A 57,671-nucleotide genomic window follows, 5' to 3' on the forward strand; every position below is an offset into this window, starting at 1 on the left:
AATACGGTAATGAGCGCCTTGAAAATGCATGTTTACGCGCGATTTTATTTGATAATTATACTCATCAATCATTGAAAAAAATCCTCACGGAAGGCCTGGATAAAAAAGACACGAGAACATTCTCCACTAAGCGCTCGGCCAATCATGAGAACTTTGCCTATATTCGCGCAGCAAGTGATTACAGCTCAACGATGGAGGCTCATTATGAGTGATATCAATATGTTAGAGCTTGCAAAAAAACTACGTTTGACAGGGATCCCAGACACACTGCTAGCAAGAGTAGAACAGGCTCGCGCAGCGTCCCTCTCTTATGAAGAGTTGCTCTCAATGTTGTTTCAGGATGAGGATGAGGCTCGTCAACAAAAATTGCTTGCTGGGCGTGTAAGGCAAGCTCGATTTGAGGAGCCTCAGTGTTTTGAAAATTTTGAACTGGCTCGATATTCAACACAAGTCACACAAGCCATCCGCACCCTGATGACAGGGAAGTTTATCAAAGAAAAAAACCATGTCATCATCATGGGACCTGTTGGCACCGGAAAGACTCACCTGGCTCAAGCCCTGGGTCTAATGGCATGTCAACGACATAAAAAAGTCTGCTTTATAAGAGCGAATGAACTGTTAAATCAGTTCCACCAAGCAAGAGCGGATGAAACATGGACTGCGCTTTTTAAACGTTACTCACGATACGATGTGCTTATTTTAGATGACTTCGGGCTGAAAGCATTATCGCCAGAACAGTCCACTGATCTGTATGATTTAATAGCAGCTATCCATGTAAACTCTATGCTAATTATAACTACTAACCGTAAAATAGAAGGATGGATGGAGCTATTTTATGATCCGGTTATGGCAAACGCAGCATTAGATCGTATCGTAAATAAAGCTTATCGAATTGTTCTTGATGGGGAGTCATACAGGAAAAAATTTATACCGAAATTTAATTTAGTAGATGACAAGTGAGTTAAAAAAATTTACCCTAAGTGGGCTACTTTGAGTGGCCAGAGGGTGGGCTAGTAATCGTGACCCATGACAATAGTTGCTTCCCATTGACGAATGGCTTTAGAAAACACATTATCAGCAGCACTTTTGCGTTCCCCTGAGCTTGCAATAACCAGAAAATAAAGTGACACAGGGCTAACCAGATAGTTGTCACGGGCTACATTGGCAAGGGTTTGGCAGGCCAGAGACAGATTAGCTAAGGCGCCACTTACCACTAGGGGCAAAGGTTGTTGACCATAATTTTGATAGGCATTGACCACTTGTTGCAGAATATTGGGTAACGCATCGAATGGGTAGGGGGTTTCATTGTTTAACACATGAGTTAGTGGAACAGGATGATTCCAAGTGCTCGATTGATTTTTTTTCTGGGACGATAATCTCGACTGTTCTGTGTTTGCACTGGACATTAAATGCTTATTATTAAAGAGAAGTAATCAGCTATTTTACGCGCAGACCCTAACCGTTGTAAAATCAGCTTTAGTTATCAATTTGTGATGTAGGCTTCATGGTAGTAGTTTGACAAAATTTATGACACTCATCAAATCACCTTTAGGTTGAACATGGAACTTTTAAATAAAATTAGTGCTCTGGAGGAAGAAGCCTCCCAATTTGGGTTCAAGTGGCAAAGTGCAGACCAAATCATGAATCAAATTTACAGTGAGTGTGATGAAATCAAAGAGCACCTGGAACATGGCTCTTCTAAGGCGAATCAAATCGCTTTACAAGAAGAAATTGGCGATTTACTCCACGCCGTGTTTTCGCTGTGTATTTTTTGTAAATTAAGTCCTAAAGTAACCCTTGGACAGTCATTAACTAAATTCGAAAGACGATTACGAGCGGTTAAACTGATTGCTGAGGAACGTGAACTGATAAACCTTGAGGGTTTACCCTTTGATGAGTTGATGCATATCTGGGATAAGGCTAAAGGGTTAGTTGGGTAGCCCAGTATCAGCTTATTATAAAAATTAAGATGATAGATGAGGTGAATTATTGTGCCTGTGTGCAGCTGTAAACGCCATTGATTTGAGTTCATCCTTGAACTCGCTAGTGTCTGAACATCCTGTCAACATTCCAGCTGCACCAAACAAATTCAGTATAGTCTTTCTTCTCTATTAAGACATTAGCCAGTATGCTGTTTATTTTGTAAGATATTTCTTGGTGCTATTTCTTTGTCACTTTTAAAGAGTACCCATATCCTGATCCAAGCATAGTTTTTTTATATAATTGATATTGCCTGGATAGCTGCAATGATCAATTGATCATCGTCTTTAATTTGTTGATACAAAGCATATCCGATTAAGCTTTGAACAAGCATTAATGCAGAGAAAAACAAAGTAATTTTTAATTTTAAATAGCCCATAACAGTCAAAGTCCTCAGATAGAGCATTAATATTTGTTTAGTTTATTGGATAAATTGTGCAATTCTATCAATAAGAGGCTTATTTTTCTCTAGCTTTTGCGCTTTACTAATAAGTGCTTCTTTTGAGAACTCTTCTTTCAGCAAAGGCCTTGCCCAAAGCATAAAAAGATCGTCACTAGACAGCATGGAATCAAGAGGCTCGCTTCGTTCATCCATTAAAATATCGATAGCACAAGACACCAACCACTTTGAAGGGGTAGTTTCACCCTCAGCCATCCCTTTAATTGCAAGGGGAGAATAACTTTTGTCTTTATTATATAAATCCTTAGCTTTAAGGTGTAGTTTTTCAGAACGGTTGTGAATGGCTTGCAGCTCTGCAAATATTGCTTTGATTTGAGAACTAAAATCAATTTTTTTATATTCAGCAAGATTGGCGCGATCTAACAAGGAAAGTGCGTGTTCTTTGGCATGCCCAGAGAGTTTACTGGTAGCTATTTTAATTTGCTGGATCATGCTGGTAATCATCGAATCAAACACATTGAGTTCCACTTTTTCTTTATGACAGAGGATTTCAATTTGTTCTAAAGTATCAAGGAATTCATAAGGAAGGCGAAAACGAAAGTCTGTCAGTGTGTTTGCAGGTGAAGGGTTTAAATGCTGATAAATGGCAGTAAGGTTTTGCATGAATTGTTTCAGCTCAATGGTTTGCTCAGAAGACAGTAATCCCCATCCTTCAAAACCATCAGGGGCATCAACATGAAAAGAGCCATAAATAGTTTTTAAATCGATTGATTTTACGTAAACCCGAGGGGATCTACGTAAATTTTGTTTAATCTCAAGTCGTAATAATTTTTTCATTTTACTCTCTCAAGCAGGGTAAGTTGTGGATTGATGTAATAATTCGATGCGGTACTTTTTGCATCGCTCATACGGCTGTAGGTGGCATTAGTCGCCAGATCGACATAGTATTTTTTGCCAGCCTGTTTGTAGTTGCTCTTGACTCGAAATGCAAAAACAGGCGTATTGATAAAGCCTCCAATACAGTCTGTTTCCAGCACTTTTTTTATGGCAGTTTCATCCTTTTTTGTGGCTTCATAATAAGCACCCAAAAGATGATGTTCGCTCAGATGATAAAGGCTGTGCATGGCTCCAAATCGTTTTCCCTGATAATCAAGGTAGTAATTGATACCTGAAATATTGAGTTTCTTAGATAAAGGAGGGCGATGATTATAGGTTGCACGCCGCATTGTATAATAGGGTTTAAAATCTCGTAATATAGGAGTAGTTGTGTTTTGGCCATGTAGGTAAATAAGGTTATTAAATTGAGCATCAAGCTTTGATTTTTTGTTGCGATCATCGTTTAATTGCTCTTGTATCGTGCTAATGGTTTTGTTGATGGCGACTAGTCCTTTCTCATTAAGAGTTGGAATATCACGCAAAGATAATTCAACTTCATAGAACAGTTGTTTTAATGTTCTTAGTGCCTTGCACAGGTTTGGGTAATAAATCAATTTATCAAGACCAAGTGGTATTCCTATGTGTTCCTTAATGGTTAATACATCTCGGTAGGAGTATGTAATATCCTGAGTTCTCTTATACGATTGATGTTGTCTTATCGCGCTAAATAAATCGTTTAGTGATACATCAAGATCAAGAGGTACGTTCGTTTGGTTTATAGTAATCATGTTGTCGTTCCTGTTTTCTATTATTGTCCTTAGTGACCCTTTCTATTTTAGCAGTAGCAAGCAACAAGTCAACACTTTACAAGTAAAAAATACATCTTTTAAATAGATGTTATTTGTTGACATTTAACGATTGGTTTGTCATAATGTAATTGTTCACTTGGAACATAAAAGAAAACAAAAGGAGTAACCCATGAATCAATACGACGCCCTTAAAGTTCTAGGCCTTTCTGGCCAAATTTCACAAGACGACATTAAAAAAGCATACAAAAAAGCCTGTGCTAAATTTCATCCTGATAGAAACCCCGCTGGCCTTGAAATCATGAAGATGGTTAATGTGGCCTATGCAGTATTAAAAGCGTTTGATGGTCAGGCATGTGTTGGGGAGGATGCGGCTCAATACGGTGACGAGGTAGCCAATGCATTGAATCAAATCAGTGGATTGCATTTAATCATTGAGATATGTGGCGCATGGGTTTGGGTTAGTGGTGATACAAGGACTCACAAGGAAGTATTGAAAGCCGCTGGTTTTAAATGGGCACCTAAAAAAGAGTGCTGGTACTTCAGACCTTCTGATGTGAAGCGATCCCGTTCTTCTGGCAAATACTCAATGAACGCTATTCGTGACAAATACGGAAGCGTAGCGTTTTCTGGAGCTGCTCAGGCACAACTTGCGTGATGATAAGCCCTCTTCGAGGGGGCATAACCTGATTAATATTGAAGTGATGGTATGCGGTATATAATTGGCAAATGTCATCAATAACTAAATTAGTAAAACATCTATTTAATAGATGTTTTATATTGACATAATTTAAGAATTTTGCAATAATAACTCTGTTCACTTAGGAACATAACCGATAACAATAAGGAAATAACATGAATAACCACTCCCTTCAAATAGGCTCAATCCTTTATACAAGCTGGGGCTACGAGCAAACAAATATTGATTTTTATGAAGTTACCAGGCTTATTGGCAAAACCACTTTGGAATTGCGGGAAATAAGCCAGTCCTGTGTTCCAGGTCAATACGGTCTTAGTGGTAAAACAAAGCCAATTCCCTCTCATTTTGTAAGTGATCCGTTTAAAAAAAGAATTAGTACAGAGGGCTCGGTCAGAATTGATGGGCATGGGGCTTATATTTGGTCTGGTGAGGCGCTTAATTACTCATCGTATGCGTAAACATTCCATTCCACCAGCAGAGGCTATGCCTCTTCTGGCAGTTAATTAATTGATAAGGACATTGTGATGATTAAAAAAATTATAGTTAGAGTTTGTTTTCTTTTTCTGGACTTTACTCATGCCTTTGAGAAACAGAGGTATAAGAAAAAAATGATGCATTATCACTTAGGCATCAAATGTCCCAATTAAAATAATTACTGTTAAACGTCATAAAAATAGATGTTTTTTATTGACTTTATCGAGGTATTTTGAGATACTGTACTTGTTCACTTAGGAACATAATAGAAAAATAAGGAGCTTCAAATGAAAACTGCAAGACAACAATTCCTCATTCAATCTCAATTAGTTTCAGACGAACAACGACTGGCTTTTCTCCCCAAACATTTAAACAAAGAATACTTAAGCTTTGAATCCTCAGTATACCGTGTCATGGACACTATTTGCGGTAACTATAATGGTGGATATTGGGATTTTTTCGAGCTGGGTAACAATGGTTTTTATATGGCACCTCATTCAAGCGAGTCATTCACTATCTTTGTTCATGGTAATGGCTATGAGGGGAGCGTATCGTGCGATGCCGCAGGGATTATTGCAACAACGTATGCTCTTAATAACCTCGCATGGCTAACCGAATCAGAGGAACTAATCGATAAATATTACTCTCTATTAGATTTTGCCAGACAACACCCCGAATTTAGACAAATCTTTGCAGCAATTGATTAAATGCATCTCCCACAGCACAGTGATTTTTTGTTGTGGGATGTTTTGTAGCGATAAACAAAATTAGAGAGAGATAAAATGCAATTACATTTATTCCATGGCAGAACAACACCCGATGAATATTTGCAAGATTGGGGTTTTGATGGTCCAACGATTAACGAAATTACTAGTTTAACTGGCACATATGGTGAGCTGTATGTTCACTTTGAAAATGAGCAACATCTTTATCTTGCACAAAAGCAAACGGGGTGGGATTTATTTGGGGATTGCGCCTTGGTTATGAGCTTTCGAGAGGAGCTATTACAAACATCTGATGGGTATTTTGGAGACTGGGAGTTAACCCAAGGTTAATCAAAACGTAAGTAGATGGCAGAGCCTGTCGTGTTGAGGCTCTACCGATTAAGGTTAATTTAAAAGATATTTTATGAATTTAATAGAATACGTTGTTCAAGTGATGGGTGAGGATGAGGAAAATAGCGACAAACAATCACATTATCTGACGGAACTCTATAGAAACAGTCCGTATCAAAATGAAATAGATTCTGCTTTTGTTTGCTTGTGTGGCTACTCACTTAAAACACTAATTGAGGTGCAATAGTGATTGATCGGTTTGCATTTTTATATAAAATTTTATATAATTAACTATGAAAAGAATAATATGGCTAGGCTCTAGTTACGATGAACTGCTGGAGTTCTCTAAACAGGCAAAACAAGTAGCCGGATATAATCTGGATAGAGTGCAACGTGGTTTAGAGCCGGCAGATTGGAAGCCAATGGCTTCCATCGGCAAGGGTGTTAAAGAAATACGAATTCATGTTGAAAATGAGTATCGTGTGATTTATGCCGCCCAATTTGCAGACGGCATTTATATTTTGCATGCATTTATTAAAAAGACCCAGAAAACGAGCCAGAAAGATCTTGAACTGGCGAAAAAGCGATTTAAAGAAATAGCTCAATACAAGAGCGAGGTATAAAATGACTACTCATGAAACAAAAGGAAGTATCTTTGATGATTTAGGTTTTGATAGTACGGAAGCCGAGAATTTAAAAATTCGAGCTTCTTTGATGCGTGCTATAGAGCTTTATATTAAAGAACATCATTTAACCCAAGCCATGGCTGCAAAAATGCTGGGTGTGTCCCAGCCGAGGATTAGCGATTTAAAACGAGGTCTCATTCAAAAATTCACTATTGATATGTTAGTGAATATGTTGGCAAAAGCCCATGTGTCTGTTTCTCTGGTTATTAATGATCGAGTTGCTGCCTAGTAGAAATACAGAGTTAGTGATCCTGTCATAAATTTATGGCCATAGAAATTCATTTGTTTTTATTAATCTGATTTATTCCTAAATTCTTTACCACGTAAGTGACCACGTAAAAAACGAACGAATTTAGATCTAAAAGAGAAATAAATACAAAAGAAAAAATACACAAAAGTTATATTTAAAAGGGATGTGTCTTGTTGAGCAACTAACTTATTAAAAAAATAAATGGTTATTACAAGTAAGGCACTTTTTATACCCGCAACCATACCCTTCTCTTTTAATAAATTAATGTATGTTTTATTTGCCTCATTTGGATTATACATAATGGTTACACCGATTCATTAGTTTTTTTTGGTTCAATTGATCGTTCATAGTTCTTCCAATCTTTGTCTTTAGAAAAAATAAAAGAAGCCGCTTCTTCAAAAAAATGATCCATTTCATTAATTCCAGCCCATGCGCAATATTTCTGAATTTCCGCATAGATTTCTTTATTAATCTCAAGCTTAATTTTTTCTTTATCGTCAATTTTTTTAGCGTTGATTAAAGCCATTTAAATTCTCCAATGATTAACATAAGCAGCATATCAAATTCGGTTATATTTATCACTAAAAGGTAGTTATTTAATGATAGAAATGAATCATTTCATAAAAACTTGAAACAGATACTATATCGTTAATAACTATTATTTTCTCTAGATCTTCAATACCTACCCTCTGATACAAAATTTCAAATTTTAGATCGGGGAATCTCCGACGAGATTATTGATAAATGAATTTTTTGGTTACATCATTTAAAGGAATACTTAATTTTTTGTATTGGCATCTATCACCCTGAATAAGCATAATAGATGACTTTGGAATTCCAATATGATGAGACAAAAATTTAATTAATTCCTTATTTGCTTCCCCATCTTTTGCTCGCGCATTTAGTGCAATCATCATTGATGAATCTGTAAAAGAAATGACAGAAGATTTACTTGCATTAGTTTTAGCAAAAACACGAATTTCTATCACATTATTTTTAACAACGTACCACATAAAATTATCTTATAGTGTTAGCTCTATAATTAAAATAGATACCGTAAACCTAATTAAATCGTTTTAACCAAAAACGAAATTACCGGGGTACAATTTATTTTGTTAATATCGATTAGAAAATGGATCGTAACTACTACTGTAACTTGTAGATGAGGAGCTTCGATAACTATCATCATGATTTCTGCGGTAATAATCAGAAGAACTATTGGAGCCAAATGAATTGCCATTTACATCAAGACAACCAATCATTGGAAGGCCACTTGCAGGATTAATGGTTGTGTCATGTGATTTATGATAGGTATTTAAAGCACGTTGTCTTTTAGCATATTCTATTTTTTCTTCTTCGGTTGCTGGTTTGAAATGAATGATTTTAGCAATTCTTTTCAAGATTATTTTAATTATATTCATGTTCCAATGTCCTTATTAATTAGGTGTCAAATTAAGTATATAGCAAATAATATCCGCGTAGAAATAAATAGGTAAATCAATCACAGGCACGCAATTTCAATGCGCTATTTAAATAAATGAACCCTATAAAATATGAAATAGAAAGCCAATGCCGTACAACAAGAAAAGAGTAGTAATTTAAAAGAAGTAACACACCCCTCGCAATGGTCATTGCCTACAACAATTCATATATTTTTCATAGAGTTACCTATAATTTTGCATTTTATTTTTATCTAACACCTCTACAGCCAATAGGTGTGCATCCACTCTTTAATTATAATCAATAGGTTATAAAATATCAACACCCAATCCACACCTATTTTAAAGTAAATAAACATCATATTTACCTCATAACACACCTATTCGACACCTATAATAAAATGATAGAATAGTTTAAAGCCCAGTTAAAACCGATGTAGTGAACGTACATCATGAACTTAAAAAGAGGATGTTATGCCCAAGGCTTATTGTTATCTAAATCAAAAAACAATCGACCAGCTCGAATCAATAAAAAAAGAGGAGGGGCATGATTCATCATCTCAAACCATGAAAGAAATCATTGAGTTAGGTATTAAGATTTACCTTCATAATAAAGAGAATCCATCGTTAAGTGAGGATGAAAAAAGACGACTGGAAAAAGAGGAGGAATTGAATCGTCAGCACACGACTCACCTTTTAAGACTACTAGGGATAAGCGCTGATATCTTTCGTTGTGTGTATGATAAAAATAAGCTTCCAGATAGCTCAGGAAATGCGGAAGATCATATAGCTGCTCTTAAGAAAAAAGTAGACAATTTCGTTGAGGGCTACCTTAATAATTAAGTTTTCAGGATATTTATGGGAGTCATACAATATCCATATTTGTTATAAATTGGGCTTAATAAATATGCCCAATGATACTTTTTAACCTATGGGTTTTTCTTTTTTGATATACCATTTTTCAAATGTAATGCTAAAATGACAACCAGATTAAATGATAATAAAAGGATTGGCATTGCATAAAAAAGTTCAATTTCCATTAAATTAAAAATGTCAATTTTTCTTGGAAAACAGCTTAATAAGCTGAAAAAGAGCACTATGAATAATGAAAAAAATAGAGTGTATTTCTTATGGCTTTCAATGAAAAACAACCCGATTAATGAATAAATCAATGAAAAAAGGAATCCATAGAAACTGATAAAAAAGATCAAAAATGGCCATGCCCCTCTAAGATCCACATTTTTTAAATCCATCATTAAAGATAATAATCCTGCCAAAACAAAGGATGTGGTGATCAGGAATAAATCCATTTTAAATCCATCTGTTTTTTTGATTTCTGAACCAGTTAATAGCAAGAGGTCATTGTTTTTCTGCGACCAATAGATGAACGCCAATACCAAAGGTAGTGTCATAAAAAACCCTTCGAAATGCACGCTAGATTGATAGGTATAATATTCCATAGATAAAGTTCCAGAGAGATAACAGGCGATGATTAGCCATGAGTATCGATTGATTTTATTCAGCCAGTGCACCGTTTTTTTATAAAAAATTAGTGCCTACTACAGCCAAAATAAATGCCAGAATTACATGCAGGGTATCGCGCATAATAAACCTTATTTTTAGTGGTTAATTGATTTGTAACATGACATTAAGATCTCAAAATAAGTTTAATTCTTTAATTAAAAACCAGCTAATAAATCTCCATCTCTTCTCGTTGTAACGATTTAATTTTTTCAATGGATTGATTTTTATTCTCTGGAATTTCAAGTTTCATCTTCTGAGAAATGGTCTCAAGACACTTCTTTATTTGGTCTTGATTCATATCTATTTTATTAGGATTTAACAGGATTTTATCGACACTAATCGCTTTGTTCAGCGTATCAATAACACCTTGTACTCCACTGGATTTATTTACATCATTGAAGTCTTTTTCCCATTTTGGTATGGCAATCTCTATGGTTTTCCCATGCTGTTTTAATCGCTCAATGGCTTGAATAATTACTGTGTCCTCCTTAATGGGCTTCCCATCATTATCAAGACAAAGAACTACTTTATCAGTAAGTAAATCCATATGGATATTAAGAAATCCCCCCTTTCCAAGAGAGGCTATAACGCGTTCATTTTGTACGGCATCTCGAATACTTAACCCAGTGACCACCCCTTCCGCGAGATAAGTGACACTTTCTGTTCCCTGACCTTCATTTAAGATAACCCCGGCACCTGCTTTTGAACCATATGATTTCTTATCTTTTATGTTCATTAAAGGTTTATTAGCTGTCTCTTTATCCAGGTATATTGCCTCAACGGCTACGATCTTATTATCTTTGTCTCGTGCAATATTTAGCAAAGCAGGCCTGTATTTTATTTCCTCAGATTTCTGGGTGTATACATTAGGATGAAAACGAAGATTTTCACCAGAAGTATTGTGTATCCCTCTAATTTCCTTTAAATACGTCTCTGCAATCGTACCCTTTATAGGTTTGGATTCCCGTACCAATTGCATGCCATAGTCGTCTTGTTTTCCCTCTTTTATATTGTGTTTCTTATTATAATGATTAGGCTGTTTATCCATCGCTTTAATACTTTCTTTTAAGTCATCACCGGTTAATTTTGCACCATATTCAAGACTTTCTTTAAAGTTTAGATTCAATGTTTTTTGAATCAAATGAAGCATATTTCCTTTTTCCATGGTTTCAAAATTAAACCATGTTCCTCTTTTTTCCCCAGTTAAACAAAAGCTTAAACTGCCATTTGTGCCATATCGATATTCAGTTTTTGAAGACAGCGCGCGATTAGGCTCTCCAAGCAACGATTGAATAACCAGCTCCGCATGGTGTGATAAATTTTGTGACACGATATTGGCATCATATTGAGGTGTCTGGCTCTTGATTTTGAGTTTAAAACCTGATGAATTTGGAGCCATTGATGGGGATTTGTGTGTTTTAGCTTTGTTGTCAGTATTAAGACGGTTTAATGATTCTAATGCAGATGTTTTCTCTGGAGTGACACGAAGTTGTTTTTGCAATTTATTATAATTATCCGTATAAATCATGGCATGCTGTGAGCCACGAGTTGCCATGATGTAGAACGAACGTAAATGATTTACCTTGGCATTTCTGGTTTCAGCTACTCCGATAACAAAAGGAGATGAAGCCCCCTGAATAGAGTAACTCGTGGCCGTATAACTATAATCCCAATGTGAATCTTTCATTTCCTTTTTTAGTAATACATGATTGGCGCCTTGGCTGTCTTTTACTGTAAAGGACTCATCCCCTACATCAGTCACTTGCACCCGTTCATTAGCAAAACGTCCTATAGCTTTATCTGATTTTTTAAAATGTATTTTTTCACCAACAGAGATTTTTCCTGGCTTTGATTGAAATAATTCGATTTTCCAATCCTTATTTTCTTTTTCAGGTACAAATACTGTTTTATTTCCTTTGGTATCATTTAAAACCACTACTTTAGCTGATTCGTCTATTGATACCACTTTGAAATAGTGATCCCCTTTTTTTAAAAAATACTCGCCCTCTTTTTTTAAACAGTCACGATAGGTTTCACAATAATAAAGTTCTGCGGTGGTGTAATTCGTGCTTAATAGTCGGGGGAATGACTTATTTTCAGAGCCCAGAGAGGATTCTTCCATTAGAGCATCACGTATAAGAGTGTTTGCACTCTCTCTTTTTTTGTTTTCATGAATAATAACAATGGTATTATCACGACAAGCAGGGGTACGGGATAAATAGTCCCCTACTGCCATTTCAATGGGGCTATTGTGCTTTAATTGCTCCAAAGGAGTCTCATTAGCCTCTTGTTTTGAGGGTTCGTGTTGGTGCTCATCATCCTTTTTACCTGTTTCCATAACGGAGCATTTAATCTCATGATAAGGACTGTTCTCTTTATTTCGTTCAATGGAAACTAAGGGTAGCGCTGCTAATTGAGCTAAAGCCTTGTCTGTATCCCCACCAATTAAGGTTTCAATGGCTTTTTTATAACCTACGACTTGCTGCCTTACCAGCTCGTCCATAGTGGCCACGCTAATACTACCCTCCTGAATCAATATCTTGCTTGGTTTTCCGCTCTCAATACTCTGATGTTGATTGATATCTCCCAGTAAAGCGCAACGAGCACCCGAATCTTTAATTTTTTGGACTAAGCTTGCGCAATCTCGGTTGGATACCATCGATGATTCATCAAGAAGTAGTAGTGATTTATTGGTTAACGTAGGCTCTTGTTCTTCTGCAATAAGAAAACTCTTTAAGGTTTGTGCCTGGATGCCTAATGCTTTCATTTCCTTCACCGCCTGGTGCGTTGGGGCTACTGCAACGATATCAATACCACCAGGTACCATTGATTTTGCATGTTCAATGGTATCAATGGCCGTTCGATTCATGGTTGTTTTACCCGTTCCCGCGTAGCCCTGAATCATAATGAATTGATCCGCTGTAGTTGTGATTAACTCACAGGCTTCTTTTTGTCCTTTTGTAAGATTCGCCTGTTCTAATTGGCTGCGTGCCTCATCACCACTCATCAACGGTTTAAGCGTGTTAATTCCTGCCCTAACTGTATTAATAATCGATTCTTCAAAAGCCACCGCTTCTTTGGTGGTCAATAAATTCTGCATTCCAGAAATTAAATCACCGCTTTTTATTACCCTATCTAACACACTATCCAATTCGTTAAAGCCTGACTTCCCAATAGCCTTGTGAAGTGCAACCTCGAGTACTTCTGCCCTTTCGAATGCAGCTTCTCGCTCAGAAAGATGGGCAATAGCAAATTGCAGTGCTTTTTCAGCCTCACTTTTTATTGGTTTTTCACCCGACAATAGGTCTAAGGCGTTCTCAAGTGTTGTTAGTAGCTCATTGGTTGTGGCGTTATCAATAATGTGTGCGCCATGATTTGTTTTGGCAGCTTCTAAAGTCAAGGATATTGCAGAAGTTTGAGGGGTAGTTTTCAGTGCGTATCGATTGGCCTTGTCCACATCATCAGTAATAATCTGCAACTCTTCTTTACTTGATTCAGACAACAATGACAGGGTGTTTTGACGAAGAGCATAGGCAGGCAGGGTAATGATGGTTCGAACAACTGGCTTAAAATCATTGGCATACAGGGTCTTGGCATAAGCATGGTTCAACGGGAAATGTTTTTCGGTGCTCGTGAGTAGGTGAATGGTGTTTTTTCCATTTTTTATCTTAATTCCATGGCGAGTGAACGCAGATACTTCATACTGCGTCCCTATTTTTACTCCCTCAAAAGAAAGGCTGCCTGTGGCTACTAATTTATCACCTATCCCAACAGATAATGGTGTTTGTTCGTAAATCTGCATCGATTGCGTGATGTTTTTAGTGGATAGATGTGAGATTCCCCCCTTGTGATTACGCACCACGAGCTGATTATCCTTCTCATTGACACTAATCACGGTGAATTTTTTAGATTCATTGCGCGTATTCTGAATTAATACCCAATCTTTCTGATAACTTTTAGCCAATTTTTTCTCACTGTCGGTCAGAGAAAGTCGGCTCAAGGTATTAATGGTTTTTTCATCCGATGAAATCTCACCCTGCTCTTTTAGCTGTTTGCGAATCGCATCATTCACTTCTTTGGCTTCCAACTTCGATGCGGTTAATACCCGTGTATTGTCTCTCTGGTTCAAAGGTATGGAGCTATAGAGCGTGGCCGTTTTTAAAATACGCGCATCTTTTTCTCGCACCTCAATGAGATTAATGTTGGTGGTGCGCAACGGCCTGTCTTCAACTTTAAATGTTTTTACCTGAGCTTTATCAAGAAGGCCTGGGATGTCTGATTTAAAGCCGGACAAGGATTGTGACTTTTCCAGCAAGACCACTTTGGCTGCACGTCTATCCGCGATGGATAATAAGGTATTCATCTCATCAGGGGAAAGGCGCTGTGACTCATCCACAATGAGTAATTCGCGCTCTTTTTTACTTTTAAAAAAGGGCAGTCTATGGTCTGACTCATGACGATAATTAAAGCCTGCAACTGTTTCGCACAAATCCTGCTTTCCAATAGACAAAATCCATTGCCATAAGGAGGGCGCTGATTTGGTCATGTCCTGATTAATACTTAGTGCTGAAAGGGCTGAGGGGCTAAGTACTCGAATGTTTTTTGACGTTTGGGCATAATCGATTAAAGTGCTTAGGAGCTCTCGTGATGTAGCACTTTCTTGTTTGATTCGAACAACCCCCTCTTTATGAAATAAGGCCTGTGTCACACCCTTTTGAATGGATTCATTATCAGTTAATTTTTTTACCTTATTCATATCGCGTACTATGGCATTTTTTTGTGGCGTAAAGTTTGATATTTTTTTAATAAGCGCTTGTTCTTTATTAATTAATTTATACGTCGTAAAACAAGTATCTTCCGTATCAAGAGCAATGAGCTGTTGTGTGTTAAGGGCAGTATCAATTTGTTGAATCAGTGCATCAAAACCCTGTTCACCTAATGAAAAATGGAGGCTTGTCTGCAATAGTTCCTGATAAGTAAACTTAAGTTTTTTTTCTTCTAAGTGAGCAATGGCATCAAACACACCCATGCCAAGCTCTTGACTCTTAGGCTGATTATCCTTTATCGCATGAGTAGTACGAGTTTGCTCTTTCAAAGTAGCTAAATAAGTCGATGGATTAACGCCCAGAGCTTCGCTTTCTTTGTTCCAGCGCTCACGTAATACCTCGGGGTCGATTACTTCTTTGCGCTTCCTGGAGTCCAGAGTTGCCCTGTCATATGCTTTTAAGGAATCAGAGTGCATGCCCTTTATTTGTTCCTCAACCTGTGCGCGGCGTTTGGACAATTGCGTCAGGAGTTCCTTATCAAAATGTTTGATTTCAAATAAACCATGAGCGTCCCCTGTCTGCTCTATTTCCAGCCCCATATTTTTTAAACCAACAGCAATTTCAGAGCGATACACTAGCCCCAAAAAAATTTGGTTATCCATAATCCATTCCATGGTGCCGTGATTGCGACTGATATCAGAGGCAAGGGCTCGCCACTTGCCATCAAGACGCTCAGTAAAATTCATCAACAACGCATGCACATGAAGCTGGGGATCTTGTTCTCTTGAGGTATCATGCAGAATAGTTGCAAAGCACAAATTTCCAGACTTTTCATACTCCATACCTTCTTTCCCTGACTTGCGTGCCTCGGCTGCTTCCCTCTCAATGAGTTTCAATACGGTTTTCACCGCATTTAAGTGCAAATCTACAAATTCTTTATGCTCACAGACTAATGCAAGATACGACACGGATTTAGGTGCGGAGAAGGTCAAATCATAACCGCCACGATGCTTGATTTCACCGCTAAGGGATTTCAGGCCAATGACATCACCGCTTGGTAAAACACCGCCAACAACTGCTTCAAGTGCATGAACATCCACCTCACCTACAAGGTTTTGACGCGCAGCACTTAAGCCCACCCATTCAGTGGTTAGCTGATTCGTGAAATAATAGTTTTCTTTAGCAAAATAATACTTAGGATTATTAATAGGCTTTACCTGCATACTTAACATGATTTATTCCTTTATTGAAAAATGGATTCCATATCGCACTCACGCTCGACTCGCTTAGTATTAGCTGGTGCCTGAACATCAAAACGATTGTCTGTTGTGTCATTAACAACAGGCGTATTTTTAAGATTTGCATTGCATGCAGGAGTAGAAGGTAGGGTTCGAGATATAAAACCTGAGGCCTTTGCATCTCGTTTTTGGTAGTGAAGTTCCAATTTAGTAATAGGGTATTGACCAGGCAAGCGCAGATAACAGGTCAGTGGATCAAGTCCCATAACTTCAGGATAAGTCACCAAGGGACGCGTTATACGATTTTTACCTAGCGAAATACCGTCACGAATGGAGTTGGCTCCATAAGAATAATTTTCTCGGGTGTCATCAATTTCCTCATCCCCCAGCTCCTTACTTACAAGCTGTGCCATTTCATGGCTAGGGCTTGCAAAAAAGGCACGAGTATTGAGCAAATCAAAAATTTCAGCAGCCCCACTACGACCATAGACCTTCTCTAACTGGCTAAAACTTTGCATTCCCAGCAGGAAACAACCGCCAAATTTCCTGACTTCGGCAATGGTTTCACCCAGCAGGGGTAATTTGTGCAAGCTGGGCAGCTCATCACAAATAAACCAAATGCGTCTGTTTGCATCTTCTGGCAAACTTAAGAGGGTTAGGGATGCCATAGCAATCCACATGGAAATCAACGGTTTTAAAGATTTATGTTGTTCTCCATTGCTTGATATAAAAAGCCAACCTTCCAAATCTTTATTTAATAGATAATCACGAATGGAAAAGGGGCTTCGTCCTGATTCTTCAAGACCACTTAACGACTGCATTGATTTAAGATAAGTTGTAATAACCGAGCGAATAGAAATGGCTGTTTTTTCTATTTTATTACTGACTAAAGTCGCGGCAGCCGTGCCAGCAAGATAAGGTTCCAGCTCACTAAACTCGCCAGTTACAAGTAAACCTAACAACTTGGATAATGAACGCTCCTTATCCTCTCGCATTCGACTGGCAAGGCAGGCAAATACGGTACGTGCTGCGTTAACCCAAAACGGATCGTTTTCTCCATGCATTGGAATAAGGCTTTCTGCCATATTTTCCAGTAGTTCGTCTTTTGGGGCTTCCAGCCATAAATCCCAATTAGCGCAGCGTGCATCAAAAGGATTGAGTAAGACATCATGCCCTTCCTGAAAATAGGCCTGAGTAAACGTACACCCCTTATCATAAACAATCACCCGATCGCCTCGTGCCCGCAAACAATCCATCAATTTCATAATTAACTGACTTTTTCCCATGCCGACCGTGCCATGCACCAAAAAATGCTGCACCTCTGCACCGTGTAACAAAGGAAATCCATCCAGGTTTAAATCAGATGCTTTTCCTTGTTTGATTATTTGTTTTTTAAGCGTTTCTGAGGGCACTAAACTCGCTCCTCGAATAAATTGATTTTGCGTTTGCACCTTCCCTCGATAAATAAAATATCGACTTACTAAAAGTGCCACAATCAACGACAAGGGAAAGCCCCATAGAGTCGATTGTAAAAACAGGCTCACTAACCTGTCCGAAGTTGCAGAAAAATAGTGATTGTTGAGTATCTGTTCCACTGTTTGTAGTGCATACCCTCCTTTAACAGGGATAGAAAACTGATGGGGTATCCCAGCTAGATGGTAAAAATGAGCGCCATGATAGGACAATGTCTGACTTATCATTCCATGCGGTGCAACAATACAGGTTAATAGAACACTTAATCCTGCCCAAATAAATAAGTACACATGAAAGAGTGCTTTGTTAATCTGAAACCACATGCGCAGATTATGAAATGAAATCTGGCCGCCTCGGGTGTAATGTTTGTAATTGGATTCATTATTCATTGTGTCACCTCTTATCCTCTGTTTGGGCAAAGCAGCGGCTTCCACTACTTGCTTTTGTGGTTAAAATTTAGTCTTTTGGGTTGGTTTTATTTGTTTTGGGAGAATTCAGCCCTAAGCGTTTTGTCCTTATCAAAATAGTTTTTTACCAGAGTAAACAGCGTGCTAATTCCAATGCGATTGAGTTCCATCTCAACAAGAATACTGGTTACTATACCGCTGATAAAAAAAGCGCCAAAGGCGATGAATAAAGCACACCCTGGAAACAAAAAAAGAGAAAGGGTGAGGACGGTTGCGGCATAAATGCGATAAGCAATGGTTCCAGCACGTCTTATTTGTTTCACCATCAACCCCCCTGTTTTAAGCTTGTTTTTCAATTGACAGTCAATCAAAATGTAGTGATTTAACGCGCTGTAAATAAAGAGAAAGGCAAAAAGACATAAACCAAGAGCAAGTACTGACATCCAAAAAAATGCAGACAATAGCCCATATGCAGTCTCACTCATCAATGACTTCCAATAAAAAGGACAAGGAAGAAGATAGCCCAGAAGGATCACTCCATATAGTTTAAGAAACACCCGAACAAACAGTTGAACATTAGCCTTGTAGTACTCATGCGCTGGCATAATATCCACTTCCAGTGTTTTTAATGTTTCAATATCTTCGGTGATTGCTTTTTTTAATTCATGCGTATTCATTTCTTGGTTATTCATGGATGAGCTCCTTTTTTGGGGCTGATTTGTCGTGATGATCAACCCATTCACTTATTGCGTTAGGTAGGATTGGATTTACATTGGCCTGCCCCAATTTTTTCCCTGTCGTTACATCATTGTTTGTAGTTTCAACCGCCTTTTGATATTGACTCTTTAAACGCCCTCCTCCGCTACTGGTTTTATTCACAGTGGCATCCACCTGATGGTTTATTTTTTGTTGCATGCGTTCGGCACGCTCTTTATCCACGCCCACTCCCATAGCGGCTCCAGAGGCCTGTAATGAATCACTGTTCGCATGATGACTTGCGCTCATTTCTGCTTCTTTAGCGCTTAATGGCGTGGCCGCGTTTTGATAAACAGAGTCAACCGCAGCGCTTTTTCCTTCATTGCCGTACTGCGCGATTAAATGGTCACGACGCTCTGCAATAAAGTCACTCCCCAGTTTTTGGAGTTGGTTTAATGAACCCATATCCGAAGGATTAGAATACAATGCATCACGACCCGAGTCCTTAACGCGGCTTGCAACAAAGCCTGAGAATGCCTGATTCAAATCGGTGGTGATTTGGTCTGAATTGGACTCCACATAACTTCTAGCGGAGCTGATGCGTGATGATTTAGACATCGATGCATCGTAGTTATGACTTGCGGTTTGTGCGTCTCGTAAATCAGCGCCCATCTGATTAGAAAGGCTCGCCCCTTCGGAGTGGCTGTCATCCAGATGATGCGTTTGGGCGAAATGACTCACATAATTGAGTGCTTGATTAAAATCTTGTGTCTCTTTTGCAGAAACACTACTGTCCGTGCCTTCATGGAACCGATCGCTACTGGTTGATGATCTGTCGACCTTAGTATGACCATCAACTCCTCCAGTTGCTCCAAAAGCTAATCGCCCAACGGTTCCCAAGATACTTTTCTCACTAGCAACCCCTGCATGCACGTTTAATCCTGCGGAGGTCATACGTGCCAATGCATCTTCTTGAGTTATCCCTTCACGTTTAGCCACATCAGAGGCAATATGGGTCATGGTAGAAAGTGCCTGGTTGTATTGACCTGATTCACTTTCAGACACCCCATCGCCCAGGCGCATCTCATGCCCCTGCACTTTAGATAACTGCACTGCACTATGAGCAAAATTAGATAAAGACGTTTGATAGTGCTGACTTTCATTAGCCGCTGCCTGCTTTGATTCTTCAAAGGCTTGATTTAATGAGCCACTCAACGCTTTTGAATCAGAAATATGCACAGGACCTTTTGACATCCCAGGCGTAACATCATAAACAGCCCCTCCATTACCGGTGGTGGTTTTTAGCACGCCAGTTCCCGTTTGCTCGGTATGCATCCCGTGCATGTTTGTCCAGTTAGAATCGTGTTTGTTTGCCGATAAGTTATTGGCACTGGTATTGTCGTAATTCATATTCCATCCACTGTAGGAGGCCATGGATATATTGCCCTGAGCCGCAGATTGCGCTTCACTAACCGACAAGGATTGCGCCATACCACCAAAATGTTGTGATGACGTACTTAAAATACTCCCCAGACCCTTAGTAATATAATAGGCAAGAACGGGCACACTTGTAGCAAGTGCCCCTGCGGTATAAGCAAAATTGCTGTGCAAGGTAGCCAGCGAATCAATATTGGAAAACGTCACTCCTCCCGTTTTTTCACCAAAAAGAGTGATGGTGGCACTTGAAGCCATAGAGACAAACCAATGAAAGATAATGAACATCGGCGGCCATGACCAAAGATAGACCTGCGATTGCAGGTATAAGAAATACACATTGCTCATAGTAGGGAAAAATGAAATAAGGACTACTAATGGAAAAATACACAGGGTCAACATCCACATCACGCTCATGTAATAAGGCAGGCGAAATCCTGCAAGCCAAAAGCTATTGGCCTCGGCTATATGCATTTTTTGGGTGCTGTTCGTGTTGGTGTAATTCATGAGGGCAGCATCTGCACCAGAAAAAGCAAAGGCATCAGCCGCGGCATCTCGGGTTGCATTAATTAATATGTTTTGAGTGAGCGTATCAGCTGCATCCGTGGTTATATTCATGTAATAGGTGTGTGCTGCTTGCAATCTATCACTAAAGGTTGTTGTATTGATTTTTGAGTTACTGCCTGTTGTGACTAAATGATTTAAGCGTTCCAACTCAATCTTTGCTGCAATCGGAAGTCGTTTTTTCAAATTGGATGCAGCGTCACCACAACTTAAATTAGTCCCATCATGCAAAATCACCCGATAAATAGGTGAAGGGTTGTCAAAGTACGTTTTAATCAGACTCCCACTATTCACCAGTTCTTGTGGGCTGATTTGATGACTTGCCAAAAGTTTTGCAGAAAACACACATTGACGAATATAAGCCGACATGTCGGCAGCCAAATCAGGCGACATGGACAGTCTTGTTTGGGTCGCAGCAAGCCATGTTCTTGCACCAAAAATCATCCCTGTTTTGTTGTACTCCAAACTATCGGGCATATGAAACACGTCACTAAAGGCGGATGTGATTCCATAACCCATCCCGCTAATGATCGAAGCTGGCAGTGCAACACCTAAGGGAACATGATCCACGGTTAATGCCTCCCCTGCCCCTTCGGCTGTTTGCATGTCAATAATGGCCACAGGCACCCGAATGCCAAGCATGCAATAGGTGACTAAAAAGGTGGTGAACACAAAGCGGGTCAACGATTCCAACTTTTTACCCATCACATACTGCACACCCACCATGCCGACTGATAAAATCATAATGATGTCACAGGCCGTGGTAAAAGTTGATGTGCCCAATAAAGCCGCCATCCCATCGAGCAATTCTTTTAAATAAATCCCATTTTGTGGGGTGTAAATCAATAATGGGCTCATTGTGCCCCTCCAGTATAGGTTTGCCTTAAGATGGGATTGAGTGCATTTAATGCTTGTTTTACATTGTTTTGCACCAATTGATTGGTGGTCAGTGCTGAGTTAAAACGCGCTCGGGTATCGCTATTAAAGTGCTCTACAAATTGTTGTGCCACTTGCAGATTCTTAAAAAGCTTGTCTTCATTAATCCGTCCTATATCTTTACCAGCAAGCGATGCGCGAATCACTTCAAGAGAATTAGCCAGGTATTGGGCAAGTAAATCGGTCGCCACACTTTGCGCCAGCTCATAGCTGCTCTGAATACCAATATTTTGTTGGGCACTGGCCGAAATCAATTGAAAAACAGAAGGCTGTGTGAGCTCAATTAATCCCTTTTGCTCAGGCGTAAGTGCGGTTCCCGATTTAATACTTTCATAAACTCCCTGGAGTAAGGTTTGCACCTGGAACACCAGCGCGTCTTTACTATCGATCGTTTGACTGCCCTGTACGTTAATCTCCACACATTTAATGGGCTTGCCTGTATCGCTGCATGTATAACTGGGTAATTTTCCTCCATAAAGCAATGCTTTAATGAAGTCTTGATTAGTAGCTAGTGAAGGATAGGTTTGAACCCCACCTTTGGCATCAAATACCAGGGTTCCTGAAATAGACATGTACACTTCAGAAAGACTTTTATCGGATTTAATAAACTCATTGAGTTGTAAGGCATCCCAAACCACATTGGTATCTAATAAAACCCGGTCTTTGTATTCAGGACTTTTTTTAGCGGCCTCCAGTTGCTCTTTCATTCCTCCATCTGTTGAACACTTCTGACGCGCCTCAGCCCAGTCGGAAAAACCACTTTTATGACGCCCTATGTCTTCGCAAAGCCTCTGGTGCGCCGCCCGATTCTTAGGCCAGACGGAAGCTGCCAGATTTTCACCCATCTCACACGAATTAAAGTTAGTTCCGTTGATGTCGTTAGCGAGCTTTTGCATGAATTGCATGGAATGGGCGATTTCAGGTAGCTCGGTTTCTAAAGCCAGATTTAAGGCGTAGCCTGCGCCATTACTTAAAATATTTTGCATGAAATTCACTATTTGCTCCGACTTAATAAAAGAAAAGCCACCCGCAGTAATATCAATTCCGCCACATCCTGAACGTATACCTGGTACATCAACGTGGGCTATTTGAATGCTTCGCACCTGATTTCTGGCATACACCGAACCTAGAGAGGCAAAGCCTGCTGCTTGTGATTCATAGGAAGAAGCACCCGTTACATTAGCTGAATAGCCTAAATTATTAAAAAAATGATTCAGATCGCTGCTTGCTGTGGCGCATGCGTGACTGCTTAAAACAATGGATAATCCGACTGCCAAGGGTTTAATCATGAATCTTCCCCTGAATTAGACTAGTCTGGACGTGTCTTTCAATGCGTTTAGAATGTTGCTCGTGATTTAAGGAAGCATTATTTTTTAGCGCTTTATTCTTGCACTGATGAAACAATGTATCCAAATCGCTACACGGTTTATTTTTATACTTAGGTAAATCTATCTGCTTGAGTTTCATATTCATCACCTGATTTCTCGAAAACAAAGCACCTTGAGAAGAGAATTCTGTAGCTTTGGGTTGCAAGGCTTGCGCGACCATTTTCTTTACCGAATGGTTTAACTTAAGAGATGCACTATTCATATCAAGGTTTGTTAGGGCGTATACACCGGTGGTTATGAGCACAGTGCTCAATAAAACAAGGGCTTTAATCATGGAATTTCTCCTCAATGTGTTGCTTTAATTCGTGGATTCGGCGTGCCAGCTGATAAGGGGAGGCCTCACCAAACAACACCGCATAGGCCTCTAAGGTATGGCGATTCACTAAAAACAAAGCGGGAACCGTAGGCTTATAACCACCACCTACATAAAATGTTTGAAAAAGATCCGGCGTTAAAGGACTTGCCTCAAATCCATCAAGAGGCGCATTATCCAAACTATAGGCACGCACCTTGATATGAAACGTTTCAGAAAAATCGTTCAAAATAGGTGCGAAATTATGGCAATGGGGGCAAGTTGCGCGATAAATAAAAACGAAATAATAATTGTCAGATAAATCCTTTATCTCAGGATCTTGCTTTTGAGCTGTGGCCTTAGGTGTCAGAAGTGCATTAAGCTCATCCACCGCCACATTAGCATAGGCCGCTTGTGTTAAAATCAGTAAGAGTAATAGCATTGTGCGTCGCATCATTCTGAAAGCCCCTCATAGCTGAATCGTTTATAATTGGTCACCACATCCAATAATCGCTGTTTTAATTCCGTCAAGGAAACAAAGCCGTAGGACAAGGGTGACATTTTTTGCGTTTTAAGATTGACCAGAAAAAGAGCCGGCATATAACGTGATTGCAAATTCATTGTTTTTTGCACCACCTCTAATGGCACACTCCTGGGATTAGGCAGTCCTTCAATGGGCTGCCCATCGGTCGTGACTGAAATCATTGAAAAATGCGAGGCTTGCACAAAAGGCACTAAATGAATGATGAATTTTTGGGATATGGAACTGTTCCCTTTATAAAACAGAATCAATCCATAATGCTTGGAGGCCTCATTCACTACTTTTTCAATCAGAGCATTCGCCCCGTCATTTCGAATGGCAATAGCTGAGTTATCCGTTGGAAAATTTAAAGTGTGATCCAGTTCTGGATGCACCAATAAGACCTGTTGCCAATACTGCACAAATTTCTGGTTGTTTTTGGCATATCCCTGTTGGGCTTTCATATATTCCAATGTGGTATCAAATGAGGGTTCAATTAAAGCACTAGCAAGTTTATTCAGTGTGGCTTTTCGAACTTCCATCAGTTGTTCATAAGGGGTTAATTTTGGAGCGCGTGGCGATTTTTGTATTGGCTTAGTAATCGGCTCTTCTGCATCCATGCTGTACCAATGAAATCCATGAGCAGGAACACTCGTTAAATCGGCAAACGCCTGGGTGGTCATTAACATCAAAAGGCATGCGAATAATTTCATGATTTGGTCGCCTCTTTCTGGATACGTCGTTTTATTTCATCCATAGTTTTTTCTGAGTCAGTATTTTTAAGTGCCACATCCCCAACAATACCCGCATCTTTTGAAGCGGTTCCAAAAGGATACGGATAGACGGGGCTGACAAAATCAATACGCCCCATATCCAATTGCTGTAATTCGGCCACACTTAGGCCTGAACAGGTTGCGTGCTCTGCATCACCTAATGCATTGGGATTAAGCTGACCTAATCGCCCTTCTTCTTGAATAATACGCGCCATTTTGCTGTCAAAAACACAATAAGTACGTTTATGCTCAAGGCAGCTACCAAGGATTGGATCTTTGAGACTGCAATACTCCCCAACGTAATGGGCTAAATAACTAAGCTTGGCTTTTCCTAATTCCTTGTCTTCTTCACGGCACAAATCAAGATGAATTTTGTCAGCCCAGCCTTTGTTCGAACAACAGTCAATAAGTTCCCAAAACCAAATTTTGCATTGAACAGGGTGTCCTGAAAACAGAGAAGCTTGCGTTTTACTAAACTCTCGCCCCGCCTCACCAACAACCGCAAGAGGAATCACGCTGGTAGCAAAATCATCATTTTGAGTAGCCCGCTTCTCGGTGCAATCGCCATCAGCACAAAAAAGGTTCTTCACACAAGATACTGTTGCGGGACACACTGTTTCCTGACAGCTGTAGACTTGTTCGTAGAGTGAGCAGGCATTGTTCTCGGTCTGCGCACAACGTGATCTCGTTTGCATACACCCTTTATCACGCTGCACACGGCACTCATCCGCTTTAGCTGAGGCACAGCTGTAGGTTGCATCATACTGCCAACAATCACGAGTTACAGGAATTCCATCGATTACACGGGTAGCATTTGAATCCGTGCATTGTTCCTCGACCTTATGACAAAGACCCGTTGCATCGAGTGGCTCACAGGAGTTATCCCAATGCTCTTCGCTAACATAAGCTTTGGATTGAACATCAACGGTTAATGCAATTTGTAGCGGGTAATAACGGCTAAATTTATCGCCAATATAAAGGGTAATGACCGCATTATTTTGGCAACTGGGGAGGCCTGCGATACTGACCCAATTAGCTCTTTGGCCATTATTTAGAACCGAATGAACGGTAGCCGTCATCTTCTCGCAGGGATGAGTCAACTTTAAAGGATTAGTAAGATGACCGCCCTGGCCATTACTCATGGCACCTGTTATTAGATTGACTGTGATGTACCCCGTCCATTTTCTGGCAACCCATACCTCAAAGTCAGCCCTTTGATTCATGTGTTCTGAACTAACAGAAACGATGCGTTTCTTCATACATGCCTGGTCTGGTAACTGTCTTGAGGTATGGCAAGTCTCTTCATGAGTTTTTATCTCGCACGTTTTAGGCTGTTCCTCACAATTCACCTTATCATTGGACAGTCCATGAGTCAGAGCATAACTTTCATCCTCAATGAGCTTGGCATTTTTAATAGCGCTGCTGTTTTTATTCACATCAATTTGATTTTCACCAAAATGTTCCACTACTGTTTTTCCTCCTGCATCATTCTTTAATGCACTGGTTGCCTCATGCGTTAAATCCGTTTTTTCTACTTCAATTCCTTGATAATAACGTTCTTGGGCAGGCGCACTGTTATAGTCTTTGAACGTTGTATCAGGACGAAATTGGTTCATGGCATTAAGTGGTTGTGTGCTCAATGACTTCGCATACTCCTTTGATTTTTGGAAGTCTTGTGCCATCGTATTAGCAAAGGTAGTGAGTGAAAATCCAAGGCTTAATACCAGTACACAAAAACTTCTAGACATGGCCGTTCTCCAAAATAGTTTGTGCTAGAGCTGCACCCACATCGCCCCTTTCAGCAATCAGCTCTAAAGCATTTTTTATACTCGCATTGCCATACACCACATCAAAGGGTTGGTTGTCACAATCACTCCCTGACGCACAGGTTTTTGGGCGTTCGGTTACTATCAATGCTGGAACGGATTTAATATGAAATTGGGTAAACCATACGGGATCAATCGATATCCCTTTAAAATTTAAATGATCTTTTTGTGCGTCTGTATTAAGGCGCTTGAACGTTTCAATGGTTTTTTTAAAGTCTTTGTCAACAAGACCATTAATCACTACAGGAATATTAAATCGCGCGGCTTCATCGGCGAGTGCCAATAAAAGCGAATCAGGCATGGAAAATGATACAAACAAAACAGCACCCTCAGCTCCTTGGGGTCTTTGCTTTGCGGGCACACCACTTACAGCACTTTGCATCAGAGTATCAATCAATGTTTTGTGCTCCGCTTGAACCTGTGATGATTTAACATTCAATGATTCTATTGTTGCACTCGGAATCTCTGATGATTGACGTATTGCTTGAGATTGATACGCGGCTATATCGTCATTCGTATTAGCCCATCCTGCCACAGACCAACACATCACAAAGAACCATACTGTTTTATTAGTCATGATTAAGCCCCTTACGGACTCGCACAACACGGCATAATAAGGAGATAATCCACAACAATAAAAATAAGGACAATAGGCTCAGCACTATGAACTGTAAATCGTCTCTTTTCTCTGGGTTAAATTTTATAAAAAAAGCAGGAGCAAACATCACACTAATACAAAACAAGAAGTCAATAAGGTTTTTGAATGCCTCAACCCATCGGTATTTTTTTAAAAATACATCCATGAAAAAGAACCTGGAACCCGTGCTAATACACCACAGAAAAAAACCAACCAGGACACCACAACAAAGAAAAACAACCACAAATCCATCACGCGCAAAATCACTATTCGCCACCGCTTGCTCTGCGACTATAACCAGGAGACACAGCGCACCAACAAAAAAATAATAACCGCAAAACATAAGCCACATAAGAGCTGAACTCTTCATCATCTTCTGTTTCACCATCAAATGGTCAATCATTGAAACACTCCTCTTTTTAAATAAAACAACAATTTCTTTTTCGCCAGATTAAAAACCCAAAATTATCCCCGTCACCAGGTTTGGTGTGCCCCGCTTCCCAGGTAATAACTGAGCGTCCAAACGGATGACATTGACGCGCATCCGGCAGGGTATTGACCAACTGATAGCGATAACGGCTTTTAGGCAAAATGGCCGATTTATAAGTTTTACAAATCGCAGGCGAGTCTTTACCCACAGAATCTGTAATGGCACCGATTCGATGCAATTTAAAATCAGCTCGTTCTGCAAGAAGCGCTGCCGCTGAAATAGGACTGGACTGATTGGCCACAAACCCTGTTAAAGGATAGGTTGAGCCTTGTGCGCCCTGGCACCAAAAAAGAGAATCAACGGCTGTTCCTGCCAATGCCTTTGTTGCATCCAAAGCACAGGCTTCACGTGCTGGTGGACTGCTAAACAGTGTCGCTTCTGGGTTTTGGATAAAAGCAAACTCTGAATCATTCCAGGTAGGATCAAGCTCTGAGGGGAACATGATGTCAAAATCTTGAGTCTCCATACACCCAATTGATGTGACTACCTGCAACCAATACATCAGCGGATATTTATACCAATGCACGTAATAAAAAGCCCCACGACCATCAGTATCTGGCATTTGCGAACCGCCTAAACCCTGGTCTTTAATATTCAGTTGCACCCCTAAATTAACCATACAATAAGGCTTCCTGGTCACATCAACCAAGGCAAAAGGCTCCCAAAAGCCAATGGTGACGCCCACCAACTGCCCTTTATTGGGACAAGAACACAAAGGACTGCTTGGGCTGTCCTTTGTATCTGGATGATGGCTTTTTACAACCTTTGATGCGCCAATGGTTAAGGGAAACAAACAATCCCAGCACACATCGGTGATTGGATTTACAAAATGGCCTTTACACTGTGATGCATGAAGAGGCACGATAAGCGACAAACAGCACAGCGCAAGACTAAACAGACCTTTATTCATCATGAGCTCCAATCTCAGTAACCTTCCAAAAAAGCCCGTCTTGATTGACAACGCTCGGCACATGCTTAATGTGAAGCCGGCTCGTAATCACACCATTTAAATCAAAATAGATTCGCCCAAAGTGCGCGACAGCCTCTCGAATATCGCCACCGGTTAAAATAAATTTCACATGCCCATAATCGCTATAATGCTTTTTTACCCAAGCCACTTGATTGGTATCGTCTGCATTGAAAAAAAACAGGGTTTTCGTAAACTTAATGTGATTAAAGGGATTAATGGACATGCCTTTTTTAGCAACCAATGTCCCATCAGGAGTCCATACGTCGTGGGACACTAAAACAGTGGGGTTGATGCGAAAAGTCTTAGGGGTTTTTGTTGTGGTGAAATACAACGGCTTAGGCCTTATAATGTGCGCGGCCACCCGTTGCTCAATTGCGCGTTGATGGCGCAATAGCTCCCCATTGTCTTGCATAGCATTGAGTCGTTTCATAATCAATTGTCTGAAATCCTCTTCAATGACTGGAAATACCTGGCCATAATGACCTATGTTTTTGGCATGGCTCAGGGGAGTAAGCGTACAAAAACCCGCAAGAAGGACACTTAAGATCCCTTTTGTATTAACCTTCATGTTTCATCCTTGCGATAGTCAGTGCAATGACTTCATTGGTCACATCAACGTTATTGTGACTGGCCAAAACTGCAGCACTTACAACGGTCACTTGATGTGTTTGCCCATACTCTTTAACGATTTTGGGCAACAGGGTTGAAAAGCGACTCATAATTTTTAATTGTGCATCGGGAGTCAGTTTAGAACGAGCCAGCATCAGTGAGGGCGACTGGACGGCTCGGGTCATATCCACCACCACAAGAGGTGTGGGGTTTTTCCATACCATCAACATAAGAACCAGCACCACCAAAACCCCGGCAGTTCCTACCATTGCCCATTGCTTTACATCCAACTGACTAAGCCGCATGAGAGTCCCCATAATGTTCCTCAGCAACCAGGGATACCGCATCAATCAAATCTAAACCCTGTGCGACATAATTAAGAACTGCTTGATAATCATCACCATCAGAGGATAAAAGCACTTGAGTAAAGGGATCGACAAACAAACGATGGAATGAAGAAATACCATTGGCACGCAACAAGACCTGGGATAGTCCTGCATCTTTGGCTTTGGGAAAGGATTTGAGTATTTCCATCTCGTAATCAGAAAAGGTGTCATGCTCTTTTTGATGTTTCATCAAGGACTCTTGATCCTGTAAAAAAATAAGCTTCAACGCAGAGTTCTCCCAGGCAGCACGTGCTTCCATAAACTCATAGTAATCAGCAATCCCCTGAGTAATGGTGACAAAGGACGCCTTGTGCCTTCTGCCGGTTCTAAACCCTTTGGTAATGAAATTAGTAGCAATGGCATCTCCTGTAAAAAAAGACCAGGCCTCATCAATAATGCACATCTTTTGCTTGGCGCGATCAGAACCAAACATACGTCTTTGAAATTGAGAAATTACCGACAAAAGAACCGGTGCTCGAATGCTTTCGTTGTTTTCAATCTCTTTTAAATCAACCACAATCATGCGGGCTTCAGGTGATAATTTGGAGGGTTCATTAAACGCTTTCCCATGCTCAGAAGCAGAACAATAACGTTGCATGTTTTTTGACAAAATTCGTGCCGTGGGGTAGGTTTTACGGTCTTGTTCGTAGAGGCTCAATAACTCACTCGCCACCCCATCAATGCGCGTTTGATTCTGCGTTTTATCAAAAGCTAAAAGAATGGCTTGTCTTAAAGTGCCTCTATCATCATCAGTGGCACCACTGGTAGGGCAGGTTAAGAGTTCAAATAAAGCAATGATGTCATCAAGCTCACGCGCAATATCGGTGACATGGGTAAACGGATTCATCGCAAGATTGGAGTATTCGAGATACGTACCGCCTAAAGCTTCACACAGTTTTTTATAGCTTCCACCGATATCAATGATAAAAATATCCCCACCATTAAACAGGATGTTTAACATCAGCATTTGAATGAAAAAGCTTTTACCACCGCCAGACATTCCAGTAACCGCCATGTTGTAATTCGTTCCAAGTGCTGGCGAAAAAGGATCGATACAAGCAAACTGATCACGCATGGTGGGCAGTAAAATCCCCTTACCCACACCTGACCAATCAGAAAGAAGCGGCATATACTGGGTGGCATTCCATGAGGAGATAGGCCACATCATCGTGGGGAGGGAAAAGTCCTTGGCTAAATTGCCGGTGAAAAAAAAGGGCATGGAAACCAAAAAATAAGGCCCTTGCATCAGCTTGCATTGCGCGAGTTTAATGTCATTAAACATATATACAGTGCGCGTGGCTTCAATATCGCGATCTTTCTCATGAGGCCTTGAAAAAAGCACCACGTTATAGAGCATTTTAACGGATCGGGTTTTTTGGGCTGATAAATCATCCCGAAAAGTACGCCACTCACGCGCCTGGGTTTCAGTGCCCGCTACATTTAATGCATAATCACTTTTTGATTTCTTATCCAAATCACGGGTTTTACGATTAGCACGCCCTTGTGCCTTTCCCTGCTCTTCTACAAGATAGGTGACTGAGAGGATATGATTACAGGGAATGCTTTTATCAGGATGAAAAATATTGCTCGTATTATTAATATTTTCCCACAGATGGTACTGTCTCGGTAAACTATCGATAGTCAACACCGACACCGCTGTTTCATAAGCACGTCCCTTGGAGTTAACTCCACTAATCAGTACGGTATCGTTTTTAATGTTTAAATTAAAATCATGCGACAATACCTGCTCTTTTAAAAGTCTCGTTTTATCATAAGACACCGGGCGTGGAACCAATTCATCAGGACAATGAGCCAGATAAAAATGAAGCAGATATAAAAAATCATTGGCATCCGCTCGTTTGAACCTAATTTTAGCCGCAGTTAAAGAGGCTTCGAAAGACACACGAAATCGTCCAAAACAGGCTTTTAAATCGCGCTCGTTCTCTTTATTTACCTTGTCAATGACAATAAAGCACTCGGTATGGGTCAAGCGAGGCATCATATTCGTATTGGTTTTAAACCCATGAATGGCTGCATCTTGATAAAAGGCATTGAGCTTGTCGCCCAAAAGGCTCAAATTTTTAAATTCACTCTTGGCAAATTGACGCGTGAAGGCCTCAATCTCATGCCCCACCTGGTTGTGTTTCACGCAAATGAGCTGCAAGGTAAAATCGTGTGATACTTTCGATTGCAGCAGAGTATCGAGCTGCTCCGCTATGTGTTCATTCGCACCGGTTAAAGGCGTAATGCGGTAGATTAATCCGGCATTGTATTCATTAAAAAACAACATGGATTCTTCATCAAAGTATTGATAAGGCAAAATCTCTTCGGTGAATGATGGGTAACGATGCTCCTCAGGATTAAGGCCTACGGATTCCTTTTTATCTGAATTCTCGCCATTCAAACACTCTTTAAGAAGCTCGCGTGCATCTTCTACCCACTCTTTGGCTTTCGCAAACATGCATTTCTCCTGTTAAATAACTTAAATCAACGTCCTACTTATCTTTCGAATAAAGCACCCGACTATTGGCTTGTTGTACAAACTGGCCGTCTGGAGTGTAGCGTTGTTCTTGCACCATACGATTTACCATTTCCATGCTTTGACACCCGCCCCTATCAGCAAAAGGGCATCGGGCATCATCATTATCCAATATGGACTTGGAGCAGGCGCATAATTGCGTCACCAGCAAAATGACGCTCAATAAAAAGCTGTATTTAATCATGTAAAGGCTCCTCATTTTGTACGGTTGAAAACAAGGGCGTTGTAGGCTGTCCTTGTTGACTCAATAACTTATTTTCCAAGCGGCTTGCTTGCATCATGGGTTCTTGTCCATTAGCCTTTAATAAAGAACGCTCTTCATCGCTGTGCTCGTGATTTCCCTCATAAGCGCGACTGATGGTTGTTGTCACCCTTGACTCATTTTGTGCACGCCCTTCATTAATTGATTTGCCTGATTCATAGACCTGATGCTCTTTGTCAATCCAAAATCCCTTGGTAAACATCACAGACACTTTGCGCCCCGCTCGCGCCACCACCAAGGGATGATAAATATCCGCAATACGCATCACGTAATCTGAAATGCGATTCGCAGGATTACTGAGCGCACCACCGGCAGCCGATTGGGCAAGAGTTGAGGCTTGTCCATAAGTTGTGATAGTGCCCGCTCCTGGATTAAATGTTTGTGCGGTATTTAAATTCTTTAACCCATCACCAAAACCTGCCAGCATGCCCGCAGCGGCTGAATAGCCTAGCAAGGGTTTTGTTTTTAAAATGGAGGTTCCTCGTAAATCCTGCATGGCATCTAAATCAAATACCGAGCCATAGGCTTTTTGTTCAAAATTAATGTCCTTGCCTGCACAGGACAGAGTTTGAAGGTTCAAAACCACCGAACTTCCTGATAAATCTCCGTAGGTGGAAACAAGAGCCATGCAATCTTCCAAATGGGAGTGCTGATTATTAGGCATAATGCCACCACTGGTCAGGCGAATTAACGCAGTTCCCATGTTTTTAGAACCATTGATTCCGGCATCACCTAAGATTCCAGTCAATAACACACCTTCAACAAAAGTGCCTGCCCAAACGTAATTTTTAGAGGTTCGTTCTTCTTTGTTTTTTCTTTTGCGACTGTTAAATTGCACTGTTTCAAGACCAGATTTTGCAAGTAATTCACGTTCGGTTTGATGCCTTTTCTTTTGGTTCACTTGCATTTCCTCGCGAGTGGGTGGCCTTACATTTACAAGGCTTGCCTGACGGGTAGATAAAAGAGCAACTTGTAATTGTTCGTTGGTTTTTTTATTTTCTTCCTCAAGACGGGCAAGCTGTTCCTGCATGGCGGCAACTAAAGCCTTGGTGTCTTTATCAGGCGCAGGTAAGGCGGCTCGAACCTGCTGTTTTTTTTCATTAGCCGTCACTATCTCTTTTAAGGAATCAATTTGATGTTGTTGCTGTTCAATCAAGGCCTCGTCACTGCCTTGATTGAATTTACTATCAAACACGCCATCAAAGTGGGACTCAACTTGTGCGATAGGCTTTTTACGTTCTGCTGAGGAGTAGCAATAAAATCCATACGATACCCCGCCAACCAGCAATAAAACGGCAGCGTGCTTTAGCTGTTCTTTTTTAGCCAATTTATTGGCATTCTGGGTCTTGGTCACCACCCATTTTTTTATTTTGTTTAACATCACCTACTCCTTCTAAACGGACACAAGCCGCACTTTTACTAACCTTGATTGCGGTACAACCCATATAAATAAGCGACTTTTTTTGGCAAAAGCGCCTCGTCACTCAATGACAGCGATTGCGCGAATCGGTGAGAAAATAAATCCGTAGTAAGGGCTATTTCATGATTGGATTTATTTTCCAACCGATAGACATAGCCTGTTAAGCGCGCCCCTTGGTATTGTTTTTCAAGGGTTACTTTGATGTCTTTTTTAATATAAAAAGGGCTTGGAATGACGCGTTGTGCATTAAAGTCCTTTGGACTTTCTCCTGCTCTCATGGCCGCCATTGCCGCATCAACTTCCGTTACATCAGGGGTGTTAGGCTTAACGTAGTTTGATTGGGTTTGAGCTTTCGCAATAAGCCGCAATGTTTTTCCAGACGATTCATCGGGAGTTAAGGTCAGTGACACGTGACGCCCTTTGTCTGTGGTAAGAAATAGCGTAATTGGAACTTCAAAATTGGGTTTTATATACACAGAGCCCTCAGTAATTTCAGGCTTGTCCATCTCGCTTTTATCTACCGTAAGCGAACCTTGCGGATAACTTAATTTAATAATGGTTTCACCCTCAACAAACACCCTATTAAAGTTAATGCTCGATAAGGACAGGTTAAATTGCTCCCCTTCTTCAAAGACGATGACGGAAGGGGAAGCCCCCGCACAAGCAAGTCCTGTGGAAAGAAGGCTTATCAAAGTAACGATTTTTTTGACTTTATAATAGAGTGACTTATGCATTATGTATCTCCTGAATGGACGCAAGATTCAAAAGTCCATTTTTATATGAAAACTGAAATCGATAGACTTTATGCTGCGGCTTTAATTGAAGGCCATGGCTTGTGCGATGCAAAAGCCCTTCGATTTGCCCTTGATTTTTAGTGACATCAACCAACACTTTTTCACCATAAAACACAGAACTTACGTTTTTTTCATGCACGGTTTTACGCTCGGCATCCAACAGCCTGGCAAAAGATTCCTGATAATTGGCGGGAATTAGATGGGTCAATATCATATAGCGTGCATCTATCGTTTCTGGATTGTAGGTAAGGCGTAAATCAGCCACTTTTTGAGTCATCTCTTTTAAGTATTCTGGTGAATAAGCCCTGTCCCCTATGCTAAATTCCTCACCCGTACACACCGGCAACCAATGAACTTGACGGTGTAACAGGGTATAAAAATTTAAGCCGGCAAGGACTATCACGGCCAAGGTGCTCGATAGCGCCCAAATCAAAGTCAGCTTTAATAAAAGCCTGTTCTTTGCAATGGCATTATTACGAAAAGAAGTATTCATCATCTCACCTAATGTAGAGTCGGTTGGAAGAATCAGGCAACGCACGAAATAAAAGGGATGTTAACCCATGGGGCAGCGACCAATAGACGATGGCAAACAATCTCCGCAGTGGTAAACCGCCATACTTAACATGCATCGCAACACTTAAGGCCGCGCCTATCATAAACAACTGATAAGCAAGGCCTGTTAAAAGCCCAATTCCTGTGAGTAAAAAGATGGGTAAACCCGTAGTAATAGGAATTCCCGCTATTTTGGGCTCATCGGAGAGCATGAAGGTTTGGTAGCTGCGTGCCATTATTTCAACGCCCAGTGAGTGAACACCATCAGAACCGGAACACCAGCGAGCACTGCAATATTTTTAGTTTTGATGTAGGCGTAAGCCCCTGCAAGCCCTTCGGCTAAAAGAAGGAAATAGGGCACATCGGAATCAGCACCAAAGGTTGCCCCCACCTCCGATTTTAATCCCGCCAGTCTATTTTCAGCTGCAAAGCAGCTGTCCGGCATCAGGCAAAGCAACGCTATTCCTATCATTAAAAAGGGAAGGAATTGACGAGCGTACAGATACCCCTTAATACTTAAATCATTTAGTGCGGCACTACATTTCACGGTGTTCTCCTTTTTTTGGTTATAAAAATCCCGTGAGCCTTAATTCATGCTCATTTTTTATGTTTTTTAATTAATTTATTGCGCAATATTTAACGAATTACCTTGAGGTGCTTATCCATCCATGGCTACTCCTTTATTGAGCGTGTTCTGACTTAATAATTGATTATTTTTCTGTAGCTCAATAAGAAGACGTGACAGAATTTGGTTTGTAGAATTAATCTCATTGAATAACATCACAAACTCCACTGATTTTGCTATATCAGGCAGCTCAGTGTTCATTGACAACAAAAGAGCATACAGGCCGCCGCCTTTAAGAATCTGATTAAAAGAGTCAACGCCTTTTTTACCCATCATTTTATTGTCTGCTAAAAGGTTTGAGCCTTGAGTGGAACTGCATGACTGTTCATTGACGGCCAAAGACGTATGAGCAAATCCCGTGTGACTTCCCAGTATTAAAGTAAGTACCATAATCAACTGATTCATTATGAAAATATCCTTGTTATTATATGGTTAAACTCAATCAGAAGTTTGATCTGGTTCTGGTAAGGTCTCGTTTTCAAGCTCACTTTTAATCAAAATGACTTTTGCAAAATAAGGTTTTACCTGTGCTGCGATTTTGGTGCAGTAACTTCGTGCCGTACTAATTTCCTTTAATTCATTGTGGCCGTAGCTCAATGAAGTAAGGGCTTTTGTACGTTGATCATGCTGCAAGTCACGTCCTGCTGATTCAATGTACCCTGCTGCAATACCCACATCACCGGCACATATATCGGTTTTATTCTTTTCAACAAGTTGATACAACTGATAAGCTACTTCGAAACTTCTCTTTTCTAAATCATGAGTACTGATACTGCTCGCATAAGAACATTGCAAAGCGAATACAACTACGGAACATCCTGCTATTAATTGTTTTTTCATTTAAATCCCTCTTAATAAATGGCTAAAATAGTTATCTATAAAGGCCTATCAACAGATCGCTAGTGCCTTTTTCAAAGTCCTTTATGCTAAAAAATACCCGCTAATGTTTTAACCAAGCCTTGCTCTAATGCTGGTCGAGCTTGAGCAAAAGTTAAATTAACCTTATCTGCATTGGATACAACCCTTGTTCGGTAACGCTGATAATCACTGTGCTTGCTTGATGTCTGGTAAGTACCCGAAGCTGAGCCATTTTGAAGATTGGAATTAAATTGCTCATGAACAGCACCCTTTCCTACCCTCTCAGAAATTTGCACGTCTGTTATCATGGTATAATTCACTGCTTTGACCAGAGAGTCAGCAGCCAAACCTATGACACCACCCGCGAGTCCTCCTGCAATCAAACCTGAGCTTGAGTGAGTAAAACTGCCCGCAGCTGTACCGACAACAGCACCCGCAACAGCCGAACCATAACCGCCACCTAATGCAGATTGACTTGCGGCGATACTCATTTTTCCAACTTTAAGAATGTTAGCTTGTAAAAGGTAATGAGCAAGATTCGGCTGGCTTACCACTCGATACCCTTGATTACTTAATGCGGTTTTTAATTGAGGGGTTATATCAATTGATTCATCCGATGTGTTCTTGATGGATACATAAATCGTTTTTTTAGCCTTGGAAACAGGATCGAGAAAGACTGTCTCACTTTGTTTCGTGCTGACTTCCAGGGTGCGGTGCTCCAATGCCGTCTGTGTTGCAGCACAACCGGTTAACACCGCAATCGTTCCAGCTAATAAGACGTTAGAAATTATTTTTTTATTCTGGTTCATGTTTAATCCTTTTTTCCCTTAGTTTTATTTTTATTAAAAACTTCCAAACGATTTACAGGTACGGATTTTGGCGCAGAAATACCAACATCAACCGTACCATCCAGATTTTTTAAAATGGTGATACATATATCCGTACTGATCATGATGCTTTCGCCTTTTTTCCTAGATAAAATAAGCATGAAAACCTTTTATAGTATTTTTAAATCATTTATTACTTATTTAAAATCATATATGGTTTTACAGTTCATTTCAATAACATTGAAATCATTAATTTGAATTTTTTTTAATTAAGTGGTATTTTTGGAACACTTAAACTTATTTTATGAGAAAAATTTATCATGACATTATTTGTTAATATTATTGGTGCTGGTCACTTAGGAAAAACAATTGGGCATTTACTTGTTAAACACCAACTAGTAAAGATTGGATCTATTTGCAATAGATCTGAGACAAGCTCTATAAACGCAATTAAATTTATTGGTCAAGGTAAATATTGCCCAAAAATTAGCGAACTACCACATGCAGATATTACATTTATAACAACGCCAGATGATCTAATATCAGTCACTTGTGAAGAATTAAGTAAAAATAAATTTATAAAAAAAGGCAGCGTAGTTCTTCATTGCAGTGGTTCTCTTACTTCCGATGCATTAATTTCAGTTAAAGAACAAGGTTGTTATGTAGCAAGTGTTCACCCTATGAGAAGTTTTGCAAAGCCTGAATTAAGTGTTGAGCAATATAGTGGAACCTACTGTGCTGTAGAGGGGGATAAAGAAGCCCTTGCTTATGTTGTTCATTCTCTTTTTAATTCTATAGGTTCAATTACCTATGAAATAGATAAAATAAAAAAATCTTCATATCATGCGGCCGGTGTTTTTGCTTCAAATTATTTAGTTACTCTTGCACAACAAGCCCTTTCATGCATGAAAGAAGCTGGTGTTGAAAATGAAATGGCAATGCACGTTATTACAAATATCATGCGAGGAACTGTATCTAATCTTGAAAAAACCTTGTCACCAGAACAATCCTTAACAGGACCAATAAAACGAGGCGATATTTCAACAATCATGAAACATATAGAGTCTTTAACAGATAAAGAACAAAAACATTTATATTCTACCCTCGGTAAAGCGACGCTTCATTTAACTGATCATAACACAGTAAAAAAAAATAAAATTATGAGTGCGCTTGCTGTTAGGGACGAAGATTTATTAGATAGCTCCATACCCTTTTTTAGAAGTCGTCTTTAATATAAAACTTGGGTTAGAATTTCAAATCTAACCCAAGTCATTTTTTTTACCTATTTTTCCAAAAGGAATAAATCTCATGATTTTGGCTCTAATGTCTTTGGAGGCCTGTTTTTTATATTTTTTAGCATTAACACCTTCTCTAAAGCCTACTCTATAACCCAGATCGTGCGCATCCTCACTTCTCATATCTTTAATCATTTCTCTTGTAGATGAAATGTTTTTTTCTGAAAATCGACATTCTTTTCCAGAAGAGTCTCTAAGCAAAACAGTTCCATTTCTATCTATTTCAAGAACTTGATACTTACGTTTACGTTCTTTAATTGTGTAATCTAAACGAGTAATTGTAACGGCATCTTGAGGACTTAAACCAATCATTGCACTAGGATCGGCTAATAATTCTTCGGTTGTATATTTTGGAAATGCGCTTTTGCCAACTAACTGCATAACACATATTTCATGACCATGTGATTTACTATAAATTATATCTTCTAGTCGAAGAGTATATTCTGGTTCTAGTTTATTTACTAAACTACCAAAATAACTTATAACATTACTCGCCTTCATACAACTAACTCCTAATTAAAACCACCCTATTTAGACGAAAATTTATATTAATCCAATGTTGTTGGTAGCCTTATTGTCAGCATTATAATTATACAAAAAAGGGTTGTAATTTACTCCATGGTCAAATACATCACTTTTTTCCCATTTTTTTACTTTTGAAGCAATAATTGAAACTATAGGAGCTGCTAATAGAGCAAATATTAGCTTGTAATACCAAACACTAAGAATTATTTTCCATATTTCAATTGGGCTTTTTAAACCCACATACAATGTGGTATAGGCCACAAAGCAAAGAACAAATTCACTAATTGAACTAGACAAAACTGTCCTTATCCAAAAACTTTTTCCATTCACCCATATTTTAAACTTTGACATTAAAAATGCATTCGTGAACATTCCGCTGGATACTGATATGCAACTTGTAATATTAGTTCTAATAATATGTTTAAAAGCTTCATTATAATGAATGTTATCTATGTTATCTGTCGGACTAGGAAAATTTACTGCCAACGTAATTAAAATTCCAAATATAAACTGACAAACAAGAGCATTCCAAATTAATTTTCTTGAAATTTGGTAACCATAAACCTCCGCAGTTAAATCACCTAATGAGAAAACAACTGGGATAATTAGTCCGCTAACAGGTACAACAGTTCCAAATAAATTAGTCATCCTAAATGCTGTTATATCACAAACTATAAAAATAGTTATAAATAGCATCATAAAAAAATACACATAGTTATACTGATTGTAATTTCTTGGACGCATATAAAATTGCGGTGTTTTAGATTCTTTATCTTTCACAATTTACCTATATGATTCAATTGATTTTATAACTACGCCTAAAATTTTATAACTCTCATAATGCTTCATGTCTCCAAATCCAGGATTAACCGGCTTAAAATAATAATCATTTCCATCTATAAATATCTTCCTAAAAACAGGCGCATCTTCTTCGCCACTACCTAAGCAACAAAGAACATAATCGCCTTCGACTGGTTTAAGATTTGCATCAATAATTACAATCGAGTTACTTTGAAATGCCGGTGCTAGAGCATCACTATTTATCGAAATACCAAATACATTTTCTCCAGTTATCCCTGCTGCACCAATAAACTTTAATACTTTCGCATTTTTTCTTCCACTTGCTATGTCTTCCAATGAGTAAACAGAGATATGTACTAAATCACCCATTTTTTTTCTATTTTGATAATTTGGACTGGTCATGTCTTCATAAAGAAAAGCATCCATGTCGACTCTAAAAAAATCGAGCAATGGTTCAATAGATGACAAAGTTGGATTACTACCATCTCTTCGTAATCTAGCTAATGTTGCAGGAGGAACACCAGTTTCTATAGACAAATTTTTGATGTCCAAAGCATGTTGTGCAAGTAAATAAGTTAAATTTGAACTAAGAAACAGTGCTTTCTTTCCTTTTTTGGTATCATGTATCATTTTGACCGATTGAATTAGGATTTTGATTAAAAAATAACAGAATATGGTTTTTAAATCAATTTAATATTCATAAATGGTTTTATAAATCTTATATGTTATGGTTGCGTGACTTTAAATCATTTTTAGAAAACCAAAAATGATTTAATTGCATCAACATTAAAAATCAACCCGCCAACTAATTCATTTTCATTTTTTAATATGAGAAATCCGAGCTTATTATTTTATAATTCTATTAAAAACAAATAGTTACACTCAGTTTCATTTATGAAACTGAGTGTTCAACCATGTACTCATTTAATGCTTCTAATACAACGTTTTTGATTTCTTCAGGGCTAAAGTTGATTAAATTCAATTTATTAAGTTCGAAAACAACTTTTCTCGAAGTTATCTCGTTTGTCTTAATTATTATTTTTTCATCCAACTTAAACGTCCTATAAGTTTTATTTTTCTTTTTATCTTCATAACCTACTGAACCTATTAATTCATTAATAATAACATTAGTTTTTATTGGTGATTTTCTACTTGATATTACATCCCTCAAATATTCTGCTTTCTTAATTATGAGTTCTTCATTCATACTGCTTTTTTCTAACAATAAAACTAGAGAATATACTGGGTTAATTTTTAATAGGGTAATATCTTTAAAAAGATCTATAATTTCTTTGTATTCTACAATTTTAGCAGCAGATAACATTTTAGACAGCTTACTCTTTTTAAGATCTAGGGCTATAGCCATCTCATCTTGACTATCAAATAAATTAGCTTCCAGTTGTTGTTTGAAACTTATAGCATCTTCAAACTCACTAATATCATTTCTATCTTTATTTTCTAAATTCATTAAAATTGCACATTCACGATCATTAGCATCTGTTGCTTTAACGCGAATTTTTATACCCAAATGATTACATGCAAACCATCTTCTTCTTCCTGCAATAATTTCCCAATTTTTCCCATCAGGATCATTCTCTATTTTTCGTGCAAATATAGGAACTTTTTGTCCATTCTTTCTAATAGAAGAAATAAGATCTTGGCATTTATCTACATTCATCCAAACATTATCTCTATTATGAAATTTCCAAGGGCGACAATCAGATGGTTCAACTAAAAATTCTGTTCCTCTAACTGCCTCACTATGATTGTTTTTTTTATCTTGATTCAAAGTCCTTGATGTAGCAGGTAGTATAATTTTATTATTAATTCCTGCTACATCTAAATCATTAGCTATGACACCAGAAAGAGATCTTTTCTTACGCGTAGACATTTTCACCTCCTAACACAAATTTTCCTTCTTTTTCTAATTTCTTAAATTTGCTTGGCCAGGTTTTCCATATTTCTACTTCAATCTCCTTACAAAAAGAATTAATAATATTAAGAGCTCTTTTTTGTGGTCTTCGCACCTCTAGTGCAGTTTGAAAATCAATGGCTGCATTACCTATTTCAGTAGTATGTAAAAAATATTTACTCATCATATGATAACCAAATACGTCCTGCATAATAGGTAGAAATTCTCTATGATTAATTTGATTTGGAAAAACATCTGTGGCTAAGATTTTAATAAATCTATATTCTTTTTCAGAATTTATCATTTCAATAACATTTTCTATCATTCTAAGATATTGAACAGTGGAGCTAAACTCATAAAGTGCAGGAGGCGTTGGAACAATAATGGCATCTGCGGCACATAAAATATTCATCGAAGTAAAGCCTAGTGCAGGTGGGCTATCTATAATAACTAAATCATATGAATCTTTAACTGTATCAATTCCTTGCTTAAGCTCTGTAAAAACATAATTTTTTTCAATTGTTGGTAAATCTCTGATTTGTTCTGCTATACCAAGCTCAAGATTATAAAGTTGTAAATTTGATGGAATAATATCTAATCCTTCCCAATATGTTTTCCTAATACAATAATGCAGACTATCTCTTTCTCCCTTGAAATATGGTAACAATGTACTATTGTCATCAATGTCACGATCAGGAATATAACCAAAGCTGCTAGTAGAAGACGCTTGTGAGTCCATGTCTATAAATAAAACCCTATAACCCATGGTAGCAAAATATTGCGCTGTGGCAACACTGGTCACTGATTTTCCAACGCCGCCTTTAAAGGTTTGAATGGCCAAAATTAAACAATCATCTACAGATGAATCTCTTCTTGGGAAAGTTTTGAAATGGCTTCTAAATTGATTTATCTGTTTTAATGTATAACCAGAAATCCGATTTGTTGATTCATATTTTTCAAGATTATCAAGAAGTCCATCAGCAATCAGTTGATTTTGTATTTTAAGAATAGAACTGCTGGATCTATCTACCAATTCAGCAGCTTCTTTCAATGACCATCTTCTGTCCAAGATTTTTTTATTATTTGGTGTCCTTCCACTTTCTTCTATTTGTCGTAAAACACTTTCTCCACGACCTATTAATGCTCTTATATATTCAACACCAGCTTTATTTTTCATTTATTTCCTTTTAATAAAAAAGATGAAATTTAAATTTATATGTTAATTCGTTATTTATCAAGTGATAAATTATGAATTCCGTGTTTTTTATTTTTAATGGCAATATATTGCGGATTCTATTGGGTTGTTATAGAGTATTGAAAGAGTGGTTGTACACAAAGAGATTTTGTAATTTAATATCAAGCCATGTGAGCGGGTTAATTAAAGTTAGATGATTAAATTAAGAACAATAAAATGATGAGAGGGTATATAGCGAATTAAGAGCATTGAGGAAAAGTCTGCAAACTCTTCCTCAATAATATAACTAATAGCTTGGAACAAAGCTAAACACCAAAAATAATCAAGGGAATTAGAAATTTCATCGAAATTTTTGGATCATCACACTGATTAGTTTAGCTTTGTTCCCTAGAAACATCAAGATTTTTTGATGAAAGGGACATGTATAATGGGATTTTTTAATAAGAATAACAACTCGTTAGAACGAGTGGGTAGTCAATCCTTTGCCCAATGGGCAACTGAAAGCAAGCAATCCATCGAGGCTCGCTTGATTGATGAGGCGATTGCGTTTCTGAATGTTCATGGGGAAGACCTGCGAACTCCTGTAACCAATCTGATAATAGATAATCGATGGCACTACATTGATAAACCGGCAAAAAAACAAAGCTATCGCGCAACACTGGAACATAACAGCGATGGGATTGCCTATCTCGCTTTGACCTATTACACCTTTCGACACGGTGGTCATTCTGAGCGCTTTGATAGCAAGTCTGTACTTAAGGCGCTATGGCAAGAGGCGAGGGGAGGACTTTTTTCATCTCCAATAAAGTCAGCAATTAAACCCCGTATTGATCCAGTAACGCCAGAAATCAATCCCATTGATTGGATTGCTCGTGATAGGCAATCGTGGCAATCCATGACTGATACGGGCAATAGTCACTACCTCAAACGAAAAGGGCTAAATGCAGGTATTATTCCAGGAATTAAACACGCCAAAAATCACATTGCGGTAGCCATTATTGATACCCATAATACTTTTTTAGGTCTACAGCGTATTTTTAATGACGGCCAAAAACGCTTTACAAAAGGATTGTCTAAAAAAGGACATTTCGCCCTCATAGGCTGTCCTTCCTTACCTGAAAAAATAAGTACTATTCATGTGTGCGAAGGAGTGGCAACTGCTGCAAGCATTCATCGTGCGATTGGTGAGCCTGTCTTCTCAGCCCTTGATGCCTTTAACTTACTCCCTGTATGTAAATCATTAAAACGCCACTATCCTAAAACACAGATTATCATCTGGGCTGATAATGACTGGCAAAAAGCAGAAAATAGAACCAAATTTGGGCGTATTTTAGGCAACACCGGACTCATTCAAGCCAACCGTACCGCGTTTAAATTAAGAGGTACTCTGGTTTGTACTCCTGATTTTTCAACATTGGATTCAGAACTGATTAAAGAAGCTACTGACTTTAACGATTTACATCTGTTGGGCGGATTAAATCGCTTGTCTGAAACCATACCAAATAAGCCTGATATCCATTTAGGTTTATGGCATGAACTGCGTCACTTCAACCAACATGCCCATGGAGCAGTGGCACCTGGTCAATTTGCCGATGGCGTAAAACTATCTTATAACAGTCGTTACCTACCCAATGATGTATTTAAACGAGAAGGGGTACACCTCGTTCGTTCAGCCATTGGTACTGGTAAAACGGCCATCGTTGAACACCTGGTGAAACAAAACCCCAGGCAATCCATTTTATTTACGACCCATTTGATTTCACTGGTGGAAAGTGCCGCTCAAAGATTAGGGCTAACCAGTTATAATGAGTGTGATAATTTTGACTTACAAATAGAACGACGGCTCGCCATTTGCCTTAATTCCTTAGGAAAACTCACCGCAGAAGGCGCATTACGGCACTATGATGTGGTTATCATTGATGAAATCGAACAAGTGCTTGCACGTCTGACTTCTCATATAGAACAAAAGCCCTTAGTTTTTTCTGTGCTGCAACACGTCATGACCAATGCCAAAACGCTGATTTGTCTTGATGCGCATCTGTCTCAAGCAACTGTACAAATGGTTCAACGATTTTGTCCTAATCAACCTGTCACCATTCATTTTAACCGCTTTGAGCCAGGGAGCGAGCGCCAAATTGCCTTTCACGACAGCCCAGAAAGCGTGCAAATGGCTGCTATGCAAGCAATAGAACAAGAACAAAAAGTGTATCTCGCCTTTAATTCCAAAAAAGAAGCCTTTAAAACCTATTCAGCGCTGAATATGGCCTTTCCTGAAAAGCGTGGACTTTATATATCAAGTGACAATGCGGGCGATGCTGAAAACCAGGCTTTTTTTAATAACGTTAATGACGTGTCAAAACGCTACGATTACCTGGTATGTACACCCTCTGTCAGTACCGGTGTTTCTATTGATAATGGCCATTTTGATTTTGTAGGTGGCGTGTTTAACGCCCAGGTCAACACCGCTAATGATTGCATGCAAGCCTTAGGAAGAATCCGAAACCATAAAACCTTGCACGTCTTTTGTGACAAGCGACAAGCCTTTAAATCTTTAAATCCTGAGATTATTGCCTCTAAATGGCTAAAGACGCATCAGCATGATATTGGCCTTATGAATCTGGATAATGAAGGGCAACGTATTATTCTAAATCCTGATTACGAACAATTAACCCTTTTGGTTACGCAAGCTCGGCATGCAAGCTTTAATGATTTTTACCAGCAATTTGCCCTGCTCGCGTTGCATGATGGTATGAAGCTCACCTACTTTGATACAACCCTTGATGTAACCACCCAACAACAATTACGTCAATTTAAAAAAGCATGTATTGAACAAGATGCATCCCTAATCAGTCAGGAGCAGTTACCCTTAACCGCAGCCCAACTGGTTGCACTTGCTCAAAAGCCTCGAAAAACGATGAGCGAGTCCAGACAATATAAAAAACAGCAACTCATAGAATTTTATAACCTGTCAGAACGAGATGAAGGTTCTATTACCGCCATGGCGAATATGGATAACGATGGACGATTTAAAAAACAAGTGTTAGCCCTAGAGCTGGCTTTAGGAGACGCAGCACTTGCCCAAAAAAGATTTGTTGCCCAACTTGAAGACGGGGCGCAATTTGCAGCGGATTTAACCCATTTTAGTACCTTGCAAATGCTTTATAAAAAAGTGCTCGAAACACTGCATTTAACCACCACCCATCAGACCTTAGCGCTGCATGATTATCAGTACAGCAAAGACACCATTCTTCACAGTGGTTTTATAACCTGGATAGAAGGGCATCGAGCCATTCTTCAAGGATTAATCTCTTTGCCATCCACACAACTTTTGCAACGCGACCCCTTGCGTTTTCTTTCCATGCTGCTTGGTAGGATGGGTTTAAAACAAAAGAGGGTAGGGCGGGCAGAACTTGGACTTTATCATCTGGATATTGAGCGCATTAACCTCTTAAATGCACTAATTGTGCGTCGTGCAAAGGGTCTTTCTGGTGTTTCAACGCCACTGGATACCTCTTCATGCAGCATAAAAGAACCGTCAACCACTGAGTTTTTTATTGAAACATTTAAAAAAATCAAACGGTTCTTCACGCTTGACAGTCCAGAGATTCCAGCCTACGCTTAAATTTTAAAGCAATGTTCATATAACGCCTTGGACTAGGCTTAAATCCTTATCGCCCATTATAAATAAAAGAACGAATTTAAATCATCTGGATTTTTATTTACCCACCAACAAGTGATGAGTTGTGCGTCTATTTTCAATTATTTACTTATTTTTACCCTATTACTTGGGAATTTTTTGGGAACACTTAGTCCGATGATCTCTATATATAACACCTTCACTGTTCCCAATAATAATGGCATCACTATTAATTAGTGTATTATCGAAAGAACAGACTAACTTAAATAGTTATCCCCAAATCCAGTGTATAAGTCTGTGAAAAGAGGGTTTAAAACATTGATAAGTTCTTGTATTAAGCCACTTAAAAGCGGTTTATAGCTCTTGCTTAATAATCATTCAAAGACCAGGTGCTTATAACTCATAGTAAATTGAAATTGCCGAATTTAGGATCATGGAATATTCCTTTGCAGCCAGCCCTCAATATACGTGATAGTTTCCTCTATAGTACTTACTGCCTGATGATAAAGGGCTTCAAATAATTCACGTTGTCCGGTTTTCCAGTAGCGCTCTACATACTGACAGGCGTATTTCATGCGGATGGTTCCTACATAAACCGCTCCACCTTTGATTTTATGGGCTGTTTTTTCAACCAGTGGATAATCAAGAGCCTTGAAAGCTTTTTTCATGAATTCTAAATCAGTGGGTAGTTCCTGAGTCATTAAGTTTAACAGTTCTTTTAACATCTCCTGGGTAGCACAGTTCTTTAATGCTTCTTCACTGTTTAAGATAGGGAACTGGTTTAATTGAAACATCTCATCATCACTGTCAGGCAAGTCTCTTCTTGTTTTGGAGGGATCAATTTCTGGCGTTTCATGCCGCTCTGGAATGAACGATTTAAGAATATCTGTGGCAAGAGCCTGAGTCAGTGGTTTAGTTAATACGGCATCCATACCTGCCTCAATGCAACGCTGTTTGCTTTCATCAGCACCGTGCGCGGTGAGTGCTATGATGGGAATGTGCTTGGTTGGACTGGTTTTAGATCGGATATGATGCGTGACTTCATAGCCATCAATGCCCTCACCTAAGCCGATGTCCATAAAGATTAAGTCATAATCGTTTTGTTCATAAAGAGCCAGTGCATCAACCCCACTGGATGCGACATCCACGTGACAGTCCATGCCTGACAATAGTGTTTTGGCTACAGTTTGGGCAATGAAATTGTCTTCAACCACAAGCACTTTGCTTTTTGTTTTACCTTCCGGCATAGGTGAAATGGCTTTTTGCTTATGGGTTAATGGGGAAAGGTGGGGTGTTTCAGTTTTTGAGACTACTGTATTATCAATTCCTGAATCGTCATCAAGCAGTGGTTCCTGCAAAGGAATCAGGCAGGTAAAAACAGTTCCTTGCTGTGGTTCACTTTCTAGGGGTTCTAGCCCAGAACCGGCAATTTTTCCGGACTGTTTTTAGTCATAATTGATTTCTTTGAATCACCCAGGAAAACATTGTTTATTATGGCATCAAGATCAATGATTTTATCACCAGCAAAAATAAAGTGCCCCTGAAAATGAATGTGTTGCCAAGCAACCGGTGAAATTTTCTTCAATCTAGCCAACGCCTTCTGATTTTCCTCTGCTTCATATTTTAATTTGAGCTTGGATAGTATCGCTGAATTGGGTTCTGTCGAAAATAGCGGAGCTAAGTTATAATGCCCTTAAAGAAGGCAGAATATGATCAGTTTTAAAGGACGTCATTTCCCACGAGATTTAATATTAATGGCAGTCCGATGGAAAGTTGCGCACCCATTAAGTTATCGTGCGATTGAAGAATTAATGGAAGAGCGGGGAGCGGATTTAGATCATTCAACGGTTCAAAAATGGGTTGTTCACTATGCGCCTCTACTGGAGCTTGAATTTAGAAAAAGGAAGAAAGCTGTTGGTCGCAGCTGGAAAATGGATGAGACCTATATCAAAGTAAATGGCAAATGGGTTTATCTTTACCGGGCGGTAGATAAAGAGGGAAAGACCATTGATTTCATGCTTTCTGAAAGGCGGGATCGCCCTGCTGTATTGAAGTTTTTCAAAAAAGCCATTGGTTCTAGTGGACTTCCAGAAAAGGTTAACATTGATAAATCCGGATCAAATACCGCAGCTCTTGAGCGAATTAACACCCTACTATTTATTCATGGATTATGGCATTTATTGATCGAGGTGAGGCGGATAAAATACTTGAATAATATGATTGAACAAGACCACCGTGGTATTAAAAATATCACGAAATACACCCTTGGTTTTAAATCGTTTGAATCAGCAGAGGCTACGATTGCGGGAATTGAACTGCACCGGATGCTTAAAAAAGGGCAGATGGAACACTTGGGACAGATCCCTGCTTGGAAGCAATTTTATGAATTAGCCTCTTAACCACACAACAAAATCGAACCGTATTAACTACCTTAAAAATTTTCGACAGAACCTTAAAAAGTTAGCTTTAGTATAAATCAGCCTATTATTATCTTAAAAATCATTCGCATAATGGCATTTACCTTCGATTTTATATATTATGCTGAGCTAATTACCACAATATTCCATTTTTATTTAATTTCGATTTAATAAAATAAGAACTTAATTATTTGGAATACATTGCAGAGATAGGGAATCATGGGTAGTCAACAGTTTAAGGTATTAATATCTGTCTTTTTAAAAAGTTTTTTACTCTTTTTTATTCCTATATCTTATGGGCATGCGGCAGATAATCCATGCGGTGTATCCTGTACTCAAACCATCGTCAATAATGCCTCTGCAAGTGCCATAAACCAGGCAAACCAATTTACTGAAAATACAGCTCAAAATACATTGGCTCAAGCTAACACTTACACTGATAATGCAATTAATACTCGGGTGTATGAAAAGGTGGTAATTTTTGCAGAAAATGCTGCGAGTATAGTTGGTGCAGGTGCCACACAATGGGCTTTTGGTGATGGAGACACCGGCGGAATAGGTATCCCCCTGGTAGAAGATTGGGAATTATTTGCGGTCAGCTTCCAAGCGCGTTCAGTAACGCTGAGCACTAATGTCAATATGATTGTTCGCAATATGAATGATGCATCTATCCTATACCTATTTACAGCCCCACTTCTTGTTACGCCACCAGCTGCCAATGGTGTTTATACGGAATTACTTGCGACCCCAGTTCCAATTCCTGCAGGAACCACTATTGGTTTTGCTACTTCAAGTGTATCCGCAGGAGTAGTTACAGGCGCTCGTGTGGCTGTCTGGCTAAGAAGGCATCCAGATTAATCAATATGCTATAGCTATTCAGTAAGTAGTAAAAATCAATAGCTTGGGTTTCATAAGGGAGAGTTCCGTGATTTTGAGTCAGTTAAGAAGTTCGTTTATTTGGACATTGATGTTATTTTGTGGTGTATTTTTATCTGTGATCACCATAGCGCATGCGGGCACCAGTAAGGATAACCAATCGTCTTCGGAACAATTAGAAAATACGCTTGTTCTAAATCAAGGACGTGATCAGCACGTAACAGCCCATAATTTAAAAGAATCCAATGGCAATAAAACATTTCAATCGAAACTGAAGATACCTGGAGTAAGTATCACAGAACAAGTTCATCAACAAACCAATGGGCGCACTATTCAGGAAAATAAAATAATTGTGGATATTGCCAAGAATGAATCGGTTGAATTTGTGCAGCAGTTTGATGGTGAGGGTAGAAAAGTCTCCCGTTCGGGCTTGGGGAGCAATGGAACAGCCAACCCACTTAAGGCTTTTCTGTGGTTCTTAATGGTCTTAACTCACCACGTTTCACCTCATCTGGCATGGCAAAGGAATATCGTCCGAGCATATTAATGTGACCATATCCATATGCGGACAGTCTGGCTACATCTTCATCGAGTACCAGGAAGCCTTCTTGTCGTAATTGATTGATGGCAGCATCCATATAAATGGTATTCCAAAGTGTGATGATATTTAAAACAAGCCCAAGAGCACCAAGCTGATCTTCTTGTCCAGCCCGATACCGTTGATGAAGCTCTCCACGCTTACCGTGAAAAACAGTGCGACCTAAACTGTGTCGACCTTCACCCAAATTTAATTGTACTAAGGTCTTACGACGGAATGACTCATCATGAAGATAATTAAGCATGTGGATGGTTTTATCAATTCGTCCAATTTCAGCAATTGCTTTGGCTAAACGAGTTGGTTTATCAGCAACTTGAAGAGTACGCATAATACCTTCTGCTGGGACCCTTCCGAGCTTTAATGAAGCTAGTAACCGTAAAATATCATCCCATTCAGGAGGAACAAGATCTATATTTATACGATTTTTTGCAAGAACATTGAGCTTGCCATAATCAGCTAACGGATCAATTCTCCAAAATCGAGCACCACCCATGTCAGCTAATCTCGGACTGAAACGAAGTCCCAACAAACGAAACAGCCCAAACACAATATCACTGTATGCCCCCGCATCCGTCATAATACGCGTTGGCTGTAATTCAGTCTGTTGCTCGAGAACCACGCCTAACAATATTAGACTATCACGTAAAGTGCCAGGTACAGTTATAGCATTTAAGCCTGTTCGTTGATTAGATATTAAATTGTACCAAGTGACACCGCGACCTGATTTAAAATATTTTGGATTTGGAGCAGCATGCACTGTTCTTACAGGAACAACGAAGCGCATTCCATCAGCCGATGCAATATCTCCTCCACCCCACTTTTTAGCTAATGGGATTTTATTTTGAGCGGAAACCAATATGGAGTTGACTGCCATTATCGTTTCATTCCGAATATAGTTTTGATCAACCCATACCAATCTATCTCTTTTTAAAGCAGCTACATCCTCACGCACAAATGGTTCTCGTCCGGTATTACAGGCTTCAGCAAGTAATTCAGCACATAAACTGACCAACAGATCGTCAACACGCGCATTTCCTTCATTTATATGAGTAAACCCATCTGCAAATCCAGTACGTGTGGCTATTTCAAGTACCATCTCTGGTAAATCTACTCGTGGTAATTTTGCTTTTACAGCTGCTCTTAATGCTTTTAATGATGGGGGTTCATCAAGCGCATCCAGCTGAGTCAAAATCAGCTCCTCATTACCCTTAACCGTTTCAAATCGGACAGCAGGATTATTATCAATATTTGCAGAAACTAACCGATATGCTTGATGTAGTTCATCTGTGATATTTGTGAGGGTTGATGCCGGGTCAATTGTTAAATTTAATGAGCGGCAAATCATAGGACGTACGGCCTCCCACTCTGCACCAGAATAAAGATTGGCTCTTGGATCGGCATACCGCCAACTGGGACTTATGAACAAATCCCTACTTTTTAATGCCGATTGTAGTTTATCAAGAACGCAAAATGTATACGCTGTACGATTAATGGTAGTTTTTTTGCTATCCCGCGCGGTTATTGATGTTATTAATGATAGCTCTTTATCAGTCGCATTTTTTAGAACATCATCCATATTTAAAATGGAGTTTTTTAACTTATCAACCTGACGTTGTTTTTTCTCTGGTACGACAATAAGCGTAATTTTTTTATTGATCAGATCAGCATACAAAAGTTTATCGTTATGCAAAATGATACCATCTTGGGTATTTATAAGTTTTTTGATGCTACGGTAAGTTGGGCGTGATTCATCTTGTGGCCAATTGATAATACTGCATTCATCTTTAATAACAATGTTACGTTTCCATGATTTTCCAATGATCCCCATTGGCGGTTCATCCGTTTGTTTTCCTTTTAGCCATTCAAGGCTGGCAAGAAGAGGCTTTCCCGCCTGATTGCTATCAAAATTTATTACTCGCAGGAGCGATGGTAAAAATTTCTGAACGGTTTTTTCCTTTTGTTCGAGCTCATGATAGAACACATTCCTTGGTGGCCTAATCAAGGCACTAGCATTTTCAACTGCATACACAAGCGTTTCATGACCTACTGCTGTATAAATGGTCCCTCGAATTTCATGATCAGACAATTCTGGATTCAGTAGTAACTTACATGCATCAATTAATGTGGCTGCAGCTTGATCGAGATCTTTAAGCGTTCGCAATCGTGTATTTTTATTTTCTTGCTTAGCCTTTGAGAATAAATCGCGCAATACCATACTGAGTACATCTAGCGAATCATCCTGGCTGTCAGATTCAAAATGAGTTGCAAATGCAACAAGCGTCGCCATTTTACGTTCAAATGGCAAGCGGTTAATGGCTGTAATTTTTGCTGTATTGGCAAAACGTGCAAGTGTTGCTATTTTACAAACAGGTATGCGGTACAGTGGTAATTTGACCTTAATATTTCGAGCGGACTCAACACGTTTTAATGTTTGTACAAGAGCTGTACTACTAACGCTAGCCGGGCCTTTACGCAGTTTATCAAGCAATGAAAGATGTTGGTCATCCTCCACTACCAAGAGCTCATTCAGTTTTTCCTGTTGTGATACACTTAAATTTTTAATCAACATTCGCCATAAGCGAGACTCCATCCTGGAGCGAATTTCTGCGACAAAACGCTCAAGAACTGTAATACCTGGTAGCAATATTTTATTAGTAGATAACCAACTCACTGCATGATCAAAAAGTACACCAGGTCTGTCGGTACCCGTCCAACATAGTGCACATAATATGCGACCAAGACGAAATCGATTACCTTTTTCAACAAATTCAATATAGCCATAACGCGATCTAATTTCAACAGTATGGCGCCAACGCTGTTCACTCTTCATGTACATTGATACACAACTTTCAGGATCATTTACCTTGATTTGAGTAGCGACTCGCTCAATCACCATATGGGGAAGCTTACTCAGATCAGAAATAAAGGCTCCAATAAATCGGACGGTTGTCAGTTGTAATGCATAGCCTAACCGACTGAAGTCGCCACGTTTACTCGAGATCCATTCAAGATCATGATCATCGAGGAAAAAAAGGCTATCAACAATATCTGATGGTAGGTCAGTGGGATATTTGGCGTAATTGTCAGATTGTACTAAAGAAAGAAAACTAACAGGCATATTTATCCAAATAAAGAGTGTCGTGTTGCAAAACTTCTAAGTTTTGCGGTGAAAATGGATGCCACGAATTCATTGGTGAAAATTCGTTGCAAAAATCAGATGCAAAAGTCTATTCTTTTGCGATATAATTTGCAAACTAATTTAAGGGAATAGCAATGAAAATAGGTTATGCGCGTGTTTCAACTACCGATCAAAATTTGGACTTACAATTGACCGCTCTGAAAGAAGCAGGTTGTGGTCGAGTTTATCAAGAAAAAATTTCTGGAGCACAAAGAGACCGTCCAGAATTACAACGATTGCTCGATCAACTTCGCCCAGATGATATTATCGTCGTGTGGAAATTAGATCGACTTGCGCGTTCAACACAAAATTTATTAGAATTGGTTGATCATATAAAAAATGCCGAGGCCTCTTTTTGTTCTCTATCTGAACCATGGGCCGATACTACTTCGCCCTCAGGCAAGATGATCATGACGGTGTTTGCTGGCATTGCTGAATTTGAACGGGATTTAATCCGTGAACGTACTGGCGCTGGTCGCGCTGCGGCTAAGAAACGAGGGGTTCGATTTGGCCGTCCTGAAAAAATGAATGATGAACAAAAATTATTAGCTAAACGGCTTTTGCAAGAAGGTAAATCTGTTAGTGAAATTGCGAAGACTTTCAATGTTCATAAAGCTACAATTTATCGTCTACAAATGACAACTTAGCAAGGTACGCTAAGATTGGCCTCAATAATATGGGTATCGGCGTCGAAATCGGAGGTTGTTTTTTATACAAACAAAAGCACCAATTATTTGCACCAACTGTCGTGTCTGATATAATTCGCAATTAACTACCATTTCTTTAATGATGAAATGATTATAACTAAAAGAGAATATTAGAGAATGGGTGAATCTGAAGCAGCTATCACAATACAAGGATTTTTTAGGCGCCATCTACTAGAAAAGCAAATGGTTTTGCACCAGGCCATTTCTAAGAGTCCAAATGTGTCGTTATTGCATATGATGAACCTACGATTTCAATGCATGAGGGCAGTAGCAGCAGCAAAGCTTCCTCTCAAAAAACCAATTGAAGATAAAGAGCAGGAAGTTCGTATTATTGCTGGTGTAAAAAGGCTTGCAACAGATAGCGGAATAATAGATTTAGATACAATCGATCGTATATTCCAACATTACTTTGAATTATCCAAAGCGATTCAACGTCCATATTACGGATTGATCTGGGATAAAGCCCCTCGTGATACTCAAACGTTAGTAAGTAATGCTTATATTCAACTTCGTAATTTAGTATCCCAAGCTGGTTTTGTTCATATAATATATTGTCAAGAAGAACGACCTTTTCAATGCGCTGAAGTATTAGTTCTTGCTCGTGATATTATTCAGCAGGTAAATCAAGAAATCATCAATATCTTATCTAACAATGAGAAGCATAAATTAAATGAAGTTACCAAAGAAGAAATGGCAGAAGTTATAAGAATAATGTTAGCAAATTATATGACACCTAATGAACTAAAAAGCGGCATGAAAACGATACAATCATTAGCTAGTGAGTTAAATGGTTTTTCTTTGTCAAGATGTTAATTATTGAGTTAAAACCTTGGGTGTGTCAGTAGGTCTGTTTCTGATAGCAAATTGGGTGAAGAGGAAAGAAATGGTTAAAAAAATTCTCGTATTTTGCGTATTAATAAACATTTTTAATATATCTAATGCTACATCTTTTGTTGTAGAGCCGCAAACAAAGACCACTCAGGAGAAGATGAACAGTCTCGCAAATGTAGAAAAAACGAGTACAAGAGTTAACCAAGACATGTTACCCACCCCGTATAATTATTTACTGACCCAACCACTAATGACGAAAGGCATAGAAAAATATTATCAGCGCACACCCATTATTCAAACGATTTATGCCATAAAAAACCGGCATAACAATACATACTCTCGAGCGATTATGATGCTTATAGATAGTAGTAAGGCTAGAAATAATGTGAGGATGGCACAAAGAAAAAAAGAAGCAATAGTAGTTGAGTTGGCGTTTATTACTATGAACTTTAATGAGTTACCAAAGAAAATAATTACAGATGTGCTCAACACCAATATTCCCTTTGGAACATTGCTATCTGACAATCATGTGAAAATATCCATCACGGGTCGAACCTATTTTTCAGTTAAGTGTAACAAAGAGCTTGCCTCGTTAACGAATTGTAACTTAAATAATACAATATATGGCCGAACCAATACCATTATAAGAACAGATGATAATAAATGGCTTGCGAGTGTTGTGGAGATTTTGCCAGGATTTTAAACCGTGATATTTCGAAAATATCGGTTGCTTTTGAACAGTTATGACAAAAATCAGCATAAAATAGTAGGATTAGTCGCCATAGGTGGAGTAGTGGAATTTTATAATTTCAAAACCTTAAGTGGGTTGGCTGTTCCATTGCTCCCCAAGCCCGAAGTATTAAAAATGTTAGAGAAGCTTCAAATGACTTGTTATCGGTTAAATCAATTGATAACTACACTGGAATTATTCGTCCTAGTGGGATCATTGATAAAAATCTGATTAAAGCTGAGGAAAGAGGGATATTACGAGTTTTGCTCTCCTTACTTTTGCAGGAAAATACTCAGAGCATCATCGTTAAAAAAATAAATTCTTCTGCTCGGTATGGACGACTAAAAAAAGCACTTTTTGAGTACAATAAAATATTAAAAAGTACGCATATATTAAATTTAATAGATAACATGGCGCTTAGGAAGGCCATACGTTCGGCAAGAAATCGGACAGAGGCTTATCACCAATTGCAAGGTCTCATTAGGAAAGTTTATCGCGGGGTCTTTAAGGGAAAGAAAATTGTTAACAATCGAGTCAGCGCACATGCAGTAAGACTTGTTGCAAACTGTATCATTGCCTACAACGGTATTATTTTGAATACTATTTATGAAAAAATGCTTAAAGCAGGTGTTAGCCAAGATATTATTGATGAGTTTATTAGAATATCACCTATTGCTTGGGCGCATATTGCCTTTACCGGAAAGTACAGTTTTAAAAAAAGTAATGGTGATATTAATATTGCAGCAATGGTTGAGGAACTGGAAAAGCATTTAAGACAGCATTTTTGGAAAGTTACTTAAGTAACGCGTACACTTTTAATTTTTTGCAAAAAAATTGCACAGATTGTTGGGGCCAATCTTGAAATCCCACTTTTTGTCAGTTCTTCCACAGGACCCCTAGAGGCGCATAGTGAACAACCCATTTTTGAACCGTGGAATGATCTAAATCCGCTCCTCGCTCTTCCATTAATTCTTCAATCGCACGATAACTTAATGGGTAGGCAATTTTCCATCTCACTGCCATTAATATTATATCTTTTGGGAAATGCCGTCCTTTAAAACTGATCATAATCTGCCTTTTTACGGGCATGATAACTTATGACTGATATTTTCGACAGAACCCCTTTTCTAACTGGTTAATCCGTTTTTTATCTCCCTTTCCCTGGGCCTTTTCTTGTTGGCTAGAGACGGAGTCTCCTGATAAACCCGAGATAAATTGGGCCTTCCAATCTTTTATTTGCTCAGGATAAAGGCCTTTTTCTCGGCAATACTCGCCCAACTCTATCTCACTCATTGTGGCTGTTTCAACAATCGCTGAAAAACGCGCCTCAACAGACCATGGCTGAGATAGCCTTACTACTTTAGAATTCATTGTACCTACTTGTTGGCGTTTCTTCAGCCAAGTATATATGGTTGATGTCGGAATGCATTCTTCTTTAGAGAGCTCTGTATAAGTTTTATTATACGGTGGAAGTAGTTTCTTCAATACCGCTTCTTT

61 protein-coding genes and 2 pseudogenes (2 of these 63 cut by a window edge) are annotated in these 57,671 nt (G+C 39.1%); 19 read left to right on the forward strand and 44 right to left on the reverse strand.

Annotated features, from left to right (window positions below):
• Together istA and istB are read left to right on the forward strand one after the other, a co-directional pair.
• Nucleotides 1-212 carry the final stretch of an IS21 family transposase gene (istA, locus tag HRS36_RS17900; protein ID WP_173235442.1) on the forward strand. The gene continues 1,336 nt to the left of window position 1, outside the view, so the window shows 212 of its 1,548 coding nt (coding positions 1,337-1,548); the start codon falls outside the window, past its left edge; it ends in the stop codon at nt 210-212.
• Nucleotides 205-960, forward strand: coding sequence for an IS21-like element helper ATPase IstB (istB, locus tag HRS36_RS17905; RefSeq protein ID WP_173235440.1), 756 nt, complete (start codon nt 205-207; stop codon nt 958-960). Before istA ends, istB begins: the two co-directional genes overlap by 8 nt.
• A gap of 50 nt (nt 961-1,010) precedes the next feature.
• On the opposite strand, the gene HRS36_RS17910 is transcribed toward istB, so the two are convergent.
• The gene (locus HRS36_RS17910) at nt 1,011-1,406 is read right to left on the reverse strand and encodes a DUF3987 domain-containing protein (RefSeq protein ID WP_173238618.1); all 396 of its coding nucleotides are present in this window, start codon (nt 1,404-1,406) and stop codon (nt 1,011-1,013) included.
• Between the two features lie 153 nt (nt 1,407-1,559).
• Here HRS36_RS17910 and HRS36_RS17915 point away from each other — a divergent pair, with 153 nt between their 5' ends.
• On the forward strand, nt 1,560-1,940 hold the full coding sequence (locus HRS36_RS17915) for a MazG nucleotide pyrophosphohydrolase domain-containing protein (RefSeq protein WP_173238619.1): 381 nt from the start codon (nt 1,560-1,562) through the stop codon (nt 1,938-1,940).
• 275 nt (nt 1,941-2,215) lie between these two features.
• Here the strand turns inward: HRS36_RS17915 and HRS36_RS17920 are convergent, their stop codons facing one another.
• From HRS36_RS17920 to HRS36_RS17930, 3 genes are read right to left on the reverse strand one after another with little or no spacing between them, the layout of a single operon-like run.
• On the reverse strand, nt 2,216-2,359 hold the full coding sequence (locus HRS36_RS17920; protein ID WP_226905667.1) for a hypothetical protein: 144 nt from the start codon (nt 2,357-2,359) through the stop codon (nt 2,216-2,218).
• A 42-nt stretch (nt 2,360-2,401) separates the two neighbouring features.
• Nucleotides 2,402-3,217 carry a hypothetical protein gene (locus HRS36_RS17925; RefSeq protein ID WP_173238621.1) on the reverse strand — a complete coding sequence of 272 codons (816 nt, stop codon included), beginning with the start codon at nt 3,215-3,217 and terminating at the stop codon, nt 2,402-2,404.
• On the reverse strand, nt 3,214-4,044 hold the full coding sequence (locus HRS36_RS17930; RefSeq protein ID WP_173238622.1) for a hypothetical protein: 831 nt from the start codon (nt 4,042-4,044) through the stop codon (nt 3,214-3,216). The genes HRS36_RS17925 and HRS36_RS17930 overlap by 4 nt, the downstream gene beginning before the upstream one ends.
• A 190-nt stretch (nt 4,045-4,234) precedes the next feature.
• Between HRS36_RS17930 and HRS36_RS17935 the strand changes: the two genes are divergently transcribed.
• The 6 genes from HRS36_RS17935 (at nt 4,235) to HRS36_RS17960 (ending at nt 7,206) form a co-directional block, all read left to right on the forward strand.
• Nucleotides 4,235-4,720: a DnaJ domain-containing protein gene (locus tag HRS36_RS17935; protein ID WP_173238623.1), complete on the forward strand. Its 486-nt coding sequence runs from the start codon at nt 4,235-4,237 to the stop codon at nt 4,718-4,720.
• Nucleotides 4,721-4,917: 197 nt separating this feature from the next.
• The gene (locus HRS36_RS17940) at nt 4,918-5,220 is read left to right on the forward strand and encodes a hypothetical protein (RefSeq protein ID WP_173238624.1); all 303 of its coding nucleotides are present in this window, start codon (nt 4,918-4,920) and stop codon (nt 5,218-5,220) included.
• A 303-nt stretch (nt 5,221-5,523) separates the two neighbouring features.
• Complete coding sequence (locus HRS36_RS17945; RefSeq protein ID WP_173238625.1) at nt 5,524-5,943, forward strand: antirestriction protein; 420 nt, start codon at nt 5,524-5,526, stop codon at nt 5,941-5,943.
• 75 nt (nt 5,944-6,018) lie between these two features.
• On the forward strand, nt 6,019-6,291 hold the full coding sequence (locus HRS36_RS17950; RefSeq protein WP_173238626.1) for a hypothetical protein: 273 nt from the start codon (nt 6,019-6,021) through the stop codon (nt 6,289-6,291).
• Between the two features lie 293 nt (nt 6,292-6,584).
• Entirely contained in the window at nt 6,585-6,914 is a 330-nt protein-coding gene (locus HRS36_RS17955) for a type II toxin-antitoxin system RelE/ParE family toxin (protein WP_173238627.1), read from the forward strand.
• 1 nt (nt 6,915) lies between these two features.
• Nucleotides 6,916-7,206 carry a helix-turn-helix domain-containing protein gene (locus tag HRS36_RS17960; protein ID WP_173238628.1) on the forward strand — a complete coding sequence of 97 codons (291 nt, stop codon included), beginning with the start codon at nt 6,916-6,918 and terminating at the stop codon, nt 7,204-7,206.
• Between the two features lie 62 nt (nt 7,207-7,268).
• Here HRS36_RS17960 and HRS36_RS17965 read toward each other — a convergent pair whose 3' ends face one another.
• The 4 genes from HRS36_RS17965 to HRS36_RS17980 all read right to left on the reverse strand — a co-directional run bounded on the left by HRS36_RS17965 (nt 7,269) and on the right by HRS36_RS17980 (nt 8,648).
• On the reverse strand, nt 7,269-7,526 hold the full coding sequence (locus tag HRS36_RS17965; protein WP_173238629.1) for a hypothetical protein: 258 nt from the start codon (nt 7,524-7,526) through the stop codon (nt 7,269-7,271).
• Nucleotides 7,527-7,531: 5 nt separating this feature from the next.
• Entirely contained in the window at nt 7,532-7,753 is a 222-nt protein-coding gene (locus HRS36_RS17970; protein WP_173238630.1) for a hypothetical protein, read from the reverse strand.
• Between the two features lie 208 nt (nt 7,754-7,961).
• Nucleotides 7,962-8,240, reverse strand: coding sequence for a DUF167 domain-containing protein (locus HRS36_RS17975; RefSeq protein WP_173238631.1), 279 nt, complete (start codon nt 8,238-8,240; stop codon nt 7,962-7,964).
• A 102-nt stretch (nt 8,241-8,342) separates the two neighbouring features.
• A complete protein-coding gene (locus HRS36_RS17980; protein ID WP_173238632.1) occupies nt 8,343-8,648 on the reverse strand; it encodes a hypothetical protein in 306 nt (101 codons plus the stop codon).
• 492 nt (nt 8,649-9,140) lie between these two features.
• On the opposite strand from HRS36_RS17980, the gene HRS36_RS17985 reads away from it, so the two are divergent.
• Nucleotides 9,141-9,509: a hypothetical protein gene (locus HRS36_RS17985; protein ID WP_173238633.1), complete on the forward strand. Its 369-nt coding sequence runs from the start codon at nt 9,141-9,143 to the stop codon at nt 9,507-9,509.
• A gap of 86 nt (nt 9,510-9,595) precedes the next feature.
• Here the strand turns inward: HRS36_RS17985 and HRS36_RS17990 are convergent, their stop codons facing one another.
• The 26 genes from HRS36_RS17990 to HRS36_RS18115 all read right to left on the reverse strand — a co-directional run bounded on the left by HRS36_RS17990 (nt 9,596) and on the right by HRS36_RS18115 (nt 37,633).
• A complete protein-coding gene (locus HRS36_RS17990) occupies nt 9,596-10,078 on the reverse strand; it encodes a hypothetical protein (protein ID WP_173238634.1) in 483 nt (160 codons plus the stop codon).
• A gap of 278 nt (nt 10,079-10,356) precedes the next feature.
• A complete protein-coding gene (gene traI / locus HRS36_RS17995) occupies nt 10,357-16,188 on the reverse strand; it encodes a conjugative transfer relaxase/helicase TraI (protein WP_173238635.1) in 5,832 nt (1,943 codons plus the stop codon).
• An 11-nt stretch (nt 16,189-16,199) separates the two neighbouring features.
• Entirely contained in the window at nt 16,200-18,056 is a 1,857-nt protein-coding gene (gene traD, locus HRS36_RS18000; protein ID WP_173238636.1) for a type IV conjugative transfer system coupling protein TraD, read from the reverse strand.
• Nucleotides 18,057-18,142: 86 nt separating this feature from the next.
• Nucleotides 18,143-18,766, reverse strand: a complete 624-nt coding sequence (locus HRS36_RS18005; protein WP_173238637.1) for a hypothetical protein — start codon at nt 18,764-18,766, stop codon at nt 18,143-18,145.
• Nucleotides 18,759-21,626, reverse strand: coding sequence for a conjugal transfer mating-pair stabilization protein TraG (traG, locus tag HRS36_RS18010; RefSeq protein ID WP_173238638.1), 2,868 nt, complete (start codon nt 21,624-21,626; stop codon nt 18,759-18,761). Before traG ends, HRS36_RS18005 begins: the two co-directional genes overlap by 8 nt.
• Entirely contained in the window at nt 21,623-22,993 is a 1,371-nt protein-coding gene (locus HRS36_RS18015) for a conjugal transfer protein TraH (protein WP_173238639.1), read from the reverse strand. The genes traG and HRS36_RS18015 overlap by 4 nt, the downstream gene beginning before the upstream one ends.
• Entirely contained in the window at nt 22,986-23,366 is a 381-nt protein-coding gene (locus tag HRS36_RS18020; protein WP_173238640.1) for a hypothetical protein, read from the reverse strand. The genes HRS36_RS18015 and HRS36_RS18020 overlap by 8 nt, the downstream gene beginning before the upstream one ends.
• A complete protein-coding gene (gene trbB, locus HRS36_RS18025; protein ID WP_173238641.1) occupies nt 23,359-23,841 on the reverse strand; it encodes a type-F conjugative transfer system pilin assembly thiol-disulfide isomerase TrbB in 483 nt (160 codons plus the stop codon). The genes HRS36_RS18020 and trbB overlap by 8 nt, the downstream gene beginning before the upstream one ends.
• A complete protein-coding gene (traF, locus tag HRS36_RS18030; protein ID WP_173238642.1) occupies nt 23,838-24,617 on the reverse strand; it encodes a type-F conjugative transfer system pilin assembly protein TraF in 780 nt (259 codons plus the stop codon). Before traF ends, trbB begins: the two co-directional genes overlap by 4 nt.
• A complete protein-coding gene (gene traN / locus HRS36_RS18035) occupies nt 24,614-26,425 on the reverse strand; it encodes a type-F conjugative transfer system mating-pair stabilization protein TraN (RefSeq protein WP_173238643.1) in 1,812 nt (603 codons plus the stop codon). The genes traF and traN overlap by 4 nt, the downstream gene beginning before the upstream one ends.
• A complete protein-coding gene (gene trbC, locus HRS36_RS18040; protein WP_173238644.1) occupies nt 26,418-27,080 on the reverse strand; it encodes a type-F conjugative transfer system pilin assembly protein TrbC in 663 nt (220 codons plus the stop codon). The genes traN and trbC overlap by 8 nt, the downstream gene beginning before the upstream one ends.
• Nucleotides 27,073-27,543, reverse strand: coding sequence for a hypothetical protein (locus HRS36_RS18045; RefSeq protein ID WP_173238645.1), 471 nt, complete (start codon nt 27,541-27,543; stop codon nt 27,073-27,075). Before HRS36_RS18045 ends, trbC begins: the two co-directional genes overlap by 8 nt.
• A gap of 16 nt (nt 27,544-27,559) precedes the next feature.
• Entirely contained in the window at nt 27,560-28,543 is a 984-nt protein-coding gene (gene traU, locus HRS36_RS18050; RefSeq protein ID WP_420814341.1) for a conjugal transfer pilus assembly protein TraU, read from the reverse strand.
• Complete coding sequence (gene traW, locus HRS36_RS18055) at nt 28,533-29,168, reverse strand: type-F conjugative transfer system protein TraW (protein WP_173238647.1); 636 nt, start codon at nt 29,166-29,168, stop codon at nt 28,533-28,535. The genes traU and traW overlap by 11 nt, the downstream gene beginning before the upstream one ends.
• On the reverse strand, nt 29,158-29,514 hold the full coding sequence (locus tag HRS36_RS18060; protein ID WP_173238648.1) for a TrbI F-type domain-containing protein: 357 nt from the start codon (nt 29,512-29,514) through the stop codon (nt 29,158-29,160). The genes traW and HRS36_RS18060 overlap by 11 nt, the downstream gene beginning before the upstream one ends.
• Nucleotides 29,504-32,056, reverse strand: coding sequence for a type IV secretion system protein TraC (gene traC, locus HRS36_RS18065; protein WP_173238649.1), 2,553 nt, complete (start codon nt 32,054-32,056; stop codon nt 29,504-29,506). Before traC ends, HRS36_RS18060 begins: the two co-directional genes overlap by 11 nt.
• Nucleotides 32,057-32,090: 34 nt before the next feature.
• A complete protein-coding gene (locus HRS36_RS18070) occupies nt 32,091-32,318 on the reverse strand; it encodes a type IV conjugative transfer system protein TraV (RefSeq protein WP_173238650.1) in 228 nt (75 codons plus the stop codon).
• Nucleotides 32,311-33,777, reverse strand: coding sequence for a TraB/VirB10 family protein (locus tag HRS36_RS18075; protein WP_173238651.1), 1,467 nt, complete (start codon nt 33,775-33,777; stop codon nt 32,311-32,313). The genes HRS36_RS18070 and HRS36_RS18075 overlap by 8 nt, the downstream gene beginning before the upstream one ends.
• 38 nt (nt 33,778-33,815) lie before the next feature.
• Nucleotides 33,816-34,550, reverse strand: a complete 735-nt coding sequence (gene traK, locus HRS36_RS18080; RefSeq protein ID WP_173238652.1) for a type-F conjugative transfer system secretin TraK — start codon at nt 34,548-34,550, stop codon at nt 33,816-33,818.
• Complete coding sequence (locus HRS36_RS18085) at nt 34,543-35,103, reverse strand: type IV conjugative transfer system protein TraE (protein WP_226905668.1); 561 nt, start codon at nt 35,101-35,103, stop codon at nt 34,543-34,545. Before HRS36_RS18085 ends, traK begins: the two co-directional genes overlap by 8 nt.
• Nucleotides 35,104-35,107: 4 nt before the next feature.
• A complete protein-coding gene (gene traL, locus HRS36_RS18090; RefSeq protein WP_173238654.1) occupies nt 35,108-35,398 on the reverse strand; it encodes a type IV conjugative transfer system protein TraL in 291 nt (96 codons plus the stop codon).
• Nucleotides 35,398-35,709, reverse strand: coding sequence for a type IV conjugative transfer system pilin TraA (locus HRS36_RS18095; RefSeq protein WP_173238655.1), 312 nt, complete (start codon nt 35,707-35,709; stop codon nt 35,398-35,400). The genes traL and HRS36_RS18095 overlap by 1 nt, the downstream gene beginning before the upstream one ends.
• A 111-nt stretch (nt 35,710-35,820) precedes the next feature.
• Nucleotides 35,821-36,192 (reverse strand): hypothetical protein, encoded by a 372-nt coding sequence (locus tag HRS36_RS18100; RefSeq protein ID WP_197933227.1) that lies wholly within the window; start codon nt 36,190-36,192, stop codon nt 35,821-35,823.
• Nucleotides 36,193-36,225: 33 nt separating this feature from the next.
• Nucleotides 36,226-36,627 (reverse strand): hypothetical protein, encoded by a 402-nt coding sequence (locus HRS36_RS18105; protein WP_173238656.1) that lies wholly within the window; start codon nt 36,625-36,627, stop codon nt 36,226-36,228.
• Nucleotides 36,628-36,713: 86 nt separating this feature from the next.
• On the reverse strand, nt 36,714-37,454 hold the full coding sequence (locus HRS36_RS18110) for a complement resistance protein TraT (RefSeq protein WP_173238657.1): 741 nt from the start codon (nt 37,452-37,454) through the stop codon (nt 36,714-36,716).
• A gap of 2 nt (nt 37,455-37,456) precedes the next feature.
• Nucleotides 37,457-37,633 (reverse strand): carbon storage regulator, encoded by a 177-nt coding sequence (locus HRS36_RS18115; RefSeq protein ID WP_173238658.1) that lies wholly within the window; start codon nt 37,631-37,633, stop codon nt 37,457-37,459.
• Between the two features lie 159 nt (nt 37,634-37,792).
• On the opposite strand from HRS36_RS18115, the gene HRS36_RS18120 reads away from it, so the two are divergent.
• Nucleotides 37,793-38,704 (forward strand): Rossmann-like and DUF2520 domain-containing protein, encoded by a 912-nt coding sequence (locus HRS36_RS18120; protein ID WP_173238659.1) that lies wholly within the window; start codon nt 37,793-37,795, stop codon nt 38,702-38,704.
• Between the two features lie 27 nt (nt 38,705-38,731).
• Here HRS36_RS18120 and HRS36_RS18125 read toward each other — a convergent pair whose 3' ends face one another.
• The 5 genes from HRS36_RS18125 to HRS36_RS18145 all read right to left on the reverse strand — a co-directional run bounded on the left by HRS36_RS18125 (nt 38,732) and on the right by HRS36_RS18145 (nt 43,182).
• Nucleotides 38,732-39,268 (reverse strand): hypothetical protein, encoded by a 537-nt coding sequence (locus HRS36_RS18125; protein WP_173238660.1) that lies wholly within the window; start codon nt 39,266-39,268, stop codon nt 38,732-38,734.
• A gap of 42 nt (nt 39,269-39,310) precedes the next feature.
• Nucleotides 39,311-40,072 carry a VUT family protein gene (locus tag HRS36_RS18130; RefSeq protein WP_173238661.1) on the reverse strand — a complete coding sequence of 254 codons (762 nt, stop codon included), beginning with the start codon at nt 40,070-40,072 and terminating at the stop codon, nt 39,311-39,313.
• Between the two features lie 3 nt (nt 40,073-40,075).
• On the reverse strand, nt 40,076-40,723 hold the full coding sequence (locus HRS36_RS18135) for a LexA family transcriptional regulator (RefSeq protein WP_173238662.1): 648 nt from the start codon (nt 40,721-40,723) through the stop codon (nt 40,076-40,078).
• Between the two features lie 262 nt (nt 40,724-40,985).
• Entirely contained in the window at nt 40,986-41,984 is a 999-nt protein-coding gene (locus HRS36_RS18140; RefSeq protein ID WP_173238663.1) for a ParB/RepB/Spo0J family partition protein, read from the reverse strand.
• Nucleotides 41,971-43,182: an AAA family ATPase gene (locus HRS36_RS18145; RefSeq protein WP_173238664.1), complete on the reverse strand. Its 1,212-nt coding sequence runs from the start codon at nt 43,180-43,182 to the stop codon at nt 41,971-41,973. The genes HRS36_RS18140 and HRS36_RS18145 overlap by 14 nt, the downstream gene beginning before the upstream one ends.
• A gap of 445 nt (nt 43,183-43,627) precedes the next feature.
• On the opposite strand from HRS36_RS18145, the gene HRS36_RS18150 reads away from it, so the two are divergent.
• A complete protein-coding gene (locus HRS36_RS18150; protein ID WP_173238665.1) occupies nt 43,628-46,822 on the forward strand; it encodes a plasmid replication protein, CyRepA1 family in 3,195 nt (1,064 codons plus the stop codon).
• 446 nt (nt 46,823-47,268) lie between these two features.
• On the opposite strand, the gene HRS36_RS18155 is transcribed toward HRS36_RS18150, so the two are convergent.
• Both HRS36_RS18155 and HRS36_RS18980 read right to left on the reverse strand, forming a co-directional pair.
• On the reverse strand, nt 47,269-48,195 hold the full coding sequence (locus HRS36_RS18155; RefSeq protein WP_226905669.1) for a response regulator: 927 nt from the start codon (nt 48,193-48,195) through the stop codon (nt 47,269-47,271).
• A 53-nt stretch (nt 48,196-48,248) separates the two neighbouring features.
• Nucleotides 48,249-48,422 (reverse strand): hypothetical protein, encoded by a 174-nt coding sequence (locus tag HRS36_RS18980; protein WP_173238666.1) that lies wholly within the window; start codon nt 48,420-48,422, stop codon nt 48,249-48,251.
• A 124-nt stretch (nt 48,423-48,546) separates the two neighbouring features.
• Between HRS36_RS18980 and HRS36_RS18165 the strand changes: the two genes are divergently transcribed.
• From HRS36_RS18165 to HRS36_RS18175, 3 genes are all read left to right on the forward strand, one after another.
• Entirely contained in the window at nt 48,547-49,236 is a 690-nt protein-coding gene (locus HRS36_RS18165) for an IS6 family transposase (protein ID WP_173235620.1), read from the forward strand.
• Between the two features lie 237 nt (nt 49,237-49,473).
• Nucleotides 49,474-50,112: a hypothetical protein gene (locus tag HRS36_RS18170; protein ID WP_173238667.1), complete on the forward strand. Its 639-nt coding sequence runs from the start codon at nt 49,474-49,476 to the stop codon at nt 50,110-50,112.
• A gap of 67 nt (nt 50,113-50,179) precedes the next feature.
• Nucleotides 50,180-50,677: a hypothetical protein gene (locus HRS36_RS18175; protein ID WP_173238668.1), complete on the forward strand. Its 498-nt coding sequence runs from the start codon at nt 50,180-50,182 to the stop codon at nt 50,675-50,677.
• Here the strand turns inward: HRS36_RS18175 and HRS36_RS18180 are convergent.
• Complete coding sequence (locus HRS36_RS18180; RefSeq protein ID WP_173238669.1) at nt 50,589-53,846, reverse strand: Tn3 family transposase; 3,258 nt, start codon at nt 53,844-53,846, stop codon at nt 50,589-50,591. The genes HRS36_RS18175 and HRS36_RS18180 overlap by 89 nt on opposite strands.
• Nucleotides 53,847-54,001: 155 nt before the next feature.
• On the opposite strand from HRS36_RS18180, the gene HRS36_RS18185 reads away from it, so the two are divergent.
• The 4 genes and pseudogenes from HRS36_RS18185 to HRS36_RS18200 all read left to right on the forward strand — a co-directional run.
• Nucleotides 54,002-54,553, forward strand: a complete 552-nt coding sequence (locus HRS36_RS18185) for a recombinase family protein (protein ID WP_173238670.1) — start codon at nt 54,002-54,004, stop codon at nt 54,551-54,553.
• A 177-nt stretch (nt 54,554-54,730) separates the two neighbouring features.
• Entirely contained in the window at nt 54,731-55,426 is a 696-nt protein-coding gene (locus HRS36_RS18190) for a chorismate mutase (RefSeq protein ID WP_173238671.1), read from the forward strand.
• A 70-nt stretch (nt 55,427-55,496) separates the two neighbouring features.
• Entirely contained in the window at nt 55,497-56,147 is a 651-nt protein-coding gene (locus HRS36_RS18195) for a hypothetical protein (RefSeq protein ID WP_173238672.1), read from the forward strand.
• 125 nt (nt 56,148-56,272) lie between these two features.
• Nucleotides 56,273-56,974, forward strand: a pseudogene (locus tag HRS36_RS18200) (Tn3 family transposase); the annotation flags it as partial.
• A 97-nt stretch (nt 56,975-57,071) separates the two neighbouring features.
• Here HRS36_RS18200 and HRS36_RS18205 read toward each other — a convergent pair.
• Together HRS36_RS18205 and HRS36_RS18210 are read right to left on the reverse strand one after the other, a co-directional pair.
• Nucleotides 57,072-57,242, reverse strand: a pseudogene (locus tag HRS36_RS18205) (IS6 family transposase); the annotation flags it as partial.
• A gap of 27 nt (nt 57,243-57,269) precedes the next feature.
• A protein-coding gene (locus HRS36_RS18210) for a hypothetical protein (RefSeq protein ID WP_173238674.1) crosses the window boundary here: on the reverse strand, nt 57,270-57,671 show its 3' portion. 24 nt of this gene lie beyond the right edge of the window; the window shows 402 of its 426 coding nt (coding positions 25-426); its start codon lies off the right edge, out of view; its stop codon occupies nt 57,270-57,272.

The organism is Legionella antarctica (assembly GCF_011764505.1).
Lineage (GTDB): Bacteria > Pseudomonadota > Gammaproteobacteria > Legionellales > Legionellaceae > Legionella > Legionella antarctica.

Bases quoted from the DNA above. Each gene is read 5' to 3' on its own strand.
- HRS36_RS18125 (WP_173238660.1), bottom strand. From the start codon at position 39,268: ATGAAGGCGAGTAATGTTATAAGTTATTTTGGTAGTTTAGTAAATAAA.
- HRS36_RS18170 (WP_173238667.1), top strand. From the start codon at position 49,474: ATGGGTAGTCAACAGTTTAAGGTATTAATATCTGTCTTTTTAAAAAGT.
- HRS36_RS18110 (WP_173238657.1), bottom strand. From the start codon at position 37,454: ATGAACCAGAATAAAAAAATAATTTCTAACGTCTTATTAGCTGGAACG.
- HRS36_RS18070 (WP_173238650.1), bottom strand. From the start codon at position 32,318: ATGATTAAATACAGCTTTTTATTGAGCGTCATTTTGCTGGTGACGCAA.
- HRS36_RS18075 (WP_173238651.1), bottom strand. From the start codon at position 33,777: ATGTTAAACAAAATAAAAAAATGGGTGGTGACCAAGACCCAGAATGCC.
- HRS36_RS18140 (WP_173238663.1), bottom strand. From the start codon at position 41,984: ATGTCTACGCGTAAGAAAAGATCTCTTTCTGGTGTCATAGCTAATGAT.
- HRS36_RS17960 (WP_173238628.1), top strand. From the start codon at position 6,916: ATGACTACTCATGAAACAAAAGGAAGTATCTTTGATGATTTAGGTTTT.
- HRS36_RS18180 (WP_173238669.1), bottom strand. From the start codon at position 53,846: ATGCCTGTTAGTTTTCTTTCTTTAGTACAATCTGACAATTACGCCAAA.
- HRS36_RS18145 (WP_173238664.1), bottom strand. From the start codon at position 43,182: ATGAAAAATAAAGCTGGTGTTGAATATATAAGAGCATTAATAGGTCGT.
- HRS36_RS17950 (WP_173238626.1), top strand. From the start codon at position 6,019: ATGCAATTACATTTATTCCATGGCAGAACAACACCCGATGAATATTTG.
- HRS36_RS18085 (WP_226905668.1), bottom strand. From the start codon at position 35,103: ATGAATACTTCTTTTCGTAATAATGCCATTGCAAAGAACAGGCTTTTA.
- HRS36_RS17965 (WP_173238629.1), bottom strand. From the start codon at position 7,526: ATGTATAATCCAAATGAGGCAAATAAAACATACATTAATTTATTAAAA.
- HRS36_RS17910 (WP_173238618.1), bottom strand. From the start codon at position 1,406: ATGTCCAGTGCAAACACAGAACAGTCGAGATTATCGTCCCAGAAAAAA.
- traF (WP_173238642.1), bottom strand. From the start codon at position 24,617: ATGAAATTATTCGCATGCCTTTTGATGTTAATGACCACCCAGGCGTTT.
- traW (WP_173238647.1), bottom strand. From the start codon at position 29,168: ATGAAGGTTAATACAAAAGGGATCTTAAGTGTCCTTCTTGCGGGTTTT.
- istB (WP_173235440.1), top strand. From the start codon at position 205: ATGAGTGATATCAATATGTTAGAGCTTGCAAAAAAACTACGTTTGACA.
- HRS36_RS18015 (WP_173238639.1), bottom strand. From the start codon at position 22,993: ATGATTAAACCCTTGGCAGTCGGATTATCCATTGTTTTAAGCAGTCAC.
- HRS36_RS17970 (WP_173238630.1), bottom strand. From the start codon at position 7,753: ATGGCTTTAATCAACGCTAAAAAAATTGACGATAAAGAAAAAATTAAG.
- HRS36_RS18195 (WP_173238672.1), top strand. From the start codon at position 55,497: ATGGTTAAAAAAATTCTCGTATTTTGCGTATTAATAAACATTTTTAAT.
- HRS36_RS17980 (WP_173238632.1), bottom strand. From the start codon at position 8,648: ATGAATATAATTAAAATAATCTTGAAAAGAATTGCTAAAATCATTCAT.
- HRS36_RS17975 (WP_173238631.1), bottom strand. From the start codon at position 8,240: ATGTGGTACGTTGTTAAAAATAATGTGATAGAAATTCGTGTTTTTGCT.
- traC (WP_173238649.1), bottom strand. From the start codon at position 32,056: ATGTTTGCGAAAGCCAAAGAGTGGGTAGAAGATGCACGCGAGCTTCTT.
- HRS36_RS18060 (WP_173238648.1), bottom strand. From the start codon at position 29,514: ATGCGGCTTAGTCAGTTGGATGTAAAGCAATGGGCAATGGTAGGAACT.
- HRS36_RS17920 (WP_226905667.1), bottom strand. From the start codon at position 2,359: ATGGGCTATTTAAAATTAAAAATTACTTTGTTTTTCTCTGCATTAATG.
- HRS36_RS18105 (WP_173238656.1), bottom strand. From the start codon at position 36,627: ATGAAAAAACAATTAATAGCAGGATGTTCCGTAGTTGTATTCGCTTTG.
- trbC (WP_173238644.1), bottom strand. From the start codon at position 27,080: ATGACTAATAAAACAGTATGGTTCTTTGTGATGTGTTGGTCTGTGGCA.
- HRS36_RS18005 (WP_173238637.1), bottom strand. From the start codon at position 18,766: ATGAATAACCAAGAAATGAATACGCATGAATTAAAAAAAGCAATCACC.
- HRS36_RS18120 (WP_173238659.1), top strand. From the start codon at position 37,793: ATGACATTATTTGTTAATATTATTGGTGCTGGTCACTTAGGAAAAACA.
- HRS36_RS18115 (WP_173238658.1), bottom strand. From the start codon at position 37,633: ATGCTTATTTTATCTAGGAAAAAAGGCGAAAGCATCATGATCAGTACG.
- HRS36_RS18165 (WP_173235620.1), top strand. From the start codon at position 48,547: ATGATCAGTTTTAAAGGACGTCATTTCCCACGAGATTTAATATTAATG.
- traU (WP_420814341.1), bottom strand. From the start codon at position 28,543: ATGATGAATAAAGGTCTGTTTAGTCTTGCGCTGTGCTGTTTGTCGCTT.
- HRS36_RS17940 (WP_173238624.1), top strand. From the start codon at position 4,918: ATGAATAACCACTCCCTTCAAATAGGCTCAATCCTTTATACAAGCTGG.
- HRS36_RS17935 (WP_173238623.1), top strand. From the start codon at position 4,235: ATGAATCAATACGACGCCCTTAAAGTTCTAGGCCTTTCTGGCCAAATT.
- traN (WP_173238643.1), bottom strand. From the start codon at position 26,425: ATGTCTAGAAGTTTTTGTGTACTGGTATTAAGCCTTGGATTTTCACTC.
- trbB (WP_173238641.1), bottom strand. From the start codon at position 23,841: ATGATGCGACGCACAATGCTATTACTCTTACTGATTTTAACACAAGCG.
- HRS36_RS17925 (WP_173238621.1), bottom strand. From the start codon at position 3,217: ATGAAAAAATTATTACGACTTGAGATTAAACAAAATTTACGTAGATCC.
- HRS36_RS17985 (WP_173238633.1), top strand. From the start codon at position 9,141: ATGCCCAAGGCTTATTGTTATCTAAATCAAAAAACAATCGACCAGCTC.
- HRS36_RS17930 (WP_173238622.1), bottom strand. From the start codon at position 4,044: ATGATTACTATAAACCAAACGAACGTACCTCTTGATCTTGATGTATCA.
- traL (WP_173238654.1), bottom strand. From the start codon at position 35,398: ATGGCACGCAGCTACCAAACCTTCATGCTCTCCGATGAGCCCAAAATA.
- traK (WP_173238652.1), bottom strand. From the start codon at position 34,550: ATGCATAAGTCACTCTATTATAAAGTCAAAAAAATCGTTACTTTGATA.
- HRS36_RS18190 (WP_173238671.1), top strand. From the start codon at position 54,731: ATGGGTGAATCTGAAGCAGCTATCACAATACAAGGATTTTTTAGGCGC.
- HRS36_RS18020 (WP_173238640.1), bottom strand. From the start codon at position 23,366: ATGATTAAAGCCCTTGTTTTATTGAGCACTGTGCTCATAACCACCGGT.
- traG (WP_173238638.1), bottom strand. From the start codon at position 21,626: ATGAGCCCATTATTGATTTACACCCCACAAAATGGGATTTATTTAAAA.
- HRS36_RS17945 (WP_173238625.1), top strand. From the start codon at position 5,524: ATGAAAACTGCAAGACAACAATTCCTCATTCAATCTCAATTAGTTTCA.
- traD (WP_173238636.1), bottom strand. From the start codon at position 18,056: ATGAATAATGAATCCAATTACAAACATTACACCCGAGGCGGCCAGATT.
- HRS36_RS18150 (WP_173238665.1), top strand. From the start codon at position 43,628: ATGGGATTTTTTAATAAGAATAACAACTCGTTAGAACGAGTGGGTAGT.
- HRS36_RS17990 (WP_173238634.1), bottom strand. From the start codon at position 10,078: ATGACACTACCTTTGGTATTGGCGTTCATCTATTGGTCGCAGAAAAAC.
- HRS36_RS18135 (WP_173238662.1), bottom strand. From the start codon at position 40,723: ATGATACATGATACCAAAAAAGGAAAGAAAGCACTGTTTCTTAGTTCA.
- HRS36_RS18185 (WP_173238670.1), top strand. From the start codon at position 54,002: ATGAAAATAGGTTATGCGCGTGTTTCAACTACCGATCAAAATTTGGAC.
- HRS36_RS17955 (WP_173238627.1), top strand. From the start codon at position 6,585: ATGAAAAGAATAATATGGCTAGGCTCTAGTTACGATGAACTGCTGGAG.
- HRS36_RS17915 (WP_173238619.1), top strand. From the start codon at position 1,560: ATGGAACTTTTAAATAAAATTAGTGCTCTGGAGGAAGAAGCCTCCCAA.
- traI (WP_173238635.1), bottom strand. From the start codon at position 16,188: ATGTTAAGTATGCAGGTAAAGCCTATTAATAATCCTAAGTATTATTTT.
- HRS36_RS18100 (WP_197933227.1), bottom strand. From the start codon at position 36,192: ATGAATCAGTTGATTATGGTACTTACTTTAATACTGGGAAGTCACACG.
- HRS36_RS18045 (WP_173238645.1), bottom strand. From the start codon at position 27,543: ATGATTGACCATTTGATGGTGAAACAGAAGATGATGAAGAGTTCAGCT.